Annotated in this window: 51 protein-coding genes and 1 pseudogene (1 of these 52 running past the window's edge); 40 read left to right on the forward strand and 12 right to left on the reverse strand. The window is 46.5% G+C overall.

Features of this window, described 5'->3' with window-relative positions:
* A pseudogene (locus tag A8806_RS14560) lies at positions 1 to 196 on the reverse strand (IS1634 family transposase); the annotation flags it as partial.
* Positions 197 to 463: 267 nt separating this feature from the next.
* On the opposite strand from A8806_RS14560, the gene A8806_RS14565 reads away from it, so the two are divergent.
* The 3 genes from A8806_RS14565 (at position 464) to A8806_RS14575 (ending at position 4,185) form a co-directional block, all read left to right on the forward strand.
* Complete coding sequence (locus A8806_RS14565; protein ID WP_109731942.1) at positions 464 to 1,561, forward strand: TFIIB-type zinc ribbon-containing protein; 1,098 nt, start codon at positions 464 to 466, stop codon at positions 1,559 to 1,561.
* A gap of 60 nt (positions 1,562 to 1,621) precedes the next feature.
* On the forward strand, positions 1,622 to 2,734 hold the full coding sequence (locus A8806_RS14570) for a TPM domain-containing protein (RefSeq protein ID WP_181368737.1): 1,113 nt from the start codon (positions 1,622 to 1,624) through the stop codon (positions 2,732 to 2,734).
* A gap of 98 nt (positions 2,735 to 2,832) precedes the next feature.
* Positions 2,833 to 4,185, forward strand: coding sequence for an SPFH domain-containing protein (locus tag A8806_RS14575; RefSeq protein ID WP_109731944.1), 1,353 nt, complete (start codon positions 2,833 to 2,835; stop codon positions 4,183 to 4,185).
* Positions 4,186 to 4,279: 94 nt separating this feature from the next.
* On the opposite strand, the gene rpiA is transcribed toward A8806_RS14575, so the two are convergent.
* From rpiA to A8806_RS14595, 4 genes are read right to left on the reverse strand one after another with little or no spacing between them, the layout of a single operon-like run.
* The gene (gene rpiA, locus A8806_RS14580; protein ID WP_109731945.1) at positions 4,280 to 4,957 is read right to left on the reverse strand and encodes a ribose-5-phosphate isomerase RpiA; all 678 of its coding nucleotides are present in this window, start codon (positions 4,955 to 4,957) and stop codon (positions 4,280 to 4,282) included.
* A gap of 24 nt (positions 4,958 to 4,981) precedes the next feature.
* Complete coding sequence (zwf, locus tag A8806_RS14585) at positions 4,982 to 6,379, reverse strand: glucose-6-phosphate dehydrogenase (protein ID WP_109731946.1); 1,398 nt, start codon at positions 6,377 to 6,379, stop codon at positions 4,982 to 4,984.
* Entirely contained in the window at positions 6,376 to 7,812 is a 1,437-nt protein-coding gene (gndA, locus tag A8806_RS14590) for an NADP-dependent phosphogluconate dehydrogenase (protein ID WP_109731947.1), read from the reverse strand. Before gndA ends, zwf begins: the two co-directional genes overlap by 4 nt.
* 52 nt (positions 7,813 to 7,864) lie before the next feature.
* A complete protein-coding gene (locus tag A8806_RS14595) occupies positions 7,865 to 8,872 on the reverse strand; it encodes a beta-propeller fold lactonase family protein (RefSeq protein WP_109731948.1) in 1,008 nt (335 codons plus the stop codon).
* 492 nt (positions 8,873 to 9,364) lie between these two features.
* On the opposite strand from A8806_RS14595, the gene A8806_RS14600 reads away from it, so the two are divergent.
* From A8806_RS14600 to A8806_RS14610, 3 genes are all read left to right on the forward strand, one after another.
* Complete coding sequence (locus tag A8806_RS14600) at positions 9,365 to 10,612, forward strand: DUF6070 family protein (protein ID WP_109731949.1); 1,248 nt, start codon at positions 9,365 to 9,367, stop codon at positions 10,610 to 10,612.
* A 224-nt stretch (positions 10,613 to 10,836) separates the two neighbouring features.
* Positions 10,837 to 12,369 (forward strand): Na+/H+ antiporter NhaC family protein, encoded by a 1,533-nt coding sequence (locus tag A8806_RS14605; protein ID WP_109731950.1) that lies wholly within the window; start codon positions 10,837 to 10,839, stop codon positions 12,367 to 12,369.
* Entirely contained in the window at positions 12,362 to 12,964 is a 603-nt protein-coding gene (locus A8806_RS14610; protein WP_109731951.1) for a C39 family peptidase, read from the forward strand. The genes A8806_RS14605 and A8806_RS14610 overlap by 8 nt, the downstream gene beginning before the upstream one ends.
* A gap of 74 nt (positions 12,965 to 13,038) precedes the next feature.
* On the opposite strand, the gene A8806_RS14615 is transcribed toward A8806_RS14610, so the two are convergent.
* The 3 genes from A8806_RS14615 to asnA all read right to left on the reverse strand — a co-directional run bounded on the left by A8806_RS14615 (position 13,039) and on the right by asnA (position 15,668).
* Positions 13,039 to 13,830, reverse strand: a complete 792-nt coding sequence (locus A8806_RS14615; RefSeq protein WP_109731952.1) for a class I SAM-dependent methyltransferase — start codon at positions 13,828 to 13,830, stop codon at positions 13,039 to 13,041.
* A 31-nt stretch (positions 13,831 to 13,861) separates the two neighbouring features.
* Complete coding sequence (locus A8806_RS14620; protein WP_109731953.1) at positions 13,862 to 14,449, reverse strand: TetR/AcrR family transcriptional regulator; 588 nt, start codon at positions 14,447 to 14,449, stop codon at positions 13,862 to 13,864.
* Between the two features lie 208 nt (positions 14,450 to 14,657).
* Positions 14,658 to 15,668 carry an aspartate--ammonia ligase gene (gene asnA / locus A8806_RS14625; RefSeq protein ID WP_109731954.1) on the reverse strand — a complete coding sequence of 337 codons (1,011 nt, stop codon included), beginning with the start codon at positions 15,666 to 15,668 and terminating at the stop codon, positions 14,658 to 14,660.
* Positions 15,669 to 16,341: 673 nt separating this feature from the next.
* Between asnA and A8806_RS14630 the strand changes: the two genes are divergently transcribed.
* From A8806_RS14630 to dmpG, 5 genes are all read left to right on the forward strand, one after another.
* Entirely contained in the window at positions 16,342 to 17,232 is an 891-nt protein-coding gene (locus A8806_RS14630) for a fumarylacetoacetate hydrolase family protein (protein ID WP_109731955.1), read from the forward strand.
* Positions 17,233 to 17,301: 69 nt separating this feature from the next.
* A complete protein-coding gene (locus A8806_RS14635; RefSeq protein WP_109731956.1) occupies positions 17,302 to 18,069 on the forward strand; it encodes an IclR family transcriptional regulator in 768 nt (255 codons plus the stop codon).
* 106 nt (positions 18,070 to 18,175) lie between these two features.
* The gene (gene pfkB, locus A8806_RS14640) at positions 18,176 to 19,120 is read left to right on the forward strand and encodes a 1-phosphofructokinase (protein WP_109731957.1); all 945 of its coding nucleotides are present in this window, start codon (positions 18,176 to 18,178) and stop codon (positions 19,118 to 19,120) included.
* Positions 19,121 to 19,134: 14 nt separating this feature from the next.
* Complete coding sequence (locus A8806_RS14645; RefSeq protein WP_109731958.1) at positions 19,135 to 20,019, forward strand: acetaldehyde dehydrogenase (acetylating); 885 nt, start codon at positions 19,135 to 19,137, stop codon at positions 20,017 to 20,019.
* Positions 20,009 to 21,025: a 4-hydroxy-2-oxovalerate aldolase gene (dmpG, locus tag A8806_RS14650; protein ID WP_109731959.1), complete on the forward strand. Its 1,017-nt coding sequence runs from the start codon at positions 20,009 to 20,011 to the stop codon at positions 21,023 to 21,025. The genes A8806_RS14645 and dmpG overlap by 11 nt, the downstream gene beginning before the upstream one ends.
* Here the strand turns inward: dmpG and A8806_RS14655 are convergent.
* Entirely contained in the window at positions 21,022 to 21,876 is an 855-nt protein-coding gene (locus A8806_RS14655) for a helix-turn-helix domain-containing protein (protein WP_109731960.1), read from the reverse strand. The genes dmpG and A8806_RS14655 overlap by 4 nt on opposite strands.
* A 244-nt stretch (positions 21,877 to 22,120) precedes the next feature.
* Between A8806_RS14655 and A8806_RS14660 the strand changes: the two genes are divergently transcribed.
* From A8806_RS14660 to A8806_RS14730, 15 genes are read left to right on the forward strand one after another with little or no spacing between them, the layout of a single operon-like run.
* The gene (locus A8806_RS14660; protein WP_109731961.1) at positions 22,121 to 23,446 is read left to right on the forward strand and encodes an ABC transporter substrate-binding protein; all 1,326 of its coding nucleotides are present in this window, start codon (positions 22,121 to 22,123) and stop codon (positions 23,444 to 23,446) included.
* Positions 23,447 to 23,471: 25 nt separating this feature from the next.
* Positions 23,472 to 25,259, forward strand: a complete 1,788-nt coding sequence (locus tag A8806_RS14665; protein ID WP_109731962.1) for an MATE family efflux transporter — start codon at positions 23,472 to 23,474, stop codon at positions 25,257 to 25,259.
* Entirely contained in the window at positions 25,243 to 25,968 is a 726-nt protein-coding gene (locus tag A8806_RS14670) for a polysaccharide deacetylase family protein (RefSeq protein WP_109731963.1), read from the forward strand. Before A8806_RS14665 ends, A8806_RS14670 begins: the two co-directional genes overlap by 17 nt.
* A gap of 42 nt (positions 25,969 to 26,010) precedes the next feature.
* The gene (locus A8806_RS14675) at positions 26,011 to 26,424 is read left to right on the forward strand and encodes a hypothetical protein (RefSeq protein ID WP_109731964.1); all 414 of its coding nucleotides are present in this window, start codon (positions 26,011 to 26,013) and stop codon (positions 26,422 to 26,424) included.
* On the forward strand, positions 26,411 to 27,133 hold the full coding sequence (locus A8806_RS14680; protein WP_181368738.1) for a polysaccharide deacetylase family protein: 723 nt from the start codon (positions 26,411 to 26,413) through the stop codon (positions 27,131 to 27,133). The genes A8806_RS14675 and A8806_RS14680 overlap by 14 nt, the downstream gene beginning before the upstream one ends.
* Before the next feature lie 11 nt (positions 27,134 to 27,144).
* Positions 27,145 to 28,824 (forward strand): dihydroxy-acid dehydratase, encoded by a 1,680-nt coding sequence (ilvD, locus tag A8806_RS14685; protein WP_109731966.1) that lies wholly within the window; start codon positions 27,145 to 27,147, stop codon positions 28,822 to 28,824.
* 29 nt (positions 28,825 to 28,853) lie between these two features.
* The gene (locus A8806_RS14690) at positions 28,854 to 29,645 is read left to right on the forward strand and encodes an SDR family NAD(P)-dependent oxidoreductase (protein ID WP_109731967.1); all 792 of its coding nucleotides are present in this window, start codon (positions 28,854 to 28,856) and stop codon (positions 29,643 to 29,645) included.
* 29 nt (positions 29,646 to 29,674) lie between these two features.
* Positions 29,675 to 30,634 (forward strand): hypothetical protein, encoded by a 960-nt coding sequence (locus tag A8806_RS14695; protein WP_109731968.1) that lies wholly within the window; start codon positions 29,675 to 29,677, stop codon positions 30,632 to 30,634.
* A complete protein-coding gene (locus tag A8806_RS14700) occupies positions 30,634 to 32,007 on the forward strand; it encodes a family 4 glycosyl hydrolase (protein WP_109731969.1) in 1,374 nt (457 codons plus the stop codon). Before A8806_RS14695 ends, A8806_RS14700 begins: the two co-directional genes overlap by 1 nt.
* 46 nt (positions 32,008 to 32,053) lie before the next feature.
* Positions 32,054 to 33,004 carry a phosphoglycerate dehydrogenase gene (locus A8806_RS14705; protein ID WP_109731970.1) on the forward strand — a complete coding sequence of 317 codons (951 nt, stop codon included), beginning with the start codon at positions 32,054 to 32,056 and terminating at the stop codon, positions 33,002 to 33,004.
* 52 nt (positions 33,005 to 33,056) lie between these two features.
* Positions 33,057 to 34,235: an SIS domain-containing protein gene (locus A8806_RS14710; protein WP_109731971.1), complete on the forward strand. Its 1,179-nt coding sequence runs from the start codon at positions 33,057 to 33,059 to the stop codon at positions 34,233 to 34,235.
* Between the two features lie 60 nt (positions 34,236 to 34,295).
* Complete coding sequence (locus A8806_RS14715) at positions 34,296 to 35,027, forward strand: GntR family transcriptional regulator (protein WP_109731972.1); 732 nt, start codon at positions 34,296 to 34,298, stop codon at positions 35,025 to 35,027.
* Positions 35,028 to 35,061: 34 nt separating this feature from the next.
* Positions 35,062 to 35,988: a carbohydrate ABC transporter permease gene (locus A8806_RS14720; protein ID WP_109731973.1), complete on the forward strand. Its 927-nt coding sequence runs from the start codon at positions 35,062 to 35,064 to the stop codon at positions 35,986 to 35,988.
* Between the two features lie 3 nt (positions 35,989 to 35,991).
* On the forward strand, positions 35,992 to 36,825 hold the full coding sequence (locus A8806_RS14725; protein WP_109731974.1) for a carbohydrate ABC transporter permease: 834 nt from the start codon (positions 35,992 to 35,994) through the stop codon (positions 36,823 to 36,825).
* 11 nt (positions 36,826 to 36,836) lie between these two features.
* The gene (locus A8806_RS14730) at positions 36,837 to 37,682 is read left to right on the forward strand and encodes a class II fructose-bisphosphate aldolase (RefSeq protein ID WP_109731975.1); all 846 of its coding nucleotides are present in this window, start codon (positions 36,837 to 36,839) and stop codon (positions 37,680 to 37,682) included.
* A 59-nt stretch (positions 37,683 to 37,741) separates the two neighbouring features.
* Here the strand turns inward: A8806_RS14730 and A8806_RS14735 are convergent, their stop codons facing one another.
* A complete protein-coding gene (locus tag A8806_RS14735) occupies positions 37,742 to 38,074 on the reverse strand; it encodes a nuclear transport factor 2 family protein (protein ID WP_109731976.1) in 333 nt (110 codons plus the stop codon).
* An 11-nt stretch (positions 38,075 to 38,085) separates the two neighbouring features.
* Positions 38,086 to 38,874 carry an SDR family oxidoreductase gene (locus A8806_RS14740; protein WP_109731977.1) on the reverse strand — a complete coding sequence of 263 codons (789 nt, stop codon included), beginning with the start codon at positions 38,872 to 38,874 and terminating at the stop codon, positions 38,086 to 38,088.
* Between the two features lie 106 nt (positions 38,875 to 38,980).
* Here A8806_RS14740 and pdxR point away from each other — a divergent pair, with 106 nt between their 5' ends.
* Positions 38,981 to 40,384: a MocR-like pyridoxine biosynthesis transcription factor PdxR gene (pdxR, locus tag A8806_RS14745; protein ID WP_109731978.1), complete on the forward strand. Its 1,404-nt coding sequence runs from the start codon at positions 38,981 to 38,983 to the stop codon at positions 40,382 to 40,384.
* A gap of 69 nt (positions 40,385 to 40,453) precedes the next feature.
* Entirely contained in the window at positions 40,454 to 42,151 is a 1,698-nt protein-coding gene (locus A8806_RS14750) for an AAA family ATPase (protein ID WP_109731979.1), read from the forward strand.
* A 102-nt stretch (positions 42,152 to 42,253) separates the two neighbouring features.
* Here A8806_RS14750 and A8806_RS14755 read toward each other — a convergent pair whose 3' ends face one another.
* Positions 42,254 to 44,521: an extracellular solute-binding protein gene (locus A8806_RS14755; RefSeq protein WP_109731980.1), complete on the reverse strand. Its 2,268-nt coding sequence runs from the start codon at positions 44,519 to 44,521 to the stop codon at positions 42,254 to 42,256.
* Positions 44,522 to 44,832: 311 nt separating this feature from the next.
* Here A8806_RS14755 and A8806_RS14760 point away from each other — a divergent pair, with 311 nt between their 5' ends.
* The 12 genes from A8806_RS14760 to A8806_RS14815 form a co-directional block, all read left to right on the forward strand.
* Positions 44,833 to 45,588, forward strand: a complete 756-nt coding sequence (locus tag A8806_RS14760; RefSeq protein WP_181368739.1) for an AraC family transcriptional regulator — start codon at positions 44,833 to 44,835, stop codon at positions 45,586 to 45,588.
* Positions 45,589 to 45,676: 88 nt separating this feature from the next.
* Complete coding sequence (locus A8806_RS14765; protein ID WP_242996107.1) at positions 45,677 to 47,029, forward strand: hypothetical protein; 1,353 nt, start codon at positions 45,677 to 45,679, stop codon at positions 47,027 to 47,029.
* A 211-nt stretch (positions 47,030 to 47,240) separates the two neighbouring features.
* Entirely contained in the window at positions 47,241 to 48,305 is a 1,065-nt protein-coding gene (locus A8806_RS14770) for a uroporphyrinogen decarboxylase family protein (RefSeq protein WP_242996109.1), read from the forward strand.
* Between the two features lie 18 nt (positions 48,306 to 48,323).
* On the forward strand, positions 48,324 to 48,962 hold the full coding sequence (locus tag A8806_RS14775) for an SGNH/GDSL hydrolase family protein (protein ID WP_109731983.1): 639 nt from the start codon (positions 48,324 to 48,326) through the stop codon (positions 48,960 to 48,962).
* A gap of 119 nt (positions 48,963 to 49,081) precedes the next feature.
* Entirely contained in the window at positions 49,082 to 50,620 is a 1,539-nt protein-coding gene (locus tag A8806_RS14780; RefSeq protein WP_242996111.1) for a sugar ABC transporter ATP-binding protein, read from the forward strand.
* Positions 50,605 to 51,654: an ABC transporter permease gene (locus tag A8806_RS14785; RefSeq protein WP_109731984.1), complete on the forward strand. Its 1,050-nt coding sequence runs from the start codon at positions 50,605 to 50,607 to the stop codon at positions 51,652 to 51,654. The genes A8806_RS14780 and A8806_RS14785 overlap by 16 nt, the downstream gene beginning before the upstream one ends.
* The gene (locus tag A8806_RS14790; RefSeq protein ID WP_109731985.1) at positions 51,654 to 52,679 is read left to right on the forward strand and encodes an ABC transporter permease; all 1,026 of its coding nucleotides are present in this window, start codon (positions 51,654 to 51,656) and stop codon (positions 52,677 to 52,679) included. Before A8806_RS14785 ends, A8806_RS14790 begins: the two co-directional genes overlap by 1 nt.
* 122 nt (positions 52,680 to 52,801) lie before the next feature.
* Positions 52,802 to 54,043, forward strand: coding sequence for a sugar ABC transporter substrate-binding protein (locus A8806_RS14795; protein WP_242996113.1), 1,242 nt, complete (start codon positions 52,802 to 52,804; stop codon positions 54,041 to 54,043).
* 89 nt (positions 54,044 to 54,132) lie between these two features.
* Positions 54,133 to 55,170, forward strand: coding sequence for a uroporphyrinogen decarboxylase family protein (locus tag A8806_RS14800; RefSeq protein WP_109731987.1), 1,038 nt, complete (start codon positions 54,133 to 54,135; stop codon positions 55,168 to 55,170).
* Positions 55,171 to 55,181: 11 nt separating this feature from the next.
* On the forward strand, positions 55,182 to 55,505 hold the full coding sequence (locus A8806_RS14805) for an L-rhamnose mutarotase (protein WP_109731988.1): 324 nt from the start codon (positions 55,182 to 55,184) through the stop codon (positions 55,503 to 55,505).
* Between the two features lie 756 nt (positions 55,506 to 56,261).
* Positions 56,262 to 57,257, forward strand: a complete 996-nt coding sequence (locus A8806_RS14810) for a helix-turn-helix transcriptional regulator (protein ID WP_109731989.1) — start codon at positions 56,262 to 56,264, stop codon at positions 57,255 to 57,257.
* Positions 57,258 to 57,291: 34 nt separating this feature from the next.
* Positions 57,292 to 57,671 carry the start of an ABC-2 transporter permease gene (locus A8806_RS14815; protein ID WP_109731990.1) on the forward strand. 526 nt of this gene lie beyond the right edge of the window, so 380 of the gene's 906 nt are visible here — the first part of the coding sequence; it begins with the start codon at positions 57,292 to 57,294; its stop codon lies off the right edge, out of view.

Consider the following 57,671-nt stretch of genomic DNA (forward strand, 5'->3'; position numbering starts at 1 on the left):
TTAAAGTTTCTAGGCGTGCTTCTTCTTCTGCCCACGCCATAACACCGTCCCTGTCGGTACCGAGACGTTTTGACAGTTCCGCCAGGGTGCCTAATTTCCGGATGGTCTTCGAAGTGCTTTTGCCCTGGGCGTTGGTATAGGATTTGGTAATATAAAAGGATTCAGAATTCTTTGATTTTGATGTAGTCACGCGCATAGTAATCACCTCAATATAAGTATACCACATATCACTAAATATTACTATATATTAAATTAAAATAGTTGACAAAAAAAGCGCCTATTTCTAGGCACTATAAGGGTTTTTCTTTTATGCAACTGTCAAACGCCCGGTTTGTTTCGCTAGATGTCTGTTTTCGTTGGAAGACTTTTGTGTTTTAAAATTACAGGATTCTATGATATAATTAAAACTAATTAAATGAATTCTTTTATGAAAACGAACCGAATGAGAAAAGGAGTATGAAATATGAGTACAAAAGGCTATAAATGCCCGTGTTGTGGTGGAAACCTGGTGTTCAGCAGTGATACCCAGAAGCTTGAATGCCCTTCCTGTGGCAATAAAGTCAGTGTGAATGCAATCCGGCAATATGCAGAGATTGTAGAATCAACTGATGGCCGGGGAGATACATATGAATGGGAGGAGGGCTCCTCGGAAAACCCGATACAATGGAAGGTAAAAGAAGACGGTACGAAAGTCTATACCTGTCCTTCCTGCGGCGGAGAAGTGGAGGCTGATGAGACTACGGTATCTACAACCTGCCCATATTGTGACAGCCCTGTGATTCTTCCGGAACAGGTGTCAGGAGAGTTCAAGCCAGACCTGATTATCCCTTTTATGTTGGATGAGGGGGCCGCAAAAGAGGCGTATAAGAAGTTCTGTAAAGGGAAGAAGCTTTTACCTAAGGCTTTTCAATTTGAAAACAGGATCAAGGAAGTGAAAGGCGTTTATGTCCCATTCTGGCTGTTCAGCTGTCAGGCAGAGGGGACTATGGTTTTTGATGCGCAGAAAACAAAAAAATGGAAAGATTCCAGCTATGAATATACACGTGATGATTATTATCTCCTGTACAGAGAAGGGGAGATGAGTTTTGAACACGTACCGGTAGACGGGTCCACTGAAATGGATGACGCATATATGGAATCCATCGAGCCGTTTGACATAGGAAAGGCAGAGCAGTTTCAAGAAGGCTATCTGTCGGGCTTTGAGGCTATGAAGTTTGATCTGTCTAAAGAGGAATGCCGGGGCAGGGCGGAAGAACGGATTAAAAAAACACTTGAAGATGCATTGATGAAGTCTGTTAAAAGGCATCAATATACTGACGTTACAGTGAAAAGCCGTAGTATTTCCTGCACCAAAGGAAGAATAAAGTATGCATTACTGCCAGTATGGCTGCTGAATCTAAAATATAAGGATCGGATATACCATTTTGCAGTAAATGGACAGACTGGGAAGGTGACAGGGGAACTGCCGGTTGATAAAGGCATGTTCTGCAAGTATGCATTGAGTGTATTTGCAGGAAGCAGTTTATTAATATATATAATTATGATACTTTTCTTACTATAAGGTGCCGGATTAGAAAATGTGTCAGAATGGAGACTATATATGATGGAAGAGGGACAGAAAATGAAAAGGATACGATTTTTTGCAGCAGCACTGGTTTGCCTGTTTATGGTAAATATCATGCCGGTTACAGCCAGTGATGAAGTAAATCTGCCGAAAGTTGTTGATAATGCGGAACTTTTAACAGAGGAAGAAGAAGCAGAATTAACAGGGCTAATCAACACGATTGTTACAGAATATGAGACAGATGTTGTACTGGTCACGGAAAATCAAAGGCAGGAAACGGATATACAGGCTGAAGCGGATATGCTGTTTGACAGCAATGGGTATGGTATTGGAGAAGAGAAGGATGGAGTTCTGTTTTTGGTAGATATGGGTGCCGGCGAATGGTCCATTTCAACACATGGAAATACGATTAACCTATTAACAGATTATGACATAAATTCGTTGGGAGAGACTGCGGCACGGGGGTATTTTTCTAATGGAAAGTTCGGTGCCGGATTCAAGAACTATCTTGAATCTCTTGCCACTAAAATAGAGAGTAGAAAGGATTATCTGGCACAAAGTCAAAGTGAAGGAGAGGAAAGTACGGATGCATATGCCGGGAATAATCAGTCTGCAGACAATCAGACCGAGAGCAGTCAGACCGCAGGTAATCAGACAGAGGACAGTGCGCCGTCAGACAACAGTGAGGCTGTTAATAAGACCCCTCCTGTACGAGTCGAAACTCCCAAGGAGCCTAAATCACCTGTTAAATATATCATTCCTGCACTCATATTAGGATTGATAATATCTGCTGTTTATATGGCAGTAATCTGGCTGAAAATGAAGACGGCATATAAGCAGGAAAATGCGGATGTATACAAGTGTAAGGATACCTCTGCACGGATACGTAAGAATGAGGTACTTTTAACAAGTGACTTGAGAAAAGTTCCTATAATACAAGAAAGCAGGGACACGCAGGAGAATTATAGTACAACGCGGTATCAGGAATCATCGAAACATCAGAAGCAGTCAAAGTACAAGGAGTCACGGACAACGGTCCATACGAGCAGGAGCGGTGAAAAGCATGGTGGTGCGAGCGGCAGTTTTACACAGGAGAAGCCGAAGGAAAGCACAACGGTCCATACAAGCAGGAACGGTGAAAAACATGGCGGAGGCAGCGGTAAGTTCTAAATCGGGGAGAATGCATACATAGAAGAAGTAAGAGTGTTCCGGTTTACGGGATATTCCGTGAACCGAAACCTAAAATTTGAATCAGGAGGCAGGAGGATATGGGATTATTAAAGGCAGGAATCGGAGCGGCGTCGGGGGTACTGGCAGACCAATGGAGGGAATATTTTTATTGCAGGTCTATGGAAGAGGGCGTTATTGTCACAAAGGGGGTAAAGCGCACATCCAAGAGGAGCTCCAATAAGTACGGAGAAGAAAATATTATCAGCAATGGCTCGATAATAGCGGTCAATGAAGGACAGTGTATGATCATTGTGGATCAGGGTGAGATTGTTGCATTTTCTTCAGAACCCGGCGAATTTGTATGGGATAATTCTTCAGAACCCACTATTTTCTGGGGCGGCTTTGATCAGGGAGTCGCAGATACTTTCGAGAAATTCTTGAGCCGTTTCACGATGGGCGGGGATACTGGGAGTGACCAGAGGGTCTATTTTTTCAACACAAAGGAACTTTTAGGCAATAAATACGGTACTCCGAACCCGGTGCCGTTCAGGGTGACAGATCAGAATATAGGGCTGGATATGGACATTGCAATCCGTTGTTTCGGGGAATATTCGTTCCGCCTGAGTAATCCGATTCTGTTCTATAAAAATGTCTGTGGAAATGTGGAAAAAGAATTTACTGCAAAGGACATGGAAAGCCAGTTAAAAAGTGAACTGCTGAATGCCCTTCAGCCTGCTTTTGCGCGGATTTCAGAGATGGGGATCCGCTACAGTGCGCTGCCCGGCCACACAATGGAACTTACAGATGCCCTGAAGGATATTCTTTCAGGTAAATGGAATGATACGAGAGGGATTGAAATGGTATCCATTGCGATCAGCAGTATCCGTGCATCTGAAAAAGACGAGGCATACATTAAGGAACTGCAGAGGTCTGCTGTATTCAGAGACCCGACTATGGCAGCCGCATATCTGACAGGCGCGCAGGGAGCCGCTATGCAGTCGGCAGCCGAGAACAAAGAAGCAGGGCCTGCTATGGCATTTATGGGGATGGGAATGGCCAATCAAATGGGCGGAATGAATTCCCAGAACCTTTACCAGATGGGACAGCGGGAAAAAGAGAGCCGGCAGTATAACGGCCAGCAGCAGAACCGGCAGAATGAACAGCCTGCAGCAGACGGCTGGAACTGCAGCTGCGGAGCCATTGGGAATAAAGGAAAATTCTGTTCAGAGTGCGGAGCTCCAAAACCGGTACAGGAAACAGGGTGGAGCTGTAGCTGCGGAACAATAAACAAAGGAAAATTCTGCACGGAGTGCGGTGCAAAAAAGCCTGAGGGGGTTCCCCAGTACCGTTGTGATAAGTGTGGCTGGGAACCTGAGGATATGACACACCCGCCTAAATTCTGCCCAGAATGCGGAGATCCGTTTGATGATGGAGATATTGTTTCAAAGTAAGGGTAAGAATCAAATTCCAAGTATAGGGTTTAATTATCAGGATTCTATCAGGATTCAAAAAACAAAAAGAAGCTGCTGCGGCAGCTTCTTATCTTTATCTTTCTTTCGTTTTTACGATGACTCCATTTTTAGTTCCAACGATGATTTTCTCGCATATCGGACTGAAAAATCCGGTTTCCAGAATGCCGGTTATTTCTTTCAGTTTATGTGCCATGATTCGATAATCCATATCAGCGTTTCCAGCCAGGTCAAGAATATAATTCCCATTGTCAGTGATAAATATTTCGCCGTCCCGCGTTCGAAGCTCCGGGATAAATCCAAGGTCCTTTATTTTTTTTTCGGTAAAATGGTATCCGAAAGGCGCAGTTTCTACAGGAAGTGGGACGTGGCTTAAGTGGGGCATGAGTTTTCGCTCATCCATGATCCAGATGACCCGCTTTGCTCTGGTGGCAATCACCTTTTCGCGGAACAGGGCACCTCCGCCTCCTTTGACTGCCTGATATGCAGGATCTATCGCATCGACTCCGTCTATTGCCAGATCGATTTCTCTGACTTTTGCTATATCAACGAGTGGAATCCCATTTTGCCGGGCCAGGTCTTCCGTGGCACGGGAGGTTGCCGTAGCATGGATCTGAAGGCCCGCGGCGGCCAGATCGCCGAGATGCTGAACCAGATAGTAAACAGTGGAGCCGGTGCCCAGTCCGAGCATCATGCCGCTTCTGATTTCTTCCGCCGCCTTCAGGGCAGCGGCCTTCTTTAATTCTTCGGTCATTTTTTACCAGCCCCCTTTTCTTGTTTATTCCATCCACTGGTGCCCTGTGCGTGCCAGAAATTCATTGGACTCTTTCGGACCGTGTGTTCCCGGGGCATAGGGATAAACCTTTAGCCCTTTTTTTGTAAAAAGTTGTTTCAGCTGTTCGATATAATTCCAGCTGATTTCGATCTGATCCCACTGTGAGAACCATGAACGCTCGCTGTTTATGCATGCGGTGAGAAGCCGCTCATAAGCCTCCGGGGTGTTCAGCTGATGTACAAGATCGCAGTTCTGGCAGAAATCCATTTTTGTCGGGATGATATCATCGGTATCGCCGGGGCGTTTGATATTGAACTGGAGGTAAACGCCTTCTGTCGGCTGGATTTTGATGATCAGGACATTTGGCTCCACTTCCGGCATGGAACGGCGAAAAACGATAGAAACTTCCATCTGCCGCGTGCCTGTCTTTTTCCCTGTCCGGATATAAAATGGCGTCCCCCTCCAGCGTTCATTGTCAATGTAGAGCCGCAGTCCGGCAAAGGTTTCTGTGTTGGAGTCAGGGGATACCAGAGGTTCTTCACGGTAACCTTCATACTGGCCCAGCACAAGTGTATCTTCGATTTCTGCCTGCCCCACAGGACTAAGGGATTTTAGTACTTCCACCTGTGCGGTATGCATATGGGTACTGTTGAATACTTCCGGCTGCTCCATTGCAACGATTGAGAGGATCTGGAAAAGGTGGTTCTGTACCATATCCTTCAGTGCGCCGCTGGCATCATAGTAACCGCCTCTTGTCTCCACACCCACGTCTTCCAGAGCAGAGATTTGCACGGACTCGATGTAGCGGGAATTCCAGATGTCGGTAAAGATAGGGTTGGTAAATCTTATTGCCTGAATATTGCGGACCATTTCTTTCCCCAGATAATGATCGATGCGGTAGATCTGTTCCGGGCCGAAATGACTCTCCAGTTCTTCGTTTAATTTTTTCGCGGCCTCAAGGTTTTCGCCGAACGGTTTTTCTATGATGACCTTCCCCTGACATGCCCCTTCCACCGTTTTTAGTCCGTCTGCAATCACGGAAAAGAATCTGGGGGCTACGGCAAGATAGAAGATATGTGAGCCAATGTCATCCTTTGAAAAATATTCATCAAGACGCCGGTAATCTTTCGGGTTCGACAAATCCATGCGGAAATAATCGATCTGACCGGAAAATGCGTCGAAGGTCTCTGCGGAATAAGGGAGTCTGGAAAATTTCTTTACCCAGTCATTTGCCAGAGCCCGGTAAGAGCCGCTGTCGTAATCCCTGCGTCCAATAATGACGATACGGCTGTTTTCCGGCAGCTTGCCCGTGTTGAACATGGTATAGAGGGCTGGCAGCAGTTTCCGGAAGGTCAGGTCTCCGGTCCCGCCGAAAATGGTGATATTTGTATGGATTTTCATAGTGATTCCCTCCATTCATGGTGAAATGCCCCATCCCTGTCTGTTCGTTCGAAGGTGTGGGCGCCGAAGCAGTCCCGCTGTGCCTGAATCAGGTTTGCACCGTTTGCTTTTGAGCGGAACTCATCCAGATAGGATACTGCATTTGCAAAAGCAGGAACTGGCAGGCCATTTAATATGGCCGTGGAAACGACACGCCGAAGACTGTTCTGGTTCTGATTGATCCGTGCGAGGAAGAATTCATCGAGGATCAGGTTTGGAAGTCCTTTGTCTCTATGGTATGCTTCCGTGATATCGTTTAAAAATGCAGCCTGAATGATACACCCCGCCCGGAAAATGGATGCGATCCTGCCGAGATCCAGATTCCATTCAAATTGTGCGGATGCATCATTCATAAGGGCAAAGCCCTGGGCATAGGCAATGATTTTCCCAGAGTAGAGGGCATCGCGCACCATCGAAGCAAAGGCTTTTTTATCACCTGAATAAGGAATGTTTTCTGCATTTTGTGCCGGAAGGGTATCCGGGATCAGCCCAGAGGCTGCTTTTCTCTGTTCCAATTGATTTGACATTACGCGTGCGTTGCAGGCGGCCGTGATCATGGAGATGTCGACTCCCTGATGGAGGGATTCGATGCTTGCCCATCGCCCGGTCCCTTTTTGTTTTGCACTGTCCAGAATGTGGTCAATTAAGTACCCCGGGGCAAGATCATCTTTCTCACGGAAAATATCCGCGGTAATCTCGATCAGATAGCTCTTCAGTTCGCCTTCGTTCCACTCATGGAATGTTGCAGCGAGTTCCTCATTTGTGAAACCTCCTGCGTATTTTAACATTAGATAAGCTTCTGCGATCAGCTGCATATCTGCATATTCAATCCCGTTGTGGACCATTTTTACATAGTGGCCGGCACCTTTTGGACCAATGTAGGTACAGCATGGCTCGTTCATCGCCTTTGCTGCGATTGATTCCAGAATTGAGCTTACTTCCTCATAAGCCTCCCGGCTGCCTCCCGGCATGATGGACGGCCCGCGCCGTGCCCCTTCTTCACCGCCTGATACGCCGACACCGAGATAGCGGATGCCCTTTTCCTCAAGCTTTGCAAAGCGGCGGTTGGTATCCTCAAAGTAAGAATTTCCTCCGTCCATGACGATATCTCCGGCCTCCAGCAATGGGGTGAGCTGGTCAATCACGGCATCCACGGGACGGCCGGCCTGAATCATCAGAAAGATTTTCCGCGGTTTCTTCAGGGCTGCAAGGAGGTCTTCCAGGCTGTAGAATGCCCCGAGATTTTCGTGGGGGTGTTCTTTCATCACCTGTTCCGTTACTTCCGGGCTGCGGTTATAGCCGGCTACTTTAAAACCATGATCTGCAATATTCAGTGCAAGGCTGCGTCCCATGACGGATAATCCGATTAATCCTATATCAAATGTCTGTTTCATATTCTATATTCTCCTTTTCAATTTGTTTTCTCGTTATAATGGTTCTGAACAGCTATGCCTCGTTTAATACAATGCTTACTGCTTCGGGGGCAGGAATTCTGGAACACTCTGGTCCGATCATCCCACTGTCCGGATCGACGGGGAAACAAACGAGTCCGCCTTCTGTGCGGTTTACAGCCAGAAGGTACGCCCCGTTTTCTGTCAGTACAAAATCTCTCGGGTGAATCCCGCCGCTTCCGGTCTGCTGGATCAGCTGTACCTGACCTTCCTGAACCTGAAAAACAGAAATAATTTCTGTAAAACGGGTGGATACATACAGATGGCGCTCATCCGGTGAAAAACGGATTGCCGCGCTTGCAGGAGACTGTAAAGACTGCTTTGTCTGTTCCTGCGTCAAGAGAGGGGTAACAGAGAGCATCGTCATCCGGATTCCACTCTCAACACGATAAACGTACAGCTCGTTGCTTAATTCGCTGACGACAAAAAGATACCGGTGATCCTTCGTGAATATCCCGTGTCTTGGGCCGGTTCCCGACTGGAAAAATATACTTCCGGCAGGACAGTAGTCCCGGCTGCGGTCAAAAATCCGGATCTCATCCTTAAGGAGGCAGGGAACCAGCATATAATGTTCATGGAACAGAATCTGATGGCATCCCGCACCAGGGGCAATGTCAATTCTTTTGTACAAAATAAGGCCGCCGTCCGTTTTTTTATAGATCAGGACAATACCCTGATGATAATTGGCCGAATAAATAAAATCCCCGTCCTGAGTAACAAAGCAGGCTGTTGTTTCCTCTTCGTAAATCTTGCTTGCCAGAGAGGGCTCACCTCCCCCAATATCCAACAGACTCATCCCGGCCTCATCCCCTGACTTCACCGGGGCAGCCAGCAGATTATTGTAAAGTGACAAATACTTACAGTCCGGCAGTCTGTAGAACAATTCCGGCCCGGAGAGAATCCCGGTGTCTTTATTAAGCGTAAAACGGTAAATTCCTTCACTCAGCGGTGAGGAATAAGTCCCCAGATAACCAGTAACCATATTTATATCAGAATGTTTCATAAAATCTCCTTTCTGGCATATATTGTAAACAAAAATATTACAGTTCTTAACTGTAATTATAGGTGTTACAGTTAAAACTGTCAAGTGTTATTTAGTAGAAAATTTCAAGGGGTCTGACCACGTTACTGTTCTCTCCCCAGCCTATCACTACGCTGACAGGCTGGGAGCCGTAACGTAAAACAGCCAATAAGCCTGCCCTCCTCGCCGCAGGCGACTTTAAATGGGCAGGCGCGTTACTGTTTACAGGCGTGCCTGTGAACAGTAACCTGACCCCTTTGAAAATGTGCACTTTCGCCTTAATTTCCTTTTTTCGTGAGAGTCTTCTTAATCTGTACTTTTATAAAATAGCTTTCCAAAAAATATAAGTTTCAATACCGTTTTATTCATGTATTTTCTTTTCTTGACTTCTTGATCTTACAGGCGTAAGATAATATAAATATTACAAATGTAAGAAATTGGGATTGTTTATGAAAAGAAAGGGGCAGACTGAATATGAAGAAAATGAGATATGTAATATCAGCATTATGCATTTCAATACTGCTTATCTCTATTTTAGTATATGCAGGCAGAATATCTGGAAGGACAAAAGGGGACAGGAATGAGAACACTGGCGGCTCTGAGTCTTCTGAGTCATATGTACAGGAAGAATCGGACGAATACGAACCGGAATTGATTACCATAAGCAGCGAGGAGGAAAAAAGAATAAGAGAACATATACTGGAAGCAGTGGAGCCATGCTGGAATATTTATGAACAGGCAGATAAAGGGAATGCAGATAATGTAGTTCTGCCGGACCAGATTATGGAAAAACTTGCCCGACGTCTGGCAGATAATGGATATACAGTATCCTGCGGAGGAAACATTTGTAATATGCAGAATGAAGAATTGCTGGATGTGGTGTTAAAAAACGCTTCAGCCGGAGAAGAAGCCGAAGCAGAATTTTTCCACATTACAAAAAGTGGCGTTTTTGAATGGAGACGGCTTGAGTTCAAGAAAGGAGAGATGGTTATGACCTGTGCAGGCGCTGACTGGTCCCGGGGGGAGGAACCTCAGAAACTCCGGATTTCTTATATGGAAAAACAAAAAGTTTATGACTGGCAGTACACAGAAAAAGGCTGGCTCATCATAGAAGCATCCAAGTCTAAAAACCACGAGATGGACATGCACAGCATGTTCCGGGTGCTTCCCCTTCCGCAGGAATGCCGGGAATACTGCAGCAGATATATCGAGCCTGTAAGCTACATGGGGAACAACCTCTTTCTGACTGACTGGGATGAGGCAAGTATAGATAAAGTTGTATTTAATGATGTTTTTGAGTTTTTGTATACAATGGAAACCGGAAAAAAGTATGAGGAACAGGAATATCCGGATGGTGTGCCAAAAGAACTGTATGAATCAGTCATAACATCTTACTTCCCCATAACAGCATCAAAGCTGGAGCAATTTCCGGGATATTCAGAAGAAAAGCAGACCTACAGCTGGGAAGCAATGGGCTGTGGAACCGTCATCCCTCAGCCCCAGCCGTTTCCCGAAGTAGTAAAAGTCACGGAACAGGAAGACGGCACCGTAATCCTGACTGTTGATGCCGGATTACTGCAGGCTGGCACAGACCGTGCATTCACACACGAAGTCAGAATAAAGCCCGATGATGAAGGAAATATGCAGTATATTGGTAACCACGTACTGGAGTCAGAAGAGAATAAAATGCCGGGATATATGCCCCGAATGAGCTATCAATAACGCATTCGGACATTTGTTCAGGAAAAGATTTCCGTTAAGACAAAATCATTAATTTAAGAATATTCTGAAAACGGAGCGCAAAGGGGTCTGACCTCTTTGCGCTTTTTTGCGGTTTTTTCTGAAAAAAAGATTGTATCTTTTGCGTTAATTCGCTAAAATGTATGTAGTATCGATCCTTCGCGGCAGTTGCCAAGTGGGAATAAATATGAGAGAGAGGTTACTTTATGGATGGTTCAATGTTTATCGGAACATGGTGGTCGCTGGTACCGCCGCTGCTGGCCATTATTCTGGCTTTTGTTACTAAGGAAGTATACAGTTCCCTGTTTATTGGCGTTGCAGTGGGGGCGCTGCTGTATACGGGATTCCAGCCGTGGGATTCTTTTGTGGCATTCTTTGAGATCATGAAGAACAGCATGAATCTGAATATTTTGATTTTTGATGTGCTGCTCGGAATGATTATTGTACTGATGTCCAAGTCGGGAGGGTCTGCCGCATATGGAAACTGGGCGGGCAGCAAGATTAAGACGAAGAAGAGTGCGCTTCTTGCAACGACGGGACTTGGTGTGCTGATTTTTGTGGATGATTATTTTAACTGCCTGACTGTTGGGTCTGTTATGAGGCCGGTTACTGACAGGTATAAGGTGTCCAGGGCGAAGCTTGCATATATTATTGATGCGACGGCGGCCCCGGTCTGTATCATCGCACCTATTTCCAGCTGGGCTGCAGCAGTAAATTCCTATGTGCCTGAAGATGCAGGCATTACAGGATTCCAGTTGTTTTTGAGGACAATTCCTTATAATCTGTATGCACTGCTTACTCTGGCGATGGTATTGTATATCATCATTACCGGTTTTGATTTCGGACTGATGAAGAAGCATGAAGACAATGCGGCAAGGGGAGATCTATTTACCACCGGTGCGGAAGAATTCGAGCAGATAAAAGAAGAGACATCTTCTTCCAAAGGCCGGGTGATCGACCTTGTCCTGCCAGTAGCTGTTTTGATTGTTTCAGCAATTGGTGCCATGATTTATACAGGGTTTCTTGGAGGCGCAACAGATATAGTGACAGCTTTTTCTGGCTGTGATGCCGAGACAAGCCTGATCTTTGCGACGATGATCACAATCCTGTTTATGCTTGTTTTATACCTTCCGAGAAAGGTCATTACATTCAAAGGCTTTATGAACAGTTTTGTAGAAGGGTTTAAACTGATGATACCTGCGGTAGCGATTCTGATCTTTGCATGGTCCCTGAAGGGAATGGGCGATGCACTTCAGATTGCCGACTTTGTAAGAGAAATTGTGGGTGCAAATGCTTCTGCAAGTATTTTAATTCCGGCAATCATGTTTGCAGTTGCTATCTTCCTGGCTTTTTCAACAGGAACATCCTGGGGAACTTTTGCAATCCTCGTGCCGATCGTAGTAGCAATGTTCTCAGGCGGAGAGAATCTGGAAATGATGGTTATTGCAGTTTCAGCGGTACTGGCCGGAGCAGTCTGCGGCGATCATGTATCCCCGATATCTGATACGACGGTCATGTCATCGGCCGGAGCACAGAGCAACCATATCAACCATGTATCCACGCAGATGCAGTATGCAGTCATAGTTGCTATCGTGTGTGTAGTCGGCTATATCATCGCCGGATTCGTGAAAGTATGGTGGATTACACTTGGCCTGAGCATGGCAATTCTCCTTATCGTGCTTACCTTTATGAGAAAATATACGGGGAATAAAACAGAAACGGTGAAAGCAGATGATTAAGATTGACGTACCTTACATAGACCAGAGTGTAAAATATCCGACCGGATGCGAGAGTGTATCGGCAGTCATGCTCCTTCAATATTTGGGCGTATCAGTTACAGTCGATGAGTTCATAGAAAAATATCTGGAACTGAGTGGATTTGAGGAAAAAAACGGAGAACTTTACGGTCCGAACCCATATGAATGCTTCTGCGGAAGTCCGTACGACGAAGAATCCTTCGGCTGTTATGCACCTGTTATATGCAGGGCGCTTCAGAAAGCGGCCGGGGATGACTATGAGATTATTGATGAGACAGGCACGCCGGTAAGGCAGCTTCTGGAAAACTATGTAGATCAGGGAATGCCTGTCATTTTCTGGGCATGCATCAACATGCGTGAACCAATCACAGGACCATGCTGGAAGCTACATGACTGTGATGAGACTTTCACGTGGATATCCAACGAGCACTGCATGCTTCTGGTCGGTTATGATGAGGAAGGATATTATTTCAACGATCCATATGAAAATAACGGAGTAATCCGCTATCCGAAAGACGTAGTGGAAGACCGGCATTCGGCACAGCATTCACAGGCCGTTGGGGTTAGAAGAAAGTAAATATCTGTGTATCTTTATTACTTGGACCCGCTAATCCGGGTCCACTTTTTTGATCCGAAGAAATTCGGACTTGTTTATTTTCTGAATATATCAACTGCATGGCTTGTAATGCCGGTTAAATCTTCGCGTTCGCAAGTAGCAAAATGGTATTTCAAAAATAGTTCAAAGTTGTCATTATCCATCATATCTAAAACTTCACGCATAAAAAGGGCACACCCGTCAGCCGCTACATAATGCAGGCGGGTAATGTCAAACGTGGACATTAGATAATCGATGTCCTCTTTCCGGACAAGTTCAAACAAATCCTTCGGTTTGGATCTTGCGGCAAACGTCACAGGGTCAAGCAGGCCATTTTCAATATATTCTGTAACACTGATATTTCCGCGTTTGAATCCTTCGTCTAGGAGACAGCCATCGGAAATAACATAAGCCGCAAAAACCACACCTCCCGGTTTAGTTACACGGATTGCTTCACGAAGTGCCTGTTGTTTATCTTCTGTATTATAAAGGTGATACAGAGGACCTAAGAGCAGGGTAATATCATATTTGTCATCCTGAAAAGCAGATAAATCCATTGCATTTCCCTGGGTGATAGTGATGTGTTCGTCTGGTCGTGTATTTTGACGGAAAATCTCAATATTATGTTCTACCAATTCAACGGCCTCAACGGCATATCCCTGTTGTGCCAGTGCGTGGGAATACCGGCCTGTTCCGGCGCCAATTTCAAGTATATGGCTGTCTGGTTCCAGATACATCTGTATGTAACGCATAGTAGTGAGAAACTCAACTGATCCATGTTTTGATAAAAGTCGTCCGTCCTCATCATAATGAGTATAAAAATCGATTAAATGCTGGTTTGCTTCCATATTGCACCTTTCCATAATTCGTTTTTGAATATCAAAATGATAAATCCCAATCAGGTTTTTCTTGTTTTATAAAAGCCGACAATGTATTTCCTACCATTTTCTCAGTATTGATTCTGTCCAGTGATATTTTTTTCGTTGCTGTTAAGACGGCTATGCCATGTGTATAAAGAAATAAATCCAGAAAAATGACTTTAGCCCGTTCAGGTTCTATCCCGGTCATTTCCGAGAAAATCCCGGCTTTATTTTCATTGCCAGCCTCCTTATAAAAATCTTTTGGGTCAGTCATGTCCAAATCCATATCGTTTATAAACAGAAGCTTAAATAAATGTGTTTCTTCCCGGGCAAAGGCAATGTATGAGAGGGGCAGGGTTAAATAAGGGCTGACAACTTCAGAATTTCTATAATGTGTGACGTACTGTTCGTAGTATTCATATGCAAAGACAAGAAATTCTTTTTTTAATTCATCCATGTTTTCATAACAAGTAAAAATTGGGCGGGTTGAACATTGTAATCTGCCGGCGATACTTCGGGCATTAACAGTTTCAAATCCAGATTCTCTTGTAAGGTCCAGAACCGTATTCATAATCATTTCTGCCGTTATTTTGGGTTTAGGCGGCATGCAGTCCACCTCCTTTTCAAAATCATAGTAAAACATATGTTGTATAACAATTGTTGCATATAAAAAGAACATTGTCAATAGTAATATTAAACGTAAATACAAAAAAGCAGGGCAGAATAGCTTTACGCCATACTGCCCTGCAAATTTTTAAATTTTATACCGGCCACGGGTCTGTCAGCATCCTTATTTTGTGTACCAGATGATAGTTCTAAAGAAGATGAATTCCATTTTCAAGTGCACAGTTTACAATATCCTCGGGCCATATGGAAGACTGGACCTCCCCTATATGTGCCTTTCTTAAATAGTACATACAGATTCGTGACTGTCCGATTCCACCGCCAACTGTATAAGGCAGTTCCCCATTCAGCAGGGCCTTCTGGAACATCAGCTCCGCGCGGTCCTCGCATCCGGCAGCCTTCAGCTGTCTTCTGAGAGCATCCTCGTCAACCCTGATTCCCATAGATGTCAGTTCCAGTCCGATATCCAGAACCGGATAATACACGATGATATCCCCGTTTAATTCCCAGTCATCATAGTCAGGTGCACGTCCGTCATGCTTTTCTCCCGATGTCAGCGTCTTTCCGATCTGAGAAATAAAGACGGCTCCCTTTGCCTTGGCAACCCGGTGCTCCCGCTCCTTAGGAGTCAGATTCGGGAACATATCCTCCAGTTCCTGAGAGGTAATGAAGAAAATCTCATCAGGAAGCCACGGCTCGATATAATTATACCGTCTTGATATGTATTCCTCTGTCTCTTTCAGGGCACTGTAAACCTTGCGGACCGTATACTCCAGAGTCTCCATGTTCCGTTCTTCCTTAGAAATGATCTTCTCCCAGTCCCACTGGTCAACATAAAGAGAATGGATATTATCCGTATCCTCATCCCTGCGGATCGCACTCATGTCTGTATAGAGCCCTTCCCCTGAATGGAAATCATAATTCTTTAGTGCATAACGTTTCCACTTTGCCAGAGAATGTACAATCTCAGCCGGAGCATCATCCTGCTCACGTATTCCGAAAGACACCGGTCTTTCCGTCCCGTTCAGATTATCATTCATACCAGATTCCGGGCGTACAAAAAAGGGCGCCGAAACACGGGTTAAATGCAGTGACTTTGCAAGTGACCGCTCAAAATGGTCCTTGATCTCTTTAATCGCGACCTCCGTCTCACGGATTGTAAGAGGAGAGGAGTATCCCTGGGGGATCGTTAAATGTTCCATAATAAAAACTCCTTTATCTTTTCTAATCTAAATACAAGTATAGTGTGCTGTAAACTCAGATATTCCTATTCTACATTCTCAAAGTAAAGAAGTCAATGTTAAGGTTGAACAAGGGTGGATTTGTGAGCGGGTGGGGGGACGCGAAATAAAGGGACGGCCGCAAGCCTTCAGAGTGTACATATGCCGTTTCGATATGCGGACACGGGCCTAAGAAATTCTAGGAAGCCGACAGCCGGCAAAGCGGGGCAGGGTCTGACACATCACGGGAAATCTGGTGATTTCCCGCGCTGGGTCAGACGATTTTGTGATTCGGTGATCACAAAATCACCCCGCTTTGCCGGCTGCCACCTTCCAAGAACTTCTAAGGTCCGCTTTAGCACTTCGAAACGGCATATGTACACTCGGGAGGCTTGCAGCCGTCCCTTCATTTCGCTGGTCCATCCAGCCGGAAGTAAAATGATTGTCCGTTGGAGACGGCTTCGAAGTTGTGGCGTGTTTAATACGTTTGACGGAACGCAAAACCTGTCTTAGGGTATGAATGAATAATTGTTACGGCCGCAAGTCTGAATTTGCACTTGAAAAATATAAAAAAGAGGATTATAATATTTCAAGAACATTGTTCTATAATACCGAACGATAAAAGAGCGGTAATGACAGAGGAGGTATCACCTATATGAGACTTATTACATACAGGGCCGCGGGAGCGTCTGAGGACAGGCTGGGGCTTCTTGATTCCAAGGGGGAGTGGGTTGCTCCGCAGGAGGTCCTGAACCTGCCGTATTCTGACATGAATGAACTGATTGCATCTATGACAGAAGAGGAGAGGCAGCAGTTAAGCCAGCGGGCGGAGGACGAAAGTTTATTTATTGTGCCGGCAGATGAGATTGTCCTGCGTGCGCCCATTCCATATCCAAAGCAGGATGTCATCTGTCTCGGCGTGAATTATCTGGAGCATGCCAGAGAGGCAGCCAGATTTGAGAAGGACTCTTTTGACATTCAGTCCTCTTATCCGGTTTATTTTTCAAAAAGGGTGAACGAGGCAGCCGGACACCGGCAGGGCATTCCTGCATATGAGGATATTGTTGACAGTCTGGATTACGAGGCAGAGCTGGCAGTCATCATTGGGAAAGATGCCAGAAATGTAAGAGAGGAAGATGCACTGGACTATATTTTCGGCTATACAATTCTGAATGACATGAGTGCAAGAAACCTGCAGACCAGACACACACAGTGGTACTTCGGAAAAAGCCTGGATGGTTTTACCCCTATGGGCCCAGCTATTGTGACAAAGGATGAGATTATGTATCCGCCGAAATTAAAGATCCAGACTTTGGTTAACGGGGAACTGAGGCAGTCTAGCAGCACGGACCTGCTCATCTTTGATATCGGTTATGTGATTCATGAACTGAGTCAGGGTATGACTCTGAAAGCCGGGACGATTATTTCCACGGGAACACCAAAGGGAGTCGGGATGGGATTTACACCGCCCAGATTTTTACATAAAGGGGACGTCATTGAGTGTAAGATTGAAAAACTGGGAACGCTTGTGAATCAGATAGATTAGTGCTCCATCCAGTAAGTATCATTACTCACTGGATGGAACACTAGAGCGATCAATAGAAAGGAGTCACGGATGAAACAGGGAGTGACAATACAGTCTGTGGAACGGGCTTTGAAGATTCTGGAATACCTTTCAGGAGGCGTTTCGGAAATTGGCATTACAGATATAGCATCCTACATGGGACTCGGGAAAAGTACCATTTACGGTCTTGTGAATACGCTTGTCCAGGAGGGGTATCTGGAACAGAACCCGGACAATAAGCGGTACCGGCTGGGGCTTAAGTTATTTGAACTTGGCTGCATTGTGCAGGAACGTATGGATATCCGGGAGATTGCAAGACCATATTTAAAGGAGTTGTCAGAGCATTTTAAAATGACGGTGCACATGGGCCTTTATAAAGACGGGGAAGTCGTTTATATCGACAAAATGGACGCCCCTGATACAAGGGTCGTGTATTCACAGGTGGGAAAACGGGCGCCGATGTACTGCACGGGCATCGGCAAGGCAGTGCTGGCAGAACTAAAGCCGGAGGATATAGGAAGGATTCTGGACAGCCAGAAGCTCGAAGCTCTTACGCCGAACACCATGACAGACAAGGAAGAGATACGAAAGGAGCTGGAATGTATCAGAAAGAAGGGATATTCCACGGATAATGAAGAGGTAGAGCTCGGATTGAAATGTGTGGCAGCCGCGATCCATGATTATCAGGGGAAACCTGTGGCAGCTATCAGTATTTCGAGTTCAGCGGTAAAGATGACGGAAGAGAAAGCAACAGAGGCAGCGGAAGAAATCAAGAAGGCTACACGCGCGATATCCGGAAAGCTGGGATACCGCGGATAGAATGTATGGAAAATATCAGAGTCTGTATCCAGTCAGGCTCTTTTATATAATTTAAAACAAGAACGATGTTCGACAATAACGAACAAGAAAAAGAAAGGAGAACTTTATGATACTCACAGTTACACTGAATACCTCAATTGACAAGCGGTATCTGGTGGAAAAAATGAATGCCGGCCAGGTAAACCGGGTCAGCAGCTGCCGGTACAGTGCAGGCGGAAAAGGGCTGAATGTTTCAAGGGCAGCGGTTATTGCAGGAGAAAGCGTAATTGCCACGGGATTTGCAGGAGGGCATAATGGCGCCCTTCTCGAGGAACTGGCAGAAAAAGACGGCATCCGTACGGAATTTGTCCATGCTGGGGGAGAGACGCGAAGCTGCATTAACATCATGGATGCAGAAACCGGTATCCAGACAGAATTTTTAGAAGCCGGGGAAGCTGTCCCACAGGAAAAGATTGCAGAGTTAGAGCAGCGGTACAGGGATCTTCTCGCCCGGGCAGAAGTGGTTACTATATCGGGAAGCACACCTAAAGGCATGGATGACGAGATTTATGTCAGACTGATACAGGCAGCACGGGACTGTGGTATCCCGGTCCTGCTGGATACAAGCGGTAAACTGCTTCAAAAAAGCATCTGTGCAAGGCCAGCCCTGATTAAGCCAAATCAGGATGAGATCAGACAGCTTACAGGAAAGGAGGAATTATCGGAAGAAGAATTAAAAGAAACAGCGCTTTACCTGAGAACGAAAGGAATTACCTATGTGGTTGTCTCACTCGGGAAAAAAGGCTCGCTTATGGCAGCGCCATCCGGGATCTATAAGGCGGCAGTTCCTAAAGTTGAAGTTAAAAATACGGTAGGGTGCGGTGATTCCATGCTTGCAGGATTTGCCATTGGAATAAAGAACCGTTTCGAAGATGAAAAGCTCCTGCGGTATGCCAGTGCCATAGCGGCGGCAAATGCCATGCAGGAGAAGACCGGTTTTTTTGAAAAAAAGGATTTTGAAGAAATTTATGAAAAAATTCAGATTACGTCCGTCAGGAACGTAGCCAGATAAGGAAAGGGAAAGACATGGAGAAAGTAAAAGTTGCGATTATCGGACCGGGGAATATCGGTTCCGACTTAATGTACAAAGTTATGAGAAGCAGGAATCTGGAGATGTCCTGCATGGTAGGAATCGTTGAATCTGAGGGAATCAAAAGGGCAAAGCGGCTCGGATTTGAGACTACGACCAAGGGGATAGAGACAATCTTAGACAGAGATGACATTAAGATTGTGTTTGATGCGACGGGTGCTAAGGCACATAAAATGCACGCGCCGCTGCTTAAGGCGGCGGGCAAGGTTGCCATCGATATGACCCCGGCGGCGGTGGGACCATACGTTGTGCCATGTGTGAATCTGGAAAGCCTGTCAGATGAGATGAATCTTAACATGGTAACCTGCGGGGGGCAGGCGACAGTCCCGATTGCATATGCAATCAACCGTGTGGCAGACAGCGAATACACAGAGATCATATCCTGTATTTCCTCCAAAAGCGCAGGTCCCGGTACCCGTGCCAATATCGATGAATTTACAGAAACGACGGCAAAGGCACTGGAAACAGTCGGAGGAGCAGACAAAGGCAAGGCAATTATTATCCTGAATCCGGCAGAACCGCCGCTCATGATGACAAACACAATCCATTCGATTGTAAAGAACCCGGATAAAAAGGCAATTACTGGGTCTGTGAACAAGATGGTAAAGGAAATACAAAAATACGTACCGGGATATAAGCTCAGGACCCCTCCGATTATGGACGGGAACAAAGTGACTGTCATTGTAGAGGTAGAAGGTGCGGGAGACTTCCTTCCGAAATATTCAGGAAATCTGGATATCATCAATTCAGCCGCCATTGAGGCAGCAGAAAAAATAGCAGAAGAAAGGTTTTTACAAGGAGGAAACAGGCATGAAAAGTAGAATACATTTCATTGATACGACGATGCGTGACGGGAGCCATGCGATGAGCCACAGCTTTACGAAAGAACAGGTGAGCCTGATTGCGCAGGGGCTGGATGATGCAGGTGCAGATATCATCGAAGTGAGTCACGGGGACGGAATCGCAGGCTCCTCGATCAATTACGGGTTTTCTAAAACAAGGGACATTGAACTGATTGAAGCCGCATCCAAGGTGGTAAAACGGGCAAAACTGGGCGCGCTCCTGATCCCCGGCATCGGGACGATATCAGATTTGCAGGAGGCTTATGATCATGGTGTGCGTGCGGTCAGGATTGCAACCCATGTCACAGAGTCAGACGTTTCCCTGCAGCATATAAAAGCGGCAAAGGACAGAGGCATGTTTACGGCCGGCTTCCTGATGATGGTACATATGGCAGAGCCGGAGAAGATTCTGGAACAGGCGAGGATATTCGAGGATGCAGGAGTCGACTATGTCAATCTGGCAGACTCGGCCGGACACCTCCTGCCGGATGATGTGCGCCGGCGGGTCAGCCTGCTGTCAGAAAAGCTCAGTATCCCGGTTGGGTTCCATGCGCATAATAACTTAGGGCTTGCCGTCGCGAATTCGCTTGCGGCGGCAGAAGAGGGGGCGTCATATATCGACGGCACCTTAAGAGGGCTCGGCGCAGGAGCCGGCAACTGTCAGATTGAAGTGCTGTCCGCAGTGCTGGAGCGTATGGAATGTGCGACCGGGATTGATCTGGATAAGATTCTTAAGGTGGCGGAAGAAGCCGTGGAACCCATTATGCCCAGGGCGCAGGTCATCGACACTGCATCCCTTATGCTGGGATACGCAGGGGTATATTCCAGCTTCCTGCTCCATGCCAGACGTGCTGCAGAAAAGTTTGATTTGAATATAAAAGATATTCTGGTTGAATTAGGTAGGCGCGGCATGGTAGGCGGTCAGGAAGATATGATTGTGGATGTGGCGTACCAGCTTTCCCGTTCACAACATAAGGCCGATTAAAGAGCCCGGTGCCGGTATGCCTTGCGGTAAGCAGAAGGAGACATACCGGTATATTCTTTAAAAATCCGGTTAAAGTGAGGAATCTGGTTGAAACCGCAGGAAATGGCAATATCTATAATCAGTTCATCTGTATCTTCCAACAGTTGTTTCGCATTGTCAATCCGGACCTGGTTGATGAAGGCAGACAGGCACATTCCAGTGTCTGCCTTGAAAATACGGCTTAAATAACTGGGATTCGCATATACATAAGCCGCCAGATATGAAAGTGGCAGCGGATCGGCGTAATTTTGCCGGATGAGGTGCTTGACTTGTGCGATCATGACTTCACGGGTGGAAAAACTTTTCGTGAACAGCTGACTCTCGGGTTTCAGCACAAAGCCTGTCTGGGCAAAGTACAGGATGAGGGCAAGGAAGGTATGCCGGTAAATCATAGGGGATACCGGGAGCGTGTCCTGTAAAATCTGATTGCAGAGTTTTAGTAACGCCCGTATGGCATCATAATTCTTCCGTGGGAGGGAGAAGTGCTGAAAGGTTACCCGCCCGCTGAAAAATTGTTTCAGGAGCTGCTGGCTCTTATCTGCGGCCCCTGAAGTATCTACATCATCCATAGAAAACGAAAAAAGTGTAAATCGGCATGGCTTGCCTTCCCCATAAGACAGGGTGATATCTTCCGTATCATACAGCAGGAAGCAGTCCCGGTGCTGGAAATCCGAAATCAGGTTTTGGTGCAGGTAACTGCCGCTTCCCTGTTCAGCCAGCGCGATGCACCATGTGGAGGGTAAGGCCTTCAGCTTATAGGTATCGGTAAATTCAATGGTCCCGAAGGGATTTTTTTCTTTTGTAGTAATCATCGTATTCTCCTATCAGTCAGATTATAACTTCACAGTCCGTTTCTAAACTGCGGCGCATCTGTTTTGCTTTTAAACAGATGCGTTAAAATTATGATTAATAATACAAAGAAAAATATAAAATTATGCAACATTAACTATAGAAAGTAAAAATAAGTGAAAAACTGGTAAATATATATTAAGAATAAAACATAACATAATGCTAGTATGAAAATATGAAAAAGAAAGATCCATAGGAGGACGAAAGATGAAAAAAAGAGTGATTGCATTACTATTGGCAGCAGCGATGACAACCTCATTACTGGCAGGATGCGGAGGAAGTAAGGACTGGGAGGACGGTGACGGGAAGATCGACGGTGACCTGACCTTCTGGACACAGGACACGGAAGCATGGAAGTCTTATTTTGGACCGGCAATTGAGGCCTTCCAGAAAGAATATCCGGATGTAAATATTCAGGTGGAATATTTCCCGGAGTTCTCCGACAAGCTTAACCAGGCGTTTTCAGCGGGTGAGCAGGCTGATGTCATGCAGACCTGGCAGAGTATTACAGACTGGGCAAAGGCAGGAGTCATTGATGAGATCCCGGATGATGTCATGACAAAGGAGTATATGGAGGAGAACTATTACGAGAGTGCACTGATCAATAAGCAGGTTGAAGGTAAGTACTACTGTATCCCGTCAGAGATCAATGCAGAGTCCCCAAGCTTATACGTCAATATGGATATCTTAAAAGAAGAGGGTGTGGAGCTTCCGCAGAGCTGGATAGACAACAACGGACCGGCAAGCTTTGACGAACTGCTGGAATTAGCAGAGAAGCTGACCCAGAAGGATGGGGACGGACAGGTGGTCCGCTCAGGTCTGGCATATGTGTATGCACAGTGGGAAGCAAATTTCCTTTCTTTAATTATGCAGTATGGCGGAGATTATAAGGATGAGGCAAATAATGCAGTGAAGTTCCAGACTCCGGAAGCGAAGAAGGCAGCGGAGACACTGCTCAAATATACACAGGGACCAGACGCAGTCAGCGATGAAGGAACTCCTCGTTATGAATCATTCGTCCAGGGGACGGCGGCAATGTGTGTAGGCGCACCGTGGTATTCAGGCAGTTTTGCAATCGACATACCGGATGTTAACTGGCAGGTATTCAATATGCCGGCATGGGTAGAAGGAGCGGACCCGGTCAGCATCGGTACCGGCGGATGGGGATATATCGTATCCGATAAGTGTGAAAACAAAGAAGCAGCATGGGAATTTGTAAAATTCATGACTACGGCAGAACAGACAGGGGACTGGGCTTATAAGACAGGCTGCCTTCCGGCAAGGGTTGATTCTTTGACAGACCTTCAGTATGACCCGAATGCAGGTTCTGTAGATAAAGCAATTTCGATTGCACAGGAGGTACTCCCATATGCAGTCGAAGAAGGCGCATACATGGGCACACCTTCCACACTGACTTATACAATCGTAAGAGAAAAGTTAAGACAGCTGCTGGTTGACGGAGATATTGATGCTGCATTGAAGGGAATGGAAGAAGAAGGCAACGCAATGATAGAAGAAAACCTGAACAGGTAAAAGGAGAAAGACACATCGGTGATTTATGAAAAAAAAGATAGATTTGTTACAGGGAAATGTAAGTGAAACATTTTTACAGTATCTGATTCCAAGTGTATCGGCTACCATGATGATATCCTTCAACTACTTTATCGATACCCTGTGTATCGGTCAGAAGCTGGGAGAGCAGGGCCTTGCGGCCCTGAATCTCTCCTGGCCGGTGACGACAGTCCTGTATTCCGTCGGACTGCTTCTCGGAACAGGGGGAGGAGCCATGTTTTCCGCATATGTGGCAAATGGAAAGAAAGAAAAAGCAAAAAGTGTTTTTACAGAGGCCGCAGTCACGCTGCTGCTCATTGCGGCAGCCATAACGATTCTGGGAATGGTGTTTTTAAAACCTATCGTCACAGTGCTTGGAGGCGCGGGAGAGTTAAGGCAGGGCGTAACGGATTATGTAAAATGGGTACTGATCTTTTCCGTCTCTTACATGGGGGAATGTTTCTTTACCAGTTTTCTGCGCAATGACAATGCACCAAAGCTGGCAATGGCAGGGACATTATTATCCTGCTCCCTGAATATCGTTTTAGATATTGTATTTATCTATGTACTGGACGGTGGTATGGTAGGGGCTTCTCTTGCAACTTCACTTGCTGTTACATCGACTGTAGTCTTAGGGATCTTCTCAACCTTCCGAAAGAAGTCCAATCTGAAAGTCAGTTTTACAGATGCCAGTGTGCGGGATGTCCTCTGCATCATGAAGGTAGGCATGTCCACCTTCCTGACAGAAATCGACGGAGGTATTGTAACCTTCGTTTACAACACCGTGCTGATCAGGATTGCAGGAAGTGCCGCAACAACAGTGATCGCTGTCTATGGGATCGTGGTGAATATCAACACGATTGTACTGGCGGCAATCAACGGTATTTCGAATGCAATGCAGCCGCTTGTGAGTGCAAACAGCGGTGCGGGGAAGTTCTCACGGGCAAAACGATTCACACATCTTGCAGTAAAGTGGGCATTTGGAATGTCCGTTGTGTTTGTGGCAGTGATTGAATGGCAGGCAGAAGTTTTTGTGAAGATTTTCCTGGAGCCGGATGCGGCATTTCTTGTACAGGCGGCAGGAGCCATAAGAATCGTAGCAGTTTCTTACCTGTTGGCGGCTGTTAACATGATACTGATATCTTACTTCCAATCCATACAGGCTTCAAAAGAAGCAATCTATTTTTCATTTATGCGTACACTTTTTCTTCCGGTTATCTTTGTAATCGGGGGAGCCTTCTACCTGAATGTAAAAGGGGTATGGATGGCCTCCCTTTTCATAGAGGGGACGACGGTGGTGGTCATGCTTTTTGCATACCGCCGTTATCAGAAAAAACGTATGGAAGAGAATCTGGGGCAGCTCAATTTCTATGAATTTACTGAAGAAGTGGATGGAATAGAAGAGCTGATTGAACAGCTCGGGGCAGACAATCTGGAGAATTACCGCAGGGTGCTTACATACTGCGAAAGCAGAAACCGTGATGAGGAAGGGATTCCCATGATTATCGGTCTGGATGACCTGACAGCCCCGGATCAGGAGGCATTTGAAGTATCTGCGCAGGAAGACGAACTGAGTTTTTATCAGGCAGTCGGCGCACTGCTGTTCACAGACCTTCTTGACCAGCAGATGGTAAAAGAGGGAGGAACCGGAAGAGGGGCGATCATTCCGGCTATGGAAGCAGCGGCAGAACGGTTTTTCCAGTACAAAAAAACGGCAGGCGCAGAAACGGGCGGTAGTATCTCATATACCGAAGCACTAGGAAGAATGGAGAGGGAGCATGAGCAGCAATTTTGATATACATACTTTTGCAAAGACGGTTGCAAAGGATAAACGGACCTTTGAAATGTTCCGTTATCTGGTAAATAACGCATATATCCGGGTCGTAAATTACCACAACACGAATGAACGGGATGCGAAAAGGCTGGAGCATGAGATTCAATACTTCAGCGAACATTTCGTACCGGTAAAGTTAAGTGACCTGGATACCTTTTTTGAAACAAGAAAATGGCCGTATGATAAGCCGGGACTGATTCCCGCCATATTTGAGGGATACCGCAGCCATTACGATATTATGAAGCCCATTCTGGATAAATACCATTTCACAGGATGGTTCTACATCCCCGGATTTTTCCCGGATGTAGCCAGGGAAGACCAGCTTGGATTTTGTAAAAACCACCACCTGAGGACAACCGGGCAGTATATGTATGAGGATGGGAGAATCGCTTTAAGCTGGGAAGAAATTAGAGAATTATCGAAAAACCATGAGATCTGCTGTCACACCGGCAGCCATTTTGAGATAACGAAGAAAACTTCAGATGAGGATATGCATAGGGAGATCGTGGAGGCAAAGCGCCGCATGGAATACAAGATACAGAAACCGGTGGATGTCTTCTGCTGGCTGGCAGGCGAGGAGTATAACTACAATATCCGGGCGCATAAGCATCTGGAGGAAGCCGGATATAAATATGTACTCAGCAATTTGAAAATCGAAAAAATCAGGTAATCGGGTGCCTGGATATATATACCATATTGAAGGAGGACGCGGATGAAAAACATTCAGGACATGTTTAAGGAGATTGATAGTCAGGGGATGGAACCCTATAAGGCCCTTATGAAATACTGTGACAGCCGGGTAACGGCGGATGAAGGAATTCCGGCCGTGATAGGCTTAGATGACCTGACAGCATCGTGGAACACCACTTATAAAGGCGCAGGGCAGGATGAAGAGTTCCGCTTTCTGATGGCGGCAGGCGCGATGGTTTTTGCCAGCCTGTACGAGCAGAAGAGTGCAGAAGAACTGGGGGAATATCCGGGAATTGCGCCGGCCATGAGCGCGATGGCGGAGATGTTCTTCCATGCCGGCGAAGACGGCAGGATAGTCCCTTACCGGGAAGTGGTGAAGCAATTTGTAGTGAATCAGGATGGGCAGGAGGGAGGAAAACCAGATGGAGAACTTTAAAATGGAAGAATTTCTGCAGACAATCTCAAAAGATAAGAGATGCCTTGAAATGTTCCGCTATCTGATAAACAGCTCTTACATACGTGTTGTCAATTACCACAATACCAATCCCGTCAACGCTGAGAGGTTTGAGGCAGAGATTAAGTATTACAGCGAACATTTCGTACCGGTAACTTTAAAAGATCTGGACCAGTTTTTCGAAACAAGAAAATGGCCGTACGAAAAGCCAGGATTGATTCCGGCGATCTTTGAAGGTTTCCGCAATCACTACGATGTGATGCTGCCGATTCTGGACAAATATCATTTTACCGGGTGGTTCTATTTCCCAAGTTTCTTCATGGATATCCCATTGGAAGAACAGCTGCCTTTCAGCGAGGCGCATGAGCTGAATATTACGGATGAGAGTCTGTATCCGGATAAAAGAATTGCGATGAACTGGGATGAGGTCAGGGAGATCGCCTCCCGGCATGAGGTTTGCTGCCATACCGGGAACCATTTCCAGATTACGAAAGAAACGCCGGATGAGGATATGTACAGGGAGATCGTAACTGCCAAGCGGCATTTAGAAGAAAAGATCGGCCGGGAGGTTGAAGTGTTCTGCTGGCTGTACGGCGAGGAATACAACTACAATAAAAAAGCCCATAAATATCTGAAAGAGGCGGGATACAAGTATGTAGTGAGCAACCTGAAGATGGAGAAGATCAGGTAGGAGGAAGAAACGTGAGAAGAAGTGAATCAATCTTAAAACGTCCGGATTTCAGCTTTAACAGGGGCGTATACAAATCAATGGGATTTTCTGATAAGGATCTGGAAAAACCGATTATCGGAATTGCTAATACATGGAGCGAGCTCGTACCGGGAAGTTATAACTTGAGGGCAGTTGCAGACAGTGTAAAACGGGGAATCTACGCCGCAGGAGGGACTCCGGTCGAATTCGGGGTTATCGGGGCGTGTGACGGCACAGCCCAGGGGAACGAAGGGATGCGTTTTATCCTCCCTTCCCGTGACCTGATTGCTAATGATGTGGAAGTGATGGTGCAGGCGCACCAGCTGGATGGAATCGTACTGCTTGGCTCCTGTGATAAGATCGTTCCGGGACTCCTCATGGCAGCTGCAAGACTGAAACTTCCGGCAATCCTGCTTCCGGGCGGGCCGATGCAGGGTGGCCCCGTTTTTGACGAAAGGGCATCCGACCTCACAACGCTTTCCGAGGGCTGCGGAATGGTCAGGGCCGGGACACTTGAGGAGGAAGAACTGTACCGCATGGAAAATACATGCGGACCGGGCTGTGGGTCCTGCTCCTTCTACGGGACGGCTAATACTATGTGTGCTCTCTCAGAGGGACTAGGAATCACACTCCCGTATGGGGCACTGATACCGGCGGTTTATGCGGACCGGACCAGAATTGCATTCGAGACAGGGGAGAAAATTGTAGACCTTGTGCTTCAGGACATTACGGCCGACCAGATCATCAATGAAAAGTCTCTGGAAAATGCAATCCGGTTATTAAATGCAACGGGCGGTTCCACCAACGGAGTGCTCCATCTCCTTGCTGTAGCAAGAGAGGCAGGCATCGATAGTAAGGTGATGACGGAGAAGTTCAAAGAGATCGGCATGACAACACCGCTGGTTGCAAAAGTCAACCCGTCATCTAAATATAATATGGAAGATTTCCACAATTCAGGCGGTATCCCGCAGGTTATGAAGGAGCTGGAACCTCTTTTAAATCTGGATGTCATGACAGTGACAGGGAAAACAGTCGGGGATAACCTGAAAAACCACAGGGAAGGCAGGGTGAACCGGGAGATTATCAAGACACTTGAGGAACCGTTCAGTAAGTTCGGCGGGATTGCGATTCTGGAAGGAAACCTGTCACCAGAGGGATGCATCACAAAACCTTCCGCTATCAAACCGCAGATGCATGTATTTACAGGTACGGCAAGAGTCTTTGACAGTGAAGAGACTGCAGAGGAAGCGATTCTGGGAGGAGAAATCCAGCCGGGCAATGTAGTCGTTATACGCTACGAGGGTCCCAAAGGCGGGCCGGGAATGCGTGAGATGTATAAGGCAATGAAGTATCTTTACGGCATGGGGCTTGCAGAATCCACGGCACTGATCACAGACGGAAGATTTTCCGGTACGAATAACGGATGCTTTGTCGGGCATATATCACCAGAGGCGGCAGAAGGCGGACCGATCGCTTTTATACAGGACGGCGATGAGATTACGGTAGATATCCCCGCCCAGCGTATTACACTTCACGTTACGGATGAGACACTTAAGGAGCGGAAGGCAGGGTTTGTCCCACCGAAACCGAAATATACATCGGGATATCTGGGATTGTATTCAAAGCTGGCGGCTTCAGCGAGCCGCGGAGCCGTCGTGGAACTGACAGATTAATATCCACGGGGCATAGAAAGGAGTAAGGCATGTCATTTGACTATAGAGGAAAAACAGTTGGTGTAACTGGGGCCGCAAGTGTAAAGGGAATAGGATTTGCTATTGCAAAGAAGTTTCTGGAAAGCGGTGCCAATGTATTTATCTGTGATTTAAAAGAAGACGCTTTGCAGGAAGCAGAACGGGAACTGAAACAGTACGGCAATGTAAAGTCTTATGTGATGGATGTATCCAGAGAAGAATCCGTGAAGGAAGGGTTCAGGCTTGCATTGGAAGATTTCGGCTATATTGATATCTTCGTAAGTAATGCGGGAATCTATCCGCAGGCATTCGTCTGTGATATGGAGGCAGGCCAGTGGGATACGGTGATGAATGTCAATCTGAAATCCGTATTCCTATGTGCAAGAGAATGCAGCAGGTGCATGAAGGAAAAGGGCGGCGTTCTGATCAATGCGGCATCCTATGCGGCACTGCTGGGGTCAGCAGGAAGCGGTGCATATGCGGCAAGCAAGGCAGCAGTTTACAGCCTGACGAAATCACTGGCGGCAGAACTGGCACCGGCCGGAATCAGAGTAAACGGGTTTATTCCCGGCGTCATTGAGACTGGAATGACGAGAGGTGTGATTGACAGCAAAAAAGATGAACTGGAGGGTGCAATCGCCCTTCATAAATTAGGAAAGCCGGAGGATGTGGCGAATGCAGTATCATTTCTGGCATCGGAAGAGGCTTCCTACCTGACAGGGACATTCATCGAAATCAGCGGGGGAAAACTCTGTGTGCAGAACCCGGATTTTGCATGGAAACAGACGGACCTGGCTAAATAATACAGCGCGTATACGGAGGGCTTAAAACATTGGAAAGACTTCATATTGATATCAATGCATTGGAATCGATGCACCGCTTTTGGGATATCCTTGCGGATGCCATTGAAAGCATCAAAAGCGACAAGGCTGAATTTCAGGTAATCCGGGATGCAAAAGACTGTATCGGGCGGCACTGGTACGGACTGAGGTGCAGGGTTACATGCAGACGTTCGGGAATTGGATTCTACCTGCATATCGGGCTGATCTATTTCCCGTCTACCCGGCCGGGTCTGATGATAGAGCTGGATGAGCAGAATAACCGTCACAGCTATGGCAGTGTATTGGAAAACATAACCGAACGCCCGGAATTCGAAATCAACCGGGCGGAACCGGAGTATTTTAAACTGTTTATGCCTGACAGTGTTTTCGCAGATATGTCCGGCAGGCCAAGAGGGGAACAGGCAGTGATTCTTCGAAGGTTTGTAGCAGGCGGTGCAGAAGCAATCGTAGATGCCGCATACGAAAAGGGGTTCCGGCTTGATTACCGGAATATGGCAGATTCACTGAATCTGGTGAATGCTTTTGATCAGGCACTGAATGAAGTGGAAAGCCACATCAGCAGTGTGAGAGTAAATTATGCAGATAAAGATAACTTCGGACAGTATGCAGAAGGGTTCCGGTACTATCTGGAAAATGACAAAGGATTATCGCTCTATGCCTATTTTGGAGCCATATACAGTTATAAGAAGCAGCCGGCCGGTATCTTCGCGGAGATTGACAAGTTCAGCAACCCAGAAGAATTCGACAGGGTGTATCACAACATGGAAGCATCCCCGGTGTATGAGCTGGGAGTCGGGGAACCGGGCTTCATAAAGCTCTTTATGAAGGCAGAAATGGCAGAAGCGGTCAACCGGGCGGAATATAAAGAGCAGATGGAACTTTTGAAGAATTTTTTAAAGGCATGTAACGAGGCGTTTGTAACAGCATGGGAAAGAGGAGGTAACAAATAATGGCCAAGAGAAAGAAAATTGTACTGATAGGTGCGGGAAGCGCCGTATTTACAAAGGGGCTGATCGCAGATTTTATCCAGTCTGAATTCGGGGAATGGGAGATTGCCCTCTGCGATATTAACCCGCAGATACTGGAATCCATAACGAGGCTTGCTAAGAAGATGGTGGAGCAGAAAAAGTCCGATATTATCATCAGTTCATCCACAGACAGGACAGACCTGCTGCCGGGAGCCGATTTTGTCGTGACGACGATCGCGGTCGGAGGCAGGCGTGCATGGGAACAGGATGTTAAGATTCCGAGAAAATATAACATTTACCAGCCGGTAGGCGATTCCATTATGCCGGGGGGAATCTCCAGGGCACAGAGGATGATTCCTGTGATGGTTGAGATTGCAAAAGACATTGAGCGGCTCTGCCCGGATGCATATTTCTTCAACTACTCCAACCCGATGACCGCTATCGTGACTGCGGTAAGAAGGGCAACAAATGTGAAGATAATCGGGCTTTGCCACGGTGTTATCTACGGGGAAAAATATCTGGCGAAAATGCTCGGTGTGGATGTAAAGAGGCTGACTACAATCGGTGCAGGCTTAAACCATCTGACATGGCTGTACGATATCCGTGTGGACGGGAAAGACGTGCATCAGGAACTGCTGGATGTCGTAAAGAGGCAGAAGGAAGAACACGAAAGGAACCCACATGTGCGCAATTTCTTCAATCCACTTCTGGAAGACAAGGAAATACCGAACCATATGGACAATCCGCTTTCATGGGAATTCTTCGAACGCTACGGGGCGATTCCGGCAGTTGTGGACCGCCATGCGGTTGAATTCTTCCCGGAGCGTTTCCCGGAAGGAAAATACTATGGTGCAACTCTCGGCATCGATGCATTTCCTATTGACGATGTGATTGCAAGAGGCGAGGGAATCTATAAAGCAATGCTGGAGCAGGGAGAGACGGAAGGTGAAGTAGAAGCCGAATTGTTCCAGCGTGCCGATGGGGAACATGAACAGCTTGCGGAAATCATCAAATCCTTACTGCTGGATGAACGGAAGGTATTCTCCGTGAATATTCCAAATGAGGGCGCCGTTGCCGGTATTCCTGACGATGCCGTACTGGAGATTCCGGGTGTTGCCACTGCAAGGGGATTCTCCTCCATGCATGTGAACGGATTCGAGGGACCAGTCAAGGATATTATCATCAAGCGGCTTGCATCCGTGGACCTCACAGTAGAAGCAGCATTAACGGGGGACAGGCAGCTCTGGGCCGACGCTATGATGCTCGACGGTGCTGTGACCGATTATGAGACAGCAGAAAACCTGGTCAATGACTTTATAGAAGAACATAAAGACTATCTGCCGCAGTACAAATAGATTTAAAACGCCTGATATCAAACAGAAAATTTAAGAGGGACACCTTATGAACAAAAAAGTATTGATTATCTCCTTTTCCTTCGAACAGGAAGAAGAAGCATTTCGCGTGCTGGAAGATGCAGGACTGGAACCGGTCCTGCTGGCTGAAAAAGACAGGATCGGGTATACACAGGAAGACCTTCTGGACTACTGGGATACTCTGGAGAAAAAACCGGCCGGGATTCTGATGGGGGCGGATATTCCCTTAGGGAAAGAATTCGCTGAGAAGGCAGAAGGGCTGGAAGCAATCTCACTGAACTGTGCGGGTGCAGACCACCTCGATCTTCCGGCATTTGAAAAGAAAGGTATCAGAATCTGCAATGTACCGAGACAGAACTTCAATGCGGTGGCAGATCTGGTCTGGGGACTGATTCTGGCAGTTATGCGCCGGATTCCTGAGGCCGACAGGAATATCCGCAGGGGGAAATGGTGTGACGGGGTTGCAAGAGGGTATGCCGTATCCGGGAAAACCCTCGGAATCATCAGCTTCGGGGCAATCGGACAGGCAGTGGCAAAGAGGGCGGCGGGATTTGACATGAGGGTGCTTGTAAACAGCACAAGCCAGAATCCTGAGTCAGCCGAAAAATATGGCGCGGTTTATGTGGACAGGGATACCCTGTTTCAGGAGGCCGACATTCTTGTTCCGGCAAGCCCGCTGACACCGGAGACATACCACATTATTAACGCGGATGCGATCGGCAGGATGAAGAAAGACGCTGTCATTGTGAACGCGGCAAGGGGCGGGATCATTGACACGCAGGCACTGTACGAAGCGTTGAAAAACCGTCGCATTGCAGGAGCGGCACTGGATGTTTTCGAAGAAGAGCCGCTGTATGAGAGTGCATTCTTTCAACTTGACAATGTGGTGCTGACACCCCATATAGGAGGGCTGGCAGACAGGGAAATCCATAACGTAGCCATGCAGGCGGCCTGTCATATGGCAGAATTGCTTAAGTAACGGTCAGTTACCATGAAACAACAGAAACAAAAATGACTGGGAGAAAAGAAAAATGAAGAATGAATTGTTTGGAAAACCACTCACTTATTATGAAGAGAACCACTGTATCCATACCGTCACTGAGATTGCACAGCAGCCGGAAGTATGGCGCCAGCTGGCAGATACACTAATGCAGAGAAAAGACGAAATCTCAGCGTTTATGGATCAGGTCATGTCTGTTCCAAATTTACGGATCGTGACAACGGGCGCAGGCTCATCCGCATTTGTAGGAGAGACATTTTTATACATGTTAGCGGGAGAGTTGGGAATCCGTACAGAGAACGTACATACAACGGATATCATCAGCGCACCGGATGAGACGCTGTTTGACACCCCGACACTCCTGATTTCCTATGCACGGTCAGGTGAAAGCCCGGAGAGTATTGCCGCCATACGTTTTGCACAGAAACGGGTGAAAAATCTGTACAATATCGTGATCGTATGCGATAAAAACAGCAGCCTTGCCAGATGCGGGTATGAGACAAAACAGTCCCTGGTCCTTGACCTGCCAAAGGAAACCTGTGATAAGGGTTTTGCAATGACAAGCTCTGTAAGCTGTATGAGCATTGCGACATGGTGTCTGTTCCATTATAAAGAGATGGAAACATATACGGGATATGTAACTGTTCTGGCAGAGGCGGTGGAGGCGCAGATTGACAGACTGGCCGACAAGGCGGGCGCGATTGCAGAAAATGACTACCGCAGACTGATCTGGCTGGGAACAGGTGCGCTGAAGGGACTGGCCAGAGAAGCATCCATCAAGTCTATGGAACTCTCAGACGGCTATGTACATGCAGGATATGATGCACCGACCGGTTTTCGCCACGGGCCAAAAACAGTTATTAATGAAGAGACCCTTACGATACATTTCATATCAAACAAAGAGTACAGCAGAAAGTATGATGTAGATCTGGTAAGCGAGATCATCAGGGAGAAACAGAAGAATCTGGTGGTTATTATAAAACCGGATTTTGTTAAAGAAGAGATTAAAGGGGAAGACTACGAAGTGGTCTATCAGATTCCAAAAGAACTTCCAGAAGATTCCGAGATGGGGGCATATATATTCTCACTTGTATTCACCCAGCTGCTTTCGATGAAAAAATCACTGGACAAGGGATATACGACCGACAATCCGTGTCCAAAGGGCGATGTCAACAGGGTCGTACAGGGAATCACGATATATGAGATATAAAAACTGGTTCCCGTGTTTCCGAAAGGGATATACAAAATAATTAAAAAAGGATGATAAATTATGGCAGGCGGGAACGTAATCAGAAAAGACATACCTGTTGCACTTTACTACCAGCTGAAAGAAGAAATCAGAAGAAAAATACTGGCAAACGAATGGGCGGAGGGAAGCAGGATTCCCTCTGAGGCGGAAATTGCAAAAATGTTTGACGTAAGCAATATTACCGTGCGTAAAGCGATAGATGAACTGCAGAATGAGAAATATCTCGTGAAAAAGAGAGGCAGGGGAACATTTGTATTAAACCGCTCTATCGGACAGAAACTGCATAAGTTCTATTCTTTCAGTGAAGAGCTGACAACAATGGGTATCAAAGAAACTGCAAAATTAATTGTGTTTCAGGAGATTATTCCGGAGGCCTTTATCAGAGAACCACTTCAGATAGGGGCAGAAGAAAAAGTATTCTGGATTAAGCGGATACGATATATGGATAATAAGGTATACGCCATTGAGCATTCATACATCCCGGTAAAATTCGTACCGGAGCTGACCGGGGAATTAGTAGATAAAAACGGGCTGTATAAGACCCTGCGTATGTTCCACGTATTTCCGGAGCGGGCAATTGAAACCTTCTCAGCGGTAAACATTTCCAGGGAAGATGCAAGAGACATGAATGTGATGGTAAATGATGCGGCGATTAACCTGACCCGTGTGACATACAGCGGCGCGGACATCATTGAATACTGCCAGAGTATCGTGAACGGAGAAGTATTCCACTATACAGTTGAATTAAAATAGAACGGAATAGATGCTATAAGCAAGGAGGACTTTTATGGGAAAGTTAATAGGCACGAAACGGAACCGGGGACGGAGCATATTCCTGTTTTGCGTGTTGGTACCCACCTTTATATGGTTTTTGATATTTTTCATAATCCCCTTTTTTTCTGTGATTATGTATAGTTTTACAAACGCACATATGGCCTATCCCACCTATAAATTCGTGGGATTTGACCAGTACATAAAGGCATTCACAAAGGACCCTACATTTCTTATTTCGCTGAAAAACACGGTCGTAACGGCTTTGGTTATTGTGCCTTCGACGGTCATTCTGGCGATCCTGCTGGCAGCGGGCTTAAATGCGCTGGGAAATAAGCTCAGGCAGATTTTTACATTTATTTATTTCCTGCCGTCTGTCATTTCTGCGGTTGCAATCAGTCTTGTATGGAACTGGCTGTACAATAAAAACTACGGCTTGTTTAATGCGATTCTGGATGCACTGGGGATGAAGACGCAGCCATTCCTGACATCGGCCAGCCAGGCGCTTATCTGTCTGTGTATTGTACAGATCTGGTCTATTTTCGGCTATTATGCGGTCATCCTGCTGGCGGCGATAAGGGGCATCGACAAGAGCTACTATGAGGCGGCGGAGGTTGACGGGGCAGGCCCTTTGGCCAAGTTTTTCAGGATTACGCTCCCGCTGATTAAGAATAACATTTTATTTGTATGCGTTATGACCACAACGGTCGCATTCATGTTCTTTGCACCGGTCCAGATACTGACGAAGGGGACCCCGGGAACGAGTACGATGGTAATGCTGCTGCACATTATGAATAAAGGTATCAAGAACAGCGACATCGGTTATGCATCTGCCATGTCCATAATCCTGATGCTGATTATCCTGTTCTTCAGTATGATCCAGTGGATCATTACAAGAGAACGGAAAGAGAAAGCAAAGCATTATAAGGGACAGGGGGTATAGGCGATGAAAAAGAAGAAGAAACATTCTATCGGATTTTATATTGGTGTTGTAATTATGACTGCCGGAGCTGTCTTTATGATTCTCCCATTATACTGGATGCTGATTTCAGCATTCAAGGGACAGTCTGAATTACTGCAGATGCCTCCGACGATGTATCCGCACAAATGGGTAATGACGAATTACCAGAGGGTACTGGACAGTATACCGTTTATCCGCTATTATCTCAACAGTCTCGGGACGAGTATCTTAAATACAGTGGTTGGTGTGCTGACCAGCGGGCTGATCGGGTATACGTTTGCGAAATACCGGTTCAAGGGAAGAAACTTCGTATTTATGTGTATTCTGGCATTCATGATGGTGCCTTACGATACGCTGATGATTCCGCTGTATAAACTGATGGCGGGAATGAAACTGACAAACAGTTATTTCGTGCTGACCGTACCTTACTTTGTGAATATTTTTGGAATCTTCCTGATGAGGCAGTTCTTCCTTGATCTGCCGGATGCCTATCTGGAGGCAGCAGAGATGGACGGCTGCGGGCATTTTAAACGGTTTTTCAGGATTGCGCTTCCAATGGCAAAGTCTATGATGTCGGCATTGTTTATCTACCTGTTTATGGCGAGTTACAATTCTTACCTGTGGCCGTTGATTTCTGTCAGCAAACGTGATTTGTTCACACTGACGGTAGGTATCGGTTCCTTCTATAGTGACAGGGGGACACAGACAGACCTGATCATGGCGACATCCGTCATGATGATTGTACCGATTGTTATTGTCTTCAGCCTGGCACAGAAGAACTTTGTAGAAGGTTTAACTGTCGGCGGCGTGAAAGGGTAGGAGGAAAAAACATGCCATTAATTACAACGAAAGAAATGCTGTTAAAGGCCCAGAGGGAGCATTATGCTGTCGGGGCATTTAATGTGGAAAACATGGAAATGGTACAGGCGGTTATCGCGGCTGCCAAAGCACTGGATGCGCCTGTCATCATGCAGACCACCCCATCTACACTGAGGTATGCCTCACCGGAATATTTTTATGCGAATGCTGCCTGTGCGGCAGAAGAAGCAGGAGTGTGTGCAGCGCTTCATTTAGACCACGGCTCCGATTACGCCCTGGCGGTCAGGACGGTTCATGCAGGATATACATCGGTTATGATAGACGGCTCGCAGAAGCCCTTTGAGGAGAATGTCAAGATAACGGCCGAAGTAGTCAGGATGTGCAGCAGTGTGGGAATACCTGTTGAGGCGGAGCTGGGAAAAGTAGGAGGGAAAGAAGACGATCTGGACGGAGGCAGCGGTGATGCCTATACAGATCCCGTGCAGGCGGAAGTGTTCACAGAGAGAACCGGGATCTCTTCCCTTGCGGTTGCCATCGGGACCGCGCATGGTTTCTATAAAGGGGAGCCAAAGCTGGATTTTGGACGGCTTCAGGAGATTCGGGAGAAAGTATCTGTCCCACTGGTACTCCACGGTGCATCCGGTGTGCCTGATGAGGCAGTAAGAGAGAGTATTAGGCTTGGAATCTGCAAAGTCAATTTTGCTACAGAGCTGCGCGTGGCTTTCACGGATGGGATAAAAGAAGTGTTGGAAAAGCATCCCGGTACGATTGACCCGAAAAAGCTGGGAGCTGCGGGCAGAGAGAGGGTCACTGCCCTTGTCATGGAGAAAATGAAGGTATGCGGGTGGGATAAATAAACATAGAAGTGGAGGTTTCCAAAATCACGGAAACCTCCACTTCTGCCAATCCCCTTATCTTACTTTGGCCTTACCGATAGTTTCTGTATCAAACCTTCTTCGTTTGTATACCGTATTGTTGCAATCGCCATTACCATATACCCGGAGTAGTTCGCCACAAACTTCGCGTGTCTTTCATCAATAATCTCTGCCTCGGAGATCGAGAATTTCCCGAATGTGAATTTATTCCTGAAAAACATATTGATCGCTTCTTTTCCGTAAACATGGTACTCCGGCTGGGAGGTCCCGTTCGGGCAGTGGTCGACGAGGGTCCCGTCACAGTCAAACAGCTCGGCAAGTCCTTCATAGTCTCTGTTTTCCATAGTCTCGATATATTTCTGAATGATATTCATAGCGGCTCCTCCTAATAAACTTTCTCAGAATTCAGTAATGCATCGGTCCCGCCGTCCACGAACAGGATGTTTCCATTGATGCCGGCGGCATATTTGGATGTGAGGAACACGATGGCCCCGGCGATCTCTTCGGCCTCCATAAGTGCTTCCTGTCCGAAGCGTGCAGGAATTGGAAGCGCATTGAGTGCATCGCGGGCGCTTCCCTGGAGGGCGGCGGTCATAGGTGTCTGTACGTTTCCGGGAGCGACTGCGTTGACACGCACACCACGGGCTGCCCAGGAGGAAGAAATCCTGCGGACCCAGCGGGCGAGTGCATACTTGGTTGCTACATAGATACTGTTGCCGACGGTTAAATCTTTCTGGTCCCATTTGCTGATGAGATTGAGAATCATCTGCTCATTGCCTGAATTATTCAGCAAGTCCACAAGGTCCATCCGGCCGGCGCCCTGCGAGATGGTATTGGAAGAGGTCACTACACAACAGCCCTTTTTCTTGCGGAGCAGACCGGACACGCCCTTTGCAATTTCAATGGTTCCAAAATAATTCAGGGAAACGATGAGCTGCAGATTCCCGACAGCCCCGGATACGCCGGCATTGCAAATCATACCGTCCAGCCCTTCCGGACATTTCTGATGGAGTTCTTCAATAGCTTCCCTGCGTCCCTCGGGCGAAGCCAGATTCGCGGATATGTCGCCGCCTTTCAGGTCAATATTAATGACCTCGTGTCCGGCTTCTTTCAGAAGTTTTACCGTCTGGCCCCCGATTCCGCCGGAACCTCCCGTAATTGCATATATTCCCATAGTGTTGTTCCTCCTTTACAGTTCTGATAATACTCATTATAATAGAAATTGACATGATTAAAATGATCAGTTTGCTAATAAAAAATAAGATCAGTTGGAGGCTCAGATGGTAACCTGCGAGATTGAAAAACGGGGAAAGATGCCGATCTATGAATATTTGTACCATTGTATCAGGGAAGATATCCTGAGGGGGGAACTGAAGGCAGAGGAGAAGCTGCCGTCTAAACGCATGCTGGCATCCCGGCTCGGGATCAGTGTCGTGACTGTTGAAAATGCCTATGCACAGCTGATGCTGGAGGGGTATATCTACTCTGTAGAGTGCAGCGGATATTATGTCAGCAGGCTGAAAGCGCAGGGCATACAGGAACAAGCGGCACCAGTCCGATTATATAGGGAAGATACGGACAGTCCTTATTACGCAGACCTGCGGTGCAACCGTATAGGCATGCAGCATTTTCCATTTTCTATCTGGGCCAAACTAATGAGAGAAGTCATCACGGCAAGGGACGAGAAACTCTTAAAAGCAGTTCCGTGCAGAGGGGTGCTGGAGCTGCGGCAGGCCATCGCGGAAAACCTGCGTAGGTTCAGGGGGATGCATGTATCTCCGTCCCAGATCATCATAGGGGCGGGGACGGAATTTTTATACCAGCAGCTTTTCCAGATATTAGGTGCGGGAAGGTGCTACGGGCTGGAGGAAATCGGCTACTCTTATACATATGAATTGTTTGAGAGAAATCAGGTGAACTGGAGGCAGATCAGCATGGATGAAAAGGGAATATCGGTCAGTTCCCTGAAGGAAAGCGGCTGTGATGTCCTGCATGCCACCCCGGAGCACCATTTTCCGACCGGTATCGTTACACCCGTGGGGCGCAGGCAGGAGGTGCTGAACTGGGCCGCGGAAACGGGCGGCTACATCATAGAAGATAACTTTGACAGTGAGTTCCGCTATGTAAACAAGCAGAGCCCGGCCCTGTATGCAATGGACAAATCCGGCCGTGTGATCTACCTCAATACATTTTCAAAGAGCATCGTGCCGTCCATCCGCATCAGCTACATGGTGCTGCCCGAAAATCTGATGAAAAAATACGTTGAGAAGATGTGCTATTCTTCCTGCACCGTGTCCTGTTTTGAACAGCACACGCTGGCCCGCTTTATCTCGGAAGAATATTTCGGGCGCCATCTGAACCGGATGCGCAGCTTTTACAGGAAACTTAAGACGAGGCTGATTCAGGAAATTGAAAATTCCTCTTTGAAAGATATCGCAAAAATTCAGGAGGCGGAGGCAGGAACCTATTTCCTCTTAATACTGGATACCGTCCTGACGGATGAGGAACTGGTAGCAAGGGCAAGGCAGCAGGGGATAGACCTGGCCTGTTTTTCCGAGTACTGCAGGAATCCGCAGAAAACCCGGGAACACATTCTGATCATTAACTATTCCGGAATCCGTATGGAGGCAATCAGTGAAACAATCCGCCGGCTTGAGCGGGCTGTACTGGTGTCGAAAATATAAGGTATAATTCGGACAGGGCATCTGCTATAATGGAATAAGATTCTGTTTAAAATGCTGGAGGTGCAGAGAATGAAAAAAGCATTACCCATTGGTGTTGATAACTTTGAGGATATTATTATAAATGATTATTATTATGTAGATAAAACCTTGTTTATAAAGGAATTGCTGGACCTAAAGGGAAAGGTAAATCTGTTTACCCGTCCGAGGAGGTTTGGCAAAACGCTGAATTTAAGCATGCTCAGATATTTCTTTGAAGACACGGGAATTCAGGAGAAAAATACCCAACATGCGGCACTTTTTAAGGGGCTGAAAATTATGGGGGCAGGCAAAGAATATATTGGACAGATGGGAAAATACCCAGTCATTAACCTGACTCTTAAATCATCGAAGCAGGAGACTTTTGAATCGGCATACTATAAGATCAGGGAAGAAATTGCTGAAGAATTTCAGAGGCATGACTTTCTTTTAGAATCGGATGCCCTTTCGGATACGGATAAACAGATGTTTCAGGATATAAAAGACAGGAAGGCAGGATACGATGCATATTCCGGCTCACTGAAGTTTCTAAGCCGATGTTTATATATGGCAATGAATGAAAAGGTCATTGTTCTTCTGGATGAATATGATGTGCCCTTGGAAAACTCGTATTTTGCCGGATTTTACGACAAGATGGCTGGCTTTATAAGGTCCCTTTTTGAATCGGTGCTAAAGACAAATGACTGCCTGCAGTTTGCAGTGATTACCGGATGTCTCAGAATATCCAAAGAGAGTATTTTTACCGGACTGAACCATCTGAATCTCATTTCCGTATTAGATAAGAAGTACAGCGAGCATTTTGGCTTTACTGAGCCTGAAGTTAAACAGGCAATGTCTTATTACGGAAGAGACAGGCGGTTCGCGGACGTGAAGGAATGGTATGATGGATACCAGTTCGGTAATACGGAAGTCTATAATCCGTGGAGCCTGATTAAATTCTTATATGATTTAGATGCAGACGCAGACGCGTTTCCCCGCCCTTATTGGATTAACACCAGTTCTAATGAAATCATTAAGAACATGGTTGCGCGTGCGGACCGGGAAATGAAGGGGCAGATTGAAATGCTGTTAGCCGGAAAGTCAATGGATATTCAGGTGCATGAAGAAATTACTTATGCAGATATGGATCAAAATGGAGAAAATCTGTGGAATTTCCTTTATTTTACTGGGTATTTGACTAAGGAGAGCGAATATTTTAAGGAATCGTCTATCTTCTTAAAGGTGCGTATCCCAAATACGGAAGTAAAGACAATCTACCAGAATACCATCTTGAACTGGTTCCGGGAGTGTATAAAGAAACGGGATTTCCGGGATCTGTACAAGGCTATGGAAGATGGGGATGCAGAAAAAATGGGAGAGATCCTTAGTGAACAATTGTTGTCTACGATTAGTTTTTACGACAGTGCGGAGAATTTTTATCATGGTTTTCTGGCAGGAATATTAAGTCAGAGCGATTCTTATTTGGTGAAGTCCAATCGGGAATCAGGAAACGGCCGTTCAGACCTGATCGTAAAAAATCCATCTCTGCGGGGAAGGGCATTTATCATAGAAGTCAAGATTTCTAAGGGGATTGATGAATTAGAGGAGGATGCACAAAAAGCGGTAAAACAGATATCCGGGCGCGGATATATGGAGGAGCTGCGGACAGAAGGATACCGTATGATAGACAGTTATGGAATCTCGTTTTTCCGTAAAGACTGTGAGGTACGTTATGGTGGTAAGTATAGATAAATGAGGGGTGCTATGCATGGACTCTGGCCGTGAATAGCAACAAATGAGGGAAGTCGGGGAGGGATTATCCAACCAGACTTCCCGAGTATGTGTTAGTATCAGTTAAAGACTTTTCAGTTTAAAAAGTGCCTGTATCCTTTTTTCTGCCTGCCTCAGTGCATCCTGAACAGTGAGTTCTTTTCGGTAGGCTTTCTGACAGACATCCTGCAGGATCGTCTCGATTTCGTATGGGGGAATGATCCGTTCTGCACTCTGATAAGGATAGATTCTGTTGCGTGCTTTCTCGAAACATTTTGTATTCAGTTTCATCCACGGGTAAAGTCTTAGTATCTCCTGGTTCTCGTAAGGGTGGAGGACGGTAGACTGCCCGTTTAGCGTAGTCATATAGTAACTTGTCTGCTTCTGGCAGATCCACTTAAAATAGTTCGCGATCAGTTCGGTATGGCGGGTAGTCCTGCTGATACCCATATGCCATCCTACATTGGCAGGCGTCTGTCCCGGGACCATGCTGTAATCAATCTTGGTGATAATATCTCCATGCAGGCAGTCGTTGATGAGAGTACCATATTCGGTGAAGGACAAAAGCATGGCAGTCCGTCCGCTCCCGAAGTCGTAAAAACTGGAATTGATGGAGGTATCTGAGATGCCGTTTTCCGTATACATAGCCGTATCAAGCAGGCTCTGCAGCGCCTTGATATTCTGCGGGGTATCCAGCTTCAGCCGCCCGGAACTGTCGAAAAGCCCGCCGCCAAAGCTCCAGAGCCGGATCTGCAGTTCGAGCGCAAACTCTTCATTGACACTGCCGATGATCGAAGTTCCGTACAGTGTCGGAGAGTAAGGATTATATTTTTTTGTGAAAAACTGGGCGATCCCGTTGAATTCCTTCCATGTCTTTGGCGGACGTAAGGGCATGTTATAGAGTGATTCAAACTGGTGCTGTATCGTGGGCTGCTCGAACAAATCCTTCCGGTAAAAAAGAATATGGGAGCCTCCTACGATCGGAAAACCGTAAAAACGTCCCTTATAGCAGGCATTCGCAAGATTTTTCGGGACCAGATGTTTGCTGAACAGCTCATTCGAGGTCATCAGTTCGGTAATATCTGTAAGTACATCCAGATTGGCAAGGTAAGTGAGCCATGATACATCAAACATATAGATATCATATCTGCCTTTTTCCCGTTTACTGTCAGATACAATCGTTTCAATTAGTTCTCTGTAGCTTACAAAGTCAAATTCAATCTTTACCTCGTGCTGCCGCTCGAATTCCCGCGATACCGCATGCAGTGACAGGATTGTCGGCATGGATGTGGCGATGATGCGCAGTGTCCGCTTCGGCGTTCTGACAGAATGATATGGGGCAGGCGCCTTCGGGATATTCAGGTGGCTTCCGATGACATTGTCCTTGAACAGCATAAATTCTTTCTCGAAAAATGCAGGTTCATGCAGGTTCTTCATCAGGACATCAATACTGCGGATTCCCATTGTGTGTGCCGTACGTGAGGTATGGATCAGGTTGGGGAGATAATTGGACTCGTTCCAGGATTCCTCCCCCAGAGTGATAATACAGGTGTCTTTCGGCACTTTTATGGAACAGAGGTTAAAGGCCTCTATGATTCCTTTGGCAAGCGGATAGGAAGAGGTTATGATCGCCTGGGGCGGCTCCTCCACGATGTTGAACATGGCCTTGCGGAACGCGGACTCTGTCGTAAAACGCGTCTCTATCATCTGATTCATAGAAAAATCCAGACCGAGATCATCGTGCGCATCACTGAATCCCCGCAGGCATTCCCTTTCTGTAAAAAACTCACTGTGTCCGATCATGAGCTTAATATTCGTGTATCCGTTTTCGATCAGCTTCTTCGTCAGATAATAGCAGGAATTATAGTTGTCAAAGGCCAGAAAGTTGGCGTCGATACTGTCCGGGAAATGCTCCAGGAAAACGGCAGGCACATTATGCCTGATGATACTGTTCTGAAAGTATTCCACGTTGTCCGGCTGGCAGGAGATCAGGATCAGGCCGGCTACATTCCTGCCGATAAGCTGGTCAATAATCTTGCGTTCCAGCTTTGGCGTATGGTAAGAAAATGAAATATTCAGCGAATAGTCCATGCTCTCAGCGCGTGAGATGATCCCCTTTAGAATATCTGAGTGACATGAGTCATCAATATCCGGAAAAACAACGCCAATCTCCCGGGATGTCTCTGACTTCAGGTTCCTGGCAGAAGCATTGGGGATATAGTTCAGTTCCTCGATGACACTCATGATTCTGGTCCTGGTGGCCGGCTTCACACTCTTTGTATTATTCAGACAGTTTGAGACAGTCGCGATGGAGACGCCCGCCCGTTCTGCAACATCTTTCAAAGTCGCCATAAAAGTTCCTCCTTCAATTGAGTAAACGAACAAAGTATACTATAATATTATAATGCCAGGGTCAAAAGGTCATTCAATGCATGCTCGCATGCAATTGAATGACTTTGGGACCCGTAAAACATGAGAAAGTAGCCCGATTAGGGCGGATTTCGAATGTTTTTAGGATTTTGGGAGCACGAAGTGCGGAGAAATCCGTAGGCATCAGGGGTCAAAATATTTTTGACCCCAACATTATATTGTCATAAGGAAAATGAAAAGTCAATGTTAAAGTAAAACGTTTCAAATAATCTCAAATTATGAGGAGGAACTCTATGCACTATCGTTTTCAGATCCTGATGAATGATTATACGCTTTGTCCTTCAGACTGGGGGATGACGGGGGAATGTGCCACATTTTACCGTATTTATTATGTCTGCGGGGGGAAGGCATGGTTCCGGCAGGGGGAGGAGGAAGTACAACTGAAAAAGGGCTGGCTTTATATCCTTCCTGTCATGCAGTCTTATTCCCTCAGGCACGATGTCAAAGACCCGCTGGAGGTCCTCTGGTTCCATGTAGAACTGGATCTGTCTATGGGGAGGGATTTCACCGCTGTCGAGATCTGTGAAGGGGAGGACTTGTACTACCTGCTGAAAAGCATCCAAGTCATCCAGAGAGATCCTGCCTCCTTTGAAGATGTGAACCGGCTCTTTGATATTTTCCTGAAAAGGCTGGAACAGCGGCTGACCCTCTACCGCACGGGAAGCAGGCGCATGAACCGGGTCCTTTCTTATATAGATGAGCACATAGCCGATGACCCGGAGATTCAGGAGCTTGCGGCCTGTGCGGGAATGGAACGTTCCTACTTCACGAGGCGGTTCAAGGAAATCTTTAAGATGTGTCCCCGGCAGTTCGTCTATACGAGAAAAATGAGTGTCGGGGCAAAGGCCCTGCTGGAGGGCGCCACTGTCAGTGAGGCGGCAGAGAAATGCGGCTACAGCGATGAAAAGGCATTCACCAGAGCATTCAAGCGGTACATGGAAGTCACACCCGGAGAATATAAGAAGCGCCGTGCCTGCACAGAACCATAAAAAAGAAGATGTCAGAAAGAATAAGTCACATCGGGCAACCATGAAGCCACAACCGAAAGTTGTGGCTTTTTGCATGGGGTGGTAAGGTTTGATCAGGAAAGTAAAGGAAACCATATATGCCAAAGGAGGAACCGCTATGCTGCACGACCCGTCACACAGACCGGTAGTACCGGAAGAGAAAGAAATTGTATTATCCCGTGGGGATAAGGATATTTTGAGACGGCTGGGAGGCCGGATTGCAGAAATATCCGGTGACAAAATCAATGAAATTAATGCAAGGAACTGGACGCTTTTAAATGATAAGAAATCTGTAAAACCGATGGTCTGGATCAACGAAGTGCCGTGGCATGAGATGAATGTAAACGAGGAACTTACGGTTCGCTGTACACATCCCTGGGCAAGGAATCTGGAAGAGACACTGCGCAGGACGATTTTCCAGTGGGACCATTTCCGCGGGGACATGGTAGTCAGCCCGTTTATCGAGTGCCCGCTGGCGATCCATTCCACAGATTTTGGTATCGTTGAGGATGTGGACACGGCTATGACTGATGATAAGAATGATATTTATTCCCGGCATTTTAAAATCCAGATCAAAGAGCCGGAAGACATCGAAAAAATCAAGATGCCGGTCGTCACCCACTTTGAGAAAGCTACCCAGTATTCCTATGATGCCATGTGCGATATATTTGAAGGAATCATACCAGTGAAAAAGGTCGGGCAGACACACATCTGGTATACTCCGTGGGATTACCTGATCCGCTGGTGGGGCGTGCAGGAGGCGATCATGGATCTGGTCATGCGCCCGGACATGGTCCATGACATTTATGAAAAAATGGTGCAGGCATGGATGACAGAACTTGACCAGTTTGAAGAGCAGAACCTTCTTTCGCTGGACTGTAACAATACCCGTGTCGGCTCCGGCGGATATGGTTACACAACAGAACTTCCGGGAACGGACTATGACCCCGGCCACGTTCTTGCCAAAAATATGTGGGGGTGTTCCAACGCCCAGATATTCTCAACTGTATCCCCCCAGATGCACTGGGACTTTGCAATAGAACACGACCTGAAATGGCTGAAAAGATTCGGCCTGACATACTACGGCTGCTGCGAACCTCTGGATTTAAAAGTCAGTTACTTAAGAAGAATCCCGAACCTGCGCAAGATATCCGTTTCTCCGTGGTGTAAAAGCGGGCGTATTATAGAAGATATCGGCACCGATTATGTCATCAGCAGAAAACCGAACCCCGCTATAGTAGCCGGAAATATCTTTGACGAGGCCCAGGCTGAAAAAGAAATCCGTGATTTCATGGACCTGACAGAAGGAAGATCTCATGTAGAGCTGATTTTCAAGGATATCTCCACCGTAAGATATGATCCTGAAAGACTCTTCAAATGGGAGAAAATCGCCATGAGGGTAGCTGGGGATTTTGCAAAATAATCTGTTTTGGGGGCATATGGAACAGCATCTGCCCCCCATTTGTCTCTTCTAAAGGTGTTCTTCTAAACTTCTTAAATAGTGTTACAACTCCTACATTTTTAGCATGATTTAAATTTAAACGTTTAAATTTAAAATTTAATTTTAATTGAATTTACTATTCCACCTCTCTATAATGGACTTATCAAGTAAAGGACGTAAGGGAGGGATCGGGATGATGACAAGTAAAGAACGCGTCAGGGCGGCATTTGAACACAAAACTCCTGACCGTGTCCCTGCTACAATGCAGGCGGTTGAGACTGCCTGGGACAAGATGAAAGAATATTTCCGGGTTGAGACTCAGGATGAAGTCATGGATATTCTGGAAATTGATACGAGGATTATGGATATTCCGCCATACATCGGAAATAAAAAGCCCGATTATGTGAATGCAAACGGGGAGGTCGTACATACGCACCCCTTCGGGCAGCGGTATGTGGAAAAATGGAATGGTGTGGAGTACAACAATCACACGATCTGGCGGCCGATGCAGCATGTGGAGACGATGGAGGATTTCCTCGCTTTCCATGACTGGCCGGACCCGGATGACTTCGATTATGAGGCGGTAAAGCGGTTCTGTGATAAGCATAAAGATAAGGCGATACGCATCGGATGGCCGGGACCTTATCAGGTATTTCTGGAAATGTACCCGGCGGAACAGTTTTATATGCTTATGGCTGATGAACCGGACCTCGTCAAGGCGATGCTGAACCGTTACAGTGATTTTTACATGGAACTGTACGAGAGGATGTTTGAAGCAGGGGATGGGGCAATCGACCTGATCCGGCCGTGTGATGACTACGGGACACAGATCAGCCTGTTGTTCAGCCCACAGATGTGGGACGAATATTTCGCAGAGAATACAAAAAAGCTTGTACAGCTTGCCCATAAATACGGATGTTACTATCTCCAGCATTCCTGCGGCGCGGTCAGGCCGATTATTCCGAACCTGATCGACTGTGGCGCAGACGGACTCGAGCCGATCCAGAAGGTGAAGGGGATGGAGGTAGATTCTCTGAAAAGGGATTTTGGAGACCAGATTTGCTTTCAGGGAGGTGTGGACACCCAGCGCCTGCTCCCGTTTGGTACACCGGAGGAGGTCCGGAGAGAAACAGAGTACATTATCGAGACGATGAATGTAAACGGCGGATATATTCTGGGACCGAGTCAGGATTTTGAAGGCGATGTCCCAGTGGAAAATATCATCGCGCTGTATGATGCGCGTAAGAAATTCATGTAATCGTAAGGAGAGCTGTTTATGAAAAAAAGGATATTATGCTTTGGAGATTCGAATACATGGGGGGCAATTCCCGGAGACAGTGCAAGGCACCCGCAGGATGTACGCTGGACAGGTGTCCTTCAGAGGGAACTCGGGGAGGATTACCAGGTGATTGAGGAAGGTTATAACGGGCGGACTTCTGTACACGACGATGTAGTGGAAGGAAGACTTGCCGGAATCACCTATTTCGCACCCTGCTGCGACTCGCAGTCGCCTCTTGACCTGATCATCCTGATGCTGGGAACCAATGACTTAAAGGCAAGGTTTGCAGTGAATCCGGAGACGATTGCCTTTGGATTTGGACGCTATCTGGATGTGCTTAAGACAGTGCCGATGGACGGCAAAAAACCGGAAGTGCTGCTTGTGTCACCGATCCTGATCAATCCGGCATATAGGGACAATGTACTCTTCTATGATATGTTTGGGGACGGCGCCTATGAGCGGTCGCTGGGTTTTGCAAAGGCATACAAAGCGTTTGCAGAAGCGAACGGACTTCATTACATGGATGCGGCACAGTACGGGGAGGCTTCCACAAAGGACGGGGTCCACATGGAGCCGCAATATCATGAAAGACTTGGAAAGGCATTTGCCGAAAAGGTGAGGGAAGTTCTGAATTAACCCGGATGCAGCCGCGGTGAAGCGTCACAATTATGTGATGGGCTTTGCCGGCGGAGAAATCAATAAATAGCGTATCGGTTCCGATACGTCACAAGCGCTATACGAAAGGAGCAATCAGCATGGGTAACGCATCTAAAAATGAAGCGTATGCATTGGACATGAGAAAAGTGTCCAAAAGGTTTCCCGGAACATTGGCTGTAGATCAGGTCGATTTCCGAGTGAGAGCAGGGGAGGTACATGCCCTCATGGGTGAGAATGGAGCTGGTAAATCAACTCTGATGAAAATGCTCGCCGGACTTTTTAATGACTACACAGGAGAGATTTATATTGACGGGGAAAAGAGAGAGGTGCATACACCGAATCTCGCCAGAGAATATGGAATTGGAATGGTATATCAGGAACTGTCTCTTGCAAGAAGAATTTCTATTTATGAGAACCTTCTGGTTGGACGTCTTCCGAAGAAGAATGCATTGTTTATCGACAAGGCAAAGGCGATTGAGGAGGCGAAAAAACTGCTCCACCGTGTGGGTCTGGATGATATCGACCCGACGCTGGATGTATCCGAGATCAGCCAGTGTGATGCACAGCTGGTAGAGATTGCAAAGGTACTGGGCTTCGAACCTAAGATACTTGTTATGGATGAGCCCACAAGTGCGCTGTCCAGCGAGGAAGTCAACAGGCTGTTTGACATCGTGAGAAACCTGAAAGAACAGGGGCTGGCCATCGTATATATTTCCCATCATCTGGGAGAGATTTTTGAAATAGCCGATATGGTAACGGTCATGAGGGACGGAAAGCTGGTAGATTCCTTCCCGATTACGGAGACTAATACAGAACAGCTCGTTGAATGCATGGTCGGTGAACCGGTAAAAAGCTTTTACGCTGACCACAAGAGCATGGTAACAGATGAAGAAGTGTTACGGGTAGAAGATTTTACAAGGTGGGGATTTTTCCACCATATTAACTTCAACCTCCATAAAGGAGAAGTACTCGCCATCTGCGGACTGGCAGGATCCGGAAGAACAGAAATCGCAAGAGGCCTGACAGGCGTTGACAAGACCGACGGGGGCAAGGTATATATCCACGGCAAAGAAGTTCATTTCAAAGACCTCGGAGAGTCTATCAGGGGCGGCCTCGGATATCTGACAGAAGACAGAAAAGTCGTAGGTCTGGCGCTTCCGCAGACTGTGTCCGACAATGTGACGGCATGCATTATTGATAAATGTGGGCCCGGAATCCTTTATCAGGCAAAGAAGCAGAATGACCTTGTCGATGAGAGAATCAATGAAATGAGTGTATACCCGGCAGACAGGGACAGACTGGTAAACAGCTTCTCCGGTGGTAACCAGCAGAAAGTGCTGATGGCAAAATGGCTGGCGGCGGACGTAGATATTCTGATTCTGGATGAACCTACACGAGGTGTTGACGTCAATGCAAAACAGGTTATCCATGATGCTGTGAAGAGATACGTTTCCCAGGGAAATGCATGTATTCTTCTTTCCAGTGACCTGCCTGAGGTAGTAGGTTTATGTGACCGTGCAGTTATTTTAAGAGAAGGGCATATCATCGGTGAAATTCCGAAAGAAGGAATTAACGAAAACGCACTGTTGATTGCAGCAAATGGGGAGGGTGAGTACGTATCATGTCAGAACAAATAAATAAAAATCCAAATACAAACACTCCAAAAGTAGATACCAGAAAGACGGAAATCAATAAGTTCAGTCTCATTTTCAATAAATTGGGAATCTATGTTGTAGTCGTAGCTCTGATCATTATCGGCCTGATTGTTTCGAAAGGAACATTTTTTGCAGCCAGCAATATCCAGTCTATTCTGGAAGCGGTTGCCCTGATCGGCATGGTCAGTTCAGGCTTGATCTTTATTACATATTCCGGCAACATGACAGACATGTCCATCCCACTGACAATGGCGGTAGGAGGCATGATGGCAGTGCAGACCATCAACTTCGGATTCCCTGTTGCAATTCTGATTGGTATCCTGTCAGGTGCACTGATTGGCCTTGTCAACGGATTCATGATCGGAAAGTTCAGGGCGAACCCGATCATCTGGACATGGGGGTTCAACCTGCTGCTTTCCGGTATCGTAAGAGTTATCTGGGAAGGAAAACAGCTTTATGCAGATAAAGTTGCAAAGGATACAGAATTCGCACAGAATGCGGCTAATACATTCTTCTCTATAGCAAGGACCTACATTGGGAAATACATTTCCCTGATGGCAATCGTCATGATCGTGATGATGGTGATTGCATGGTTCATTCATTCCAAGACAAAATTTGGACAGAAGCTGAAACTGATCGGAACGAACTACGAAGTAGCGAAGTTTTCCGGAATCAATTGTACAAAGACGCTCGTAACGGCGTATATCATCAACGGAGTCTGTGCATCCATAGGGGGAATCTTCTTCGCAGCATTGCGTAAGACCGCTTCCTATGAAAACGGGACAGGATATGATTTCTCATGTCTGACAGCCGTCCTTCTCGGAGGATGTCTCTTAAACGGAGGAAAAGGCTCGGTAGTCGGGACCTTCGGGGGCGTGCTTGCATATGGAATCCTAAACAATATCCTCTCCTGGATCGGTCTGGGAACATATGAAAAGTACCTGGTACAGGGACTTGTCTTCCTGTTCATTGTATGGCTGAACACATATTCTAACAGAAAGTTGGGTAGAGCATAATGAAAAATAAGAAGATTAAAATTAGTGCAAACTTAATTAATGAAAACAGATCTTATCTTTTCCTGGCTCTGATATTGATAATTGGTCTTTTTGTAGATAATTTTTACACCATGTACAACATTAGTGCCGCTACGGGAAACGGAAGCCTTGTAATCTGGCTGGGACTTGGGTTTACAGTATGTATGATCGCCGGGCACATGGACCTTACGATTATGTATATGTCCACGTTTGCAGCCCTGCTCTGCCTCGGTCTGCACGGTGACCAGGGACTGCCCTGGGCCGTATGTATTCTGATTGCAACACTGGCCGGCGTTTTGGTAGGATGCATCAACGGCTTCCTCGTTACAAAGTTAAAGATACACTCCTTTATCGCAACGCTGGGTATGCAGTTCGTATTAAAAGGCTCCATGTATATCTACACAGGTGGTGAAGAACTCAGTATCGGAAAAGATTATGCATTCAGTGATGTGCTGAATGACACACCGGTTGGTTTCCTGCCGTTTTCCACCTATTTCCTGATTACAACACTGGTTGTGTTCATCGTCATGATCGTACTGCGCTACACAAGATTCGGCCGCAACGTATACATGATCGGCGGCAACCTTGAGACGGCATGGCTGGCAGGAATCAAGAGCGACGGCGTGACAACAATGGCATTCGTCATTTCTTCCGCAGCATGTGCACTGGGCGGGGCGCTGAACGGAATTTACTCAGGAACGGCCGGAATCACAATGGGTGAGAAAGGAATCAGCCCTCTTATGATCGCCCTGACCGCTACCATCATCGGCGGAACCGCAATCAATGGCGGTAAAGGAAGTGTCATATGGACATGGGTTTCACTGGTTGCAATCGCACTTCTGAAGGCGATCTTTAAGAAAACAGAGATCCAGGTGCTTGTAATCGCCGCGATACTGATCGGATGTATCGTCTACGAAACAATCGCTTTATATAACAGGAACAAGACGGTTGGCACAAGACCCAACCTGCATAAAGAAGCCTTGAAAGAACTCGGAAAATCACACTAAATTTCAACGGGTGCTTTAGGATCAGGGGAAGGCCCCGTCAGAAATAAAAGATGCAGGGGGTTATATGGATTAGAAACATGCGGGACATGTTTTTAATAAACAAACAAAAGGAGGAAAGAAAAATGTTCAAAAAGTATTTAGCAGTTATGCTTGCCGGAACGATGCTGGTGAGTACCTTATGTCTCACAGGATGCGGAAACAGCGGCTCAGACTCAAAGGATGACAAGAAAGCTTCATCGGAGGATTCTTCTTCAGGCGGGGACAATCTGGCAGAATCAAAGGAATTGCTGCAGAAAGCAATCGATGACATTCAGACGACGGACAACCACCAGATGATGGCGGAAGGAACAACTTTCGACGTACCGGAAGCAGAAGGTGATGCAGAAGCACTGGAAAAACTGGATGATTCCGACATGAACAAGTGGCATTATTATGAATATCTGGACTGGGATTCAGAAGCTGACTCAAGATTCCCGGAATCTCCGGCTGACGGACAGAAGGGCAAACACGTAATCCTGATCGTACATGGCGCCCATGCATGGACAACATGTTATCAGGAAGCTTTTGAGGAAGCTTGTGAAGCAGTTGGAATGACTTGTGACGTATATGATCCGAACTGGGACCAGTCCACGCAGGACGGATATATTGACCAGGCTATCAATGAGCAGCCGGATGCTATCGTAGTTATTCCTGTAAGTGCTGACCATGCGGGACAGCAGTTCAAGAAGATCACAAAAGCCGGTATTCCTGCATTCTGCAGCAATACACTTCCGGAAGCTGACGCAATGAACAACATCTTAGCTTACACAGGACCGAACGACTGGTACCAGATGAGAAACCTTGCAAGCAAGCTTGGTGAGGAACTCGGAGGAAAGGGCGGCGTTGCCTACATCACACATAATGTAGGAACATCACCATATTATGCACGTACATTCGGACCAATGTCCACATTAGCAGAAGAATATCCTGACATCAAATCTCTTGACGTACAGTCACCGGGATTCGAAGCTTCTGCTGTAAAACAGGTTGTTTCAGACTGGATCACAAAATATGGAAAAGATCTGAATGCAATCGTTCTCGCAGATGATTCTGACCAGGCAATAGGAGCAACAGAGGCCTGCAAGGCAGCAGGGCGTGAAGATATCCTGATCGTGGCAGCAGGTATGTCCAAACAGGGTGCAGAGCTCATCCAGAGCGGCGAACTGAAATATGCAAGCTACCAGTCATGTCAGGCAGATGCAGGTCTGGCAGTAAGAACAGTATCCGAGTACTTTAACGGTGAAGATATCGAAAGAGTATCTTATATCGGAACAGACATCATCGGAGCTGACAATGTAGAAGAGTACCTTCCTTGCCAGTGGTAGGCAATTGAGCGAAGCAGCATAAAAAGAATGGGCGGACGGGCGGAGGCCGGCAGTAAAGCTTCCGCCTGTCTTGTAAAAAGGAGAGACAGATGAACAGTAAAGAACGTTTTTTGGCAACGGTTGAGAGGAAACCGGTAGACCGCCCCGCAGCATGGCTCGGTATGCCGGATATCTATGCACAGCCGGCATTATTTGAGTACTATGGTGTTAAGAATATGCATGAGTTAAAACTGGCGGTAGGGGATGATTTCTATGCGGTGGAAGTTCCATATCAATCACCGACGGCAAGTGCCATTTATGCTGCATTTGACTGGTATATGGACGGAAATGTGGATGCAGAAGACCGCACGCTGACCGCTGACGGATGCTTTAAAGATGCGGAGGAGCTGGAAGATCTGGATTTCTTTAAATGGCCGGACCCGGCGGAATATATTGACGTCGAAGAGTGCAGACGCCGTGTAGAGGCAGCTCCCGACGATAAAGTGACTTTAGGCATGTTATGGTCTGCACATTTTCAGGATACGTGCGCGGCTTTCGGTATGGAGACAGCCTTAATGAACATGATTGCAAATCCGGAGATTTACGAGGCTGTTGACGAGAAGATCATGGATTTCTACCTGAAAGCAAATAAAATTTTCTTTGAAGCCACAAAGGGCAGACTGGACGCCGTACTGATCGGCAACGACATGGGAAGCCAGAGGGGGCTGATGCTTTCTCCGGACATGGTCCGCCGTTTCATTATCCCGGGCTGTAAACGACTGGTGGAACAGGCACACAGTTATGGTGTAAAAGTAATCTATCACTCCTGCGGATCAATCGCCGATATTATTCCGGACCTGATTGAAGCAGGCGTGGATATCGTACATCCGATTCAGGCACTGGCTGCAGGCATGGAACCGGAAAGCCTGAAAGAAAAATTCGGTGACAAAGTATCCTTCTGCGGAGGCGTAGATACACAGGACCTGCTGGTAAACGGAAGCCCGGAGGATGTGCGTAACAAAGTAAAAGAACTGCGTACCATATTCCCGACAGGACTGATTATATCCCCAAGCCATGAGGCAGTTATGCCGGACGTTCCTCCTGCAAACATCCATGCATTATTTGAAGAAGCACAAAAAGTATATTAGGAGGTGCAGCAATGCAGAGATATGGTTCCATAATTGGAGTGAAAAAAGAAAAATTAGATGAATACAAATATCATCATGCAAATATATGGCCCGAGATCAACGCCATGATCAAAGAGTGTAACCTGTCGAACTATTCCATTTATAACTTTGGTGAATTATTGTTCTCCTATTATGAGTATACCGGCGACGATTATGAGGCAGACATGGCAAAAATGGCCGCAGACCCTAAGACACAGGAATGGTGGGATCTGGTGATGCCTTTCCAGCAGCCGCTTGACGGAAGAAAAGAAGGCGAATGGTGGGCTGAGATGGAAGAGGTCTACCATCTGGATTAATTCATGCCTGCATTATAAATATGTATACGAAGACAGCCTTAAGAATCAGGAATAGAAATATCTGACAATCAGACAGAACTGTCTGCCCGGAAACCGGCAGCAGAAACTGTCAGAATGTCAGATATTTTTGCTTTTAATTAAAAAGAATACACACTTTATTCTTTGATTAGAGCTAAATAAAAAGATAATTAGTCAAAAATATATAAAAAAACTAAAAATAGTGTTGACAAAATGGGAAACGTGTAGTATTCTTAATACAAGAAATAAAACAAATGAACAATCACTTAAAAAGAAAAAGTAATCTCATAAGAGAGAGGAAAATTCTTCGTAAATGAAAGTTCAGAATGTTTTAGGAACTGGACAAAAGTAAATGATTAGAACGGAAAGATGGAGAAATTATCATAATGACGAGAAAGTTATGAGAGAAGTAAAATCCATCGTAAAAAGAAAATCATCGAACAAGTCCGGTAAAGTTTAAGAAGAGGAGGTACGGACCACCAGCAAATTAAAGTTTTAAACCAAACCGCTATCAACAAAATTGGTAGAGAAAGAGGTAAAAAAAGAATGATAGAAATATCAGTGTGAAGATGGGTGTTAATCATAATTAGATTGGCATCCATCTTTACTTTGTGTGGATATAAAATAGCTTTGCGGAAAGTGACCCGAAAAGCTATTTTGTGTTGTATATTTCTGCAAAAATTGTTAAAATAAGAAAGATGTGGGGAGAAATCAGAACATGTTGCAGGGGAGATGAGTATGGCAAGATCAAGTAACCAGAAGGAAAAGATCCTGTTTCTTATGAGGCTGTTCCACGAGGAAACAGATGCGATGCATCCTCTTTCCAGAAAGCAGCTTGAAGAGAAGCTGTTGGAATATGGAATTCAGGCAGAACGGAAAAGTCTGTATAATGATATTGAGACGCTGAAAAAGTTCGGGATGGATATCGCTTACCGGAAAGAGCGGCCTGAAGGATATTTTCTTCAAAGCCATGAATTCGAACTGGCGGAGCTGAAATTACTGGTGGACGCGGTTCAGTCTTCCAGATTTATTACAGAGAGCAAGTCGAACAGCCTGATCCGTAAGATCGAGAGTATGGCAAGCAAGTATGAAGCAAAGCAGCTTCAGCGTCAGGTTGTTGTTGCGAACAGAATCAAGGCGATGAATGAAAGCATTTATTATAATATAGATAAGATTTATGCGTCTATTGCTTCAAACCAGCAGATTCTGTTCCGGTATTTCGAATGGACGATCGAGAAGACAACCAGGCTCAAGAAGGGCGGGGAGCCATATCAGGTCAGTCCTTGGGCGCTTACATGGGACGATGAGAATTATTATCTGATCGGGTATGATGTAGATGCCGGAATCCTGAAGCACTTCAGGGTGGATAAGATGCTTGATATTGAAACATTGGGAGAACCAAGGGTCGGGAAGGAAGAGTTTGGAAGATTCGACCTGGCACACTATACGAAAAAAACATTTGGTATGTTTGGCGGGGAGGAAGAGACCTTACGTATCAGATTTCATAATAAATACATAGGCGTTGTCATAGACAGGTTTGGGAAGGATGTATCTGTCAGGCCGGACGGGGAGGAGAGTTTCACGGCACGCGTGGATGTGGCTGTCAGTGGACAGTTTTTCGGCTGGCTGACCGGGCTGGGGAAGGATGTCAGAATTCTTTCTCCGGTGTACGTGGCGGATATGTATCTGGATTTCTTAAAGGAGATCACCGGGGCATATGACAGCGGGGAGTAACTGTAAATAATTTTAAGGGACAAAGGTGAACAAGATGATAATGAATATGGATTACATTTTAGGACAGGTGCAGGGGTACCTTGATACAGGTATGGCTGTGTTGACGGATAAGGGGAGAGGATTGGGTCAGGCGGATCTTATCACATTGATTGTGGTGGCTGCCACCGGCCTTCTGTTTTGCTTCTTCGGACTGAAGATGGTGCGGTTCTGGGCAGCGGTTCTCGGACTGGCCGTCGGTTTTTCAGGCGGGGCGTATCTGGCTTCTTATTTCGGACTGGACGGCTACATCCCACTAATTATCGGTGCGGCGGCAGGTCTGATCCTCGCAGGGCTTTGTGCGGGATTCTTTCTGGCAGGGGCATTTTTTGTCATGTGGATTCTGGGTACGGCAGGCAGTGCATGCATTTTACAGCC

This window comes from Faecalicatena orotica, assembly GCF_003149245.1.
Lineage (GTDB): Bacteria > Bacillota > Clostridia > Lachnospirales > Lachnospiraceae > Faecalicatena_A > Faecalicatena_A orotica.

Excerpts from the sequence above, each read along its gene's own strand:
- A8806_RS14565 (WP_109731942.1), top strand. The coding sequence starts at position 464 with ATGAGTACAAAAGGCTATAAATGCCCGTGTTGTGGTGGAAACCTGGTG.
- A8806_RS14570 (WP_181368737.1), top strand. The coding sequence starts at position 1,622 with ATGAAAAGGATACGATTTTTTGCAGCAGCACTGGTTTGCCTGTTTATG.
- A8806_RS14575 (WP_109731944.1), top strand. The coding sequence starts at position 2,833 with ATGGGATTATTAAAGGCAGGAATCGGAGCGGCGTCGGGGGTACTGGCA.
- rpiA (WP_109731945.1), bottom strand. The coding sequence starts at position 4,957 with ATGACCGAAGAATTAAAGAAGGCCGCTGCCCTGAAGGCGGCGGAAGAA.
- zwf (WP_109731946.1), bottom strand. The coding sequence starts at position 6,379 with ATGAAAATCCATACAAATATCACCATTTTCGGCGGGACCGGAGACCTG.
- gndA (WP_109731947.1), bottom strand. The coding sequence starts at position 7,812 with ATGAAACAGACATTTGATATAGGATTAATCGGATTATCCGTCATGGGA.
- A8806_RS14595 (WP_109731948.1), bottom strand. The coding sequence starts at position 8,872 with ATGAAACATTCTGATATAAATATGGTTACTGGTTATCTGGGGACTTAT.
- A8806_RS14600 (WP_109731949.1), top strand. The coding sequence starts at position 9,365 with ATGAAGAAAATGAGATATGTAATATCAGCATTATGCATTTCAATACTG.
- A8806_RS14605 (WP_109731950.1), top strand. The coding sequence starts at position 10,837 with ATGGATGGTTCAATGTTTATCGGAACATGGTGGTCGCTGGTACCGCCG.
- A8806_RS14610 (WP_109731951.1), top strand. The coding sequence starts at position 12,362 with ATGATTAAGATTGACGTACCTTACATAGACCAGAGTGTAAAATATCCG.
- A8806_RS14615 (WP_109731952.1), bottom strand. The coding sequence starts at position 13,830 with ATGGAAGCAAACCAGCATTTAATCGATTTTTATACTCATTATGATGAG.
- A8806_RS14620 (WP_109731953.1), bottom strand. The coding sequence starts at position 14,449 with ATGCCGCCTAAACCCAAAATAACGGCAGAAATGATTATGAATACGGTT.
- asnA (WP_109731954.1), bottom strand. The coding sequence starts at position 15,668 with ATGGAACATTTAACGATCCCCCAGGGATACTCCTCTCCTCTTACAATC.
- A8806_RS14630 (WP_109731955.1), top strand. The coding sequence starts at position 16,342 with ATGAGACTTATTACATACAGGGCCGCGGGAGCGTCTGAGGACAGGCTG.
- A8806_RS14635 (WP_109731956.1), top strand. The coding sequence starts at position 17,302 with ATGAAACAGGGAGTGACAATACAGTCTGTGGAACGGGCTTTGAAGATT.
- pfkB (WP_109731957.1), top strand. The coding sequence starts at position 18,176 with ATGATACTCACAGTTACACTGAATACCTCAATTGACAAGCGGTATCTG.
- A8806_RS14645 (WP_109731958.1), top strand. The coding sequence starts at position 19,135 with ATGGAGAAAGTAAAAGTTGCGATTATCGGACCGGGGAATATCGGTTCC.
- dmpG (WP_109731959.1), top strand. The coding sequence starts at position 20,009 with ATGAAAAGTAGAATACATTTCATTGATACGACGATGCGTGACGGGAGC.
- A8806_RS14655 (WP_109731960.1), bottom strand. The coding sequence starts at position 21,876 with ATGATTACTACAAAAGAAAAAAATCCCTTCGGGACCATTGAATTTACC.
- A8806_RS14660 (WP_109731961.1), top strand. The coding sequence starts at position 22,121 with ATGAAAAAAAGAGTGATTGCATTACTATTGGCAGCAGCGATGACAACC.
- A8806_RS14665 (WP_109731962.1), top strand. The coding sequence starts at position 23,472 with ATGAAAAAAAAGATAGATTTGTTACAGGGAAATGTAAGTGAAACATTT.
- A8806_RS14670 (WP_109731963.1), top strand. The coding sequence starts at position 25,243 with ATGAGCAGCAATTTTGATATACATACTTTTGCAAAGACGGTTGCAAAG.
- A8806_RS14675 (WP_109731964.1), top strand. The coding sequence starts at position 26,011 with ATGAAAAACATTCAGGACATGTTTAAGGAGATTGATAGTCAGGGGATG.
- A8806_RS14680 (WP_181368738.1), top strand. The coding sequence starts at position 26,411 with ATGGAGAACTTTAAAATGGAAGAATTTCTGCAGACAATCTCAAAAGAT.
- A8806_RS14690 (WP_109731967.1), top strand. The coding sequence starts at position 28,854 with ATGTCATTTGACTATAGAGGAAAAACAGTTGGTGTAACTGGGGCCGCA.
- A8806_RS14700 (WP_109731969.1), top strand. The coding sequence starts at position 30,634 with ATGGCCAAGAGAAAGAAAATTGTACTGATAGGTGCGGGAAGCGCCGTA.
- A8806_RS14705 (WP_109731970.1), top strand. The coding sequence starts at position 32,054 with ATGAACAAAAAAGTATTGATTATCTCCTTTTCCTTCGAACAGGAAGAA.
- A8806_RS14710 (WP_109731971.1), top strand. The coding sequence starts at position 33,057 with ATGAAGAATGAATTGTTTGGAAAACCACTCACTTATTATGAAGAGAAC.
- A8806_RS14715 (WP_109731972.1), top strand. The coding sequence starts at position 34,296 with ATGGCAGGCGGGAACGTAATCAGAAAAGACATACCTGTTGCACTTTAC.
- A8806_RS14720 (WP_109731973.1), top strand. The coding sequence starts at position 35,062 with ATGGGAAAGTTAATAGGCACGAAACGGAACCGGGGACGGAGCATATTC.
- A8806_RS14725 (WP_109731974.1), top strand. The coding sequence starts at position 35,992 with ATGAAAAAGAAGAAGAAACATTCTATCGGATTTTATATTGGTGTTGTA.
- A8806_RS14730 (WP_109731975.1), top strand. The coding sequence starts at position 36,837 with ATGCCATTAATTACAACGAAAGAAATGCTGTTAAAGGCCCAGAGGGAG.
- A8806_RS14735 (WP_109731976.1), bottom strand. The coding sequence starts at position 38,074 with ATGAATATCATTCAGAAATATATCGAGACTATGGAAAACAGAGACTAT.
- A8806_RS14740 (WP_109731977.1), bottom strand. The coding sequence starts at position 38,874 with ATGGGAATATATGCAATTACGGGAGGTTCCGGCGGAATCGGGGGCCAG.
- pdxR (WP_109731978.1), top strand. The coding sequence starts at position 38,981 with ATGGTAACCTGCGAGATTGAAAAACGGGGAAAGATGCCGATCTATGAA.
- A8806_RS14750 (WP_109731979.1), top strand. The coding sequence starts at position 40,454 with ATGAAAAAAGCATTACCCATTGGTGTTGATAACTTTGAGGATATTATT.
- A8806_RS14755 (WP_109731980.1), bottom strand. The coding sequence starts at position 44,521 with ATGGCGACTTTGAAAGATGTTGCAGAACGGGCGGGCGTCTCCATCGCG.
- A8806_RS14760 (WP_181368739.1), top strand. The coding sequence starts at position 44,833 with ATGCACTATCGTTTTCAGATCCTGATGAATGATTATACGCTTTGTCCT.
- A8806_RS14770 (WP_242996109.1), top strand. The coding sequence starts at position 47,241 with ATGATGACAAGTAAAGAACGCGTCAGGGCGGCATTTGAACACAAAACT.
- A8806_RS14775 (WP_109731983.1), top strand. The coding sequence starts at position 48,324 with ATGAAAAAAAGGATATTATGCTTTGGAGATTCGAATACATGGGGGGCA.
- A8806_RS14780 (WP_242996111.1), top strand. The coding sequence starts at position 49,082 with ATGGGTAACGCATCTAAAAATGAAGCGTATGCATTGGACATGAGAAAA.
- A8806_RS14785 (WP_109731984.1), top strand. The coding sequence starts at position 50,605 with ATGTCAGAACAAATAAATAAAAATCCAAATACAAACACTCCAAAAGTA.
- A8806_RS14790 (WP_109731985.1), top strand. The coding sequence starts at position 51,654 with ATGAAAAATAAGAAGATTAAAATTAGTGCAAACTTAATTAATGAAAAC.
- A8806_RS14795 (WP_242996113.1), top strand. The coding sequence starts at position 52,802 with ATGTTCAAAAAGTATTTAGCAGTTATGCTTGCCGGAACGATGCTGGTG.
- A8806_RS14800 (WP_109731987.1), top strand. The coding sequence starts at position 54,133 with ATGAACAGTAAAGAACGTTTTTTGGCAACGGTTGAGAGGAAACCGGTA.
- A8806_RS14805 (WP_109731988.1), top strand. The coding sequence starts at position 55,182 with ATGCAGAGATATGGTTCCATAATTGGAGTGAAAAAAGAAAAATTAGAT.
- A8806_RS14810 (WP_109731989.1), top strand. The coding sequence starts at position 56,262 with ATGGCAAGATCAAGTAACCAGAAGGAAAAGATCCTGTTTCTTATGAGG.